Source organism: Vibrio sp. 704, assembly GCF_033339295.1.
In genome coordinates this window covers 346,028-403,698 of record NZ_JAWOUH010000001.1, presented here as the reverse complement: position 1 = coordinate 403,698, position 57,671 = coordinate 346,028, and the positions used below count along the sequence as shown (strand labels likewise).

Sequence of the window (57,671 nt, the reverse complement as noted above, 5' to 3'; positions counted from 1 at the left end):
ACGGCATCAATATCGGTAATGCTGAAACCATCAAGCAGCATTGGCGTATCTTCTGGTGTTTCCACATCCACGGTATTGACGAACTCTGGACGATCGTTCACTGCTTCAACATCAACAGTGACATCAAACTCCTCTGCGGAGCCCAAGCTTTGACTGCCATCGAGCCCAGTATCAACGGCTTGCACTTTGAAATGCAGCGAACCATCCCATGAGTTATCGTTGCGATCCCCAGAATTAAACACCACTTGATCCAAGTCTTGAACATTGATTTCTAAGACAAAAATGCCGCCGCCTTGGTCAGTAAACACTGTCCCATCAGGTAATGAAACACTCGCCCCATCAGGGACATTGGAGACCTCAACTCTCAGCGTCTCTGGATCATTTTCCTGGTAGTTTGCACCATCTCCGATGGACTCTTTGTTATCAACCACTAACGCATTTACATTAATAACAATGTCTTCGCCCTCATTACCTGCAGCCGAAGTATCGGGATTCACATCAACATCATCACCAATAGGATTGACAATAAGCGTAAAGTTGTTGTTTCGTTCCGTTGGAACTTGTAGCAACTCCTCTTGAATGAAGACCGTAATACCTATCTCAGCCTCGCCACTAAAGTGTTTTGGCGGTTTAATTTGGATGTCACTCAGGTCAATGGACGTCTGAGTGAGATCTTTTAGTTGAATACTCCATTCGCCCCCACCGTTGTTCTTAACAACATAATCAGAGGAATTGGATTTAACGATAAAGTCATCAGGAAGTCCCGTTAACTTGAGTGAAACGAAACTCTCAGAACCGTCATTATCGTTCAGGCTGATCGAAACACCAGAGCCCGATTGATTCAGCGAAATTAAAGTATCTTCGTCACCAATCACCGTGATTGGCTGCGTCGGATCGGCACCTGTAATGGTAATGTCATCAACGACTGGCGTAACTTCAAATGTGACATCGTCAGTGAAGGTTCTTACATCTATATTATCGCCAGAGTTATTCAAGATAGACTGATCAAACACAGCTTCATCAGTAATTTCTCCCTCGATATTAATCTTGACGGTATTTTGGCCACCACCTACGGGGTAATTTTCTTTTGGCTTAAACAGAACATTGTCAAGCGCACCAGCTAAAATCTCAGCTTCATTAAACTCAATACTGGTTCCTAAGCTGTTACCATTGGCATCAACAAACTCACCTAATGTTGTGTCATCAAGCTCTAACTTGATGTTCGTTAGTGTTTCTCGACCACCTTGAGTGTTGTTAAATTGATCGGCAAAATCAACACTCAAGTTAAATTGGATTAAGCCATCTTCGTAACCAACACCATCCGCCGTGGGAACGTCGTTATTTAGATCAGTCACAGGTTGTTTGTTTGCATCCAAGCCGAAAGTACCGACGATATCTACTCTTACATTTGGTGTGACATCGCTATCCAACGGCTGATCCCCGGCTGAACTCGGAACGTCTGCAACCGGTAAAACCTGAACTGGAAACTGGACATTATTTTCTTTTTCATCACCGGACTCAGTGTCTTTAGTGACAAACCGAATTGGCAATTCGAAATCACCTGCGTAATCTTCTGCCAAGTGCATCGTCAAACCATCAAGGCCAGTAATATTTCCACTCGCATCGATATGGGCTTGGAACACGTATTTACCATTGACAAAATCAACATCCGTCCCCGTTATCACCAAACCAGGAGGAATGCCAGGAGCTGTCGGGTCGACGATAATAGTTAAGACATCTTCCACACCATCTGCATTAATCGCATCGACTTTCGACGTCAACTGAGCACCAAGGTTAATAGAATTGTCTTCCAACGCTTGAATTTGGACATCATCAGCCACCTGAATCTCTGCCGCTACACTCATTTTCGGTGTGAGGACGGTTGGAAACTCTAGTGTCACATCCGTTTGACGCACGACAGTCGCATCTTTTTCGTTGCCCAAATCTTCGCCCAAATCATTCACTTCTGCGTAAATGGTTAAGCCAATTTGAGAGAGACCACCGTTATCGCCATCGTCGCTGTCATCGCTTGGTGTTAAATCAAGGCCAGACGGCGCTTTAATTGAGAAGTTGTCTTCATCGGTTACTGTCCAGCGACCTCCACCTTCATTTAGTGCACCGACGATAACCAATTGGTTGAGGATCTCAGGGTCCACATTGTGAAATTGAACAACAAGTTGAGTCACCACTTCATCTGAAGACGCATCAAACTCTTGGTATTTAATGATATGAGCACCAGATTCGCCCCCCATAGAAGTGTTGATCGTAAAGTCAATGTTACCTTGATCGTCTGACTTCACGATATCGGTAGCACCACCACCACTTTCAGTGACAAGCAGACGGGTTTGGTCATCTATTGCCCCCGTTTTATCCTCTGGCTCAACGATTGGATTAACTTGGACATTCACCGTACCATTGATGGTTTTCTCAGCGATACCTTCACCGGGATTCGAAGCGTCAACATATTCATGGTCAATCTCTTTCACAGTGACGGTCGTGGTCAAGTCAAAGTCAGTACTTGAATCCTGCTCCAACTGGACTTGAACATAGCCACTTTGAGAGATTTTAGCGGAAAAATCTTGCTCTGATTCACCGGCTTGCGGTGAAAGCGTTAGTGTTCCAGAAACAAGCGTTTGTGCCACACCATCTACATAGACCGTGCTGCCTGGAGGAAATCCAGAGATGGTTACATCACTAAAGAATTCATCGGTATCAGGGCTTTGTACGAGCGTCGGTTTCCAATCGATGTCAAAGCGCGTATCTTCATCTCCCTCAGATCGAACAACGTAGTTATCTTGAGCGTCAATAACGGGTTCGACCTTGATCCTTACCTCTCTTTCAATCACACGACTATGACCATCATTTTCGGTAACAATGATCGTCCCTGTAATCGCAATGTTTTCGGTTGAAGAGGCTTCTGGAATAATTTGAATACCGGAATTAAAATTCAGCCCAGTGATGTTTGCTTCGTAAATCGGTTGACCGTTACCATCATAGCCAACAAAGGTGAGGTCAACGCTTGAACCGTCTGAATCTACGACACGAACACCATCGGGGATGTTGGACAGGATAACAGTAATGGCTTCTGAATCATCCAGAGGTCTATCGGCAACTTCACCTGATACAACCGAGAAGTTGAGGTTTACAACACCATTCTCTTCAATAGTCGTCTCTATCCCGGCCACATCTCCGTCTACGAATCGGTTCCAAACGTTCCCCGCGTCAATTAATACCGTGTCTGGTATGTCAGCAACACCTTTTACACCAACGATGACAGTCTTACTGCCCAGTGACAACACATCTTCTGTCGTACCGGTAGACAATGATGCTGTGTCTTTCACAATGCCTTCGACATTGAAAGTAAAGTCATCATTGCTGTGCAACGGAGGAAGAACTTCGACGTTCGCTAATTCAGACTCTGGCACTTCGTAATAGAGTACATTGCCGCCTGAGTCGGTCACTTCTACTATCTGACTTGGGTTTGCTGAGTCCAGCCACACCAAAGTAACCCCATCAATTGAGAAGTTAGAAATGCGCACAAATAACGCTTCAGAACCATCTAAGTCCGCTGATGGTTTCATGGTGATCACTTCACTTAATTGGAGTGGGTCGTGATCAGTGACAGGGTCTACCGTATTTTGAGTTCGAGCATTATCCTCAAACACATTAATTCGGTTTACAGTAAAACTACCTTTATCCGCAACTGGGTTTACATCAATAATGATGGTTTCGGTTTCTGAGCGAGCGGTATCTTTCCCAAGCAGTGGATTGTTGTTTTCCGTCGTAATAGCGGTGACATCAATTCTGATTTCGCCCGAGAAGTTATCTATCGGATCAACTTGAACTTCATCAATTCGGCTTGCATCCACCAGATAAACACCACCGGATTTTGGTATCGCACTACCATCTGAATAGACTAACTCTGCGTTACCTTCTCCTTGTGTAAAGACAAGCTCGTACACAATGCCTTCAGGGTTACTAGTGTCTTGGGTTTCAGCCGTGATGTTAAGTGCGACATTGTTTCCATCTTCATCAACCGAGTAGTTAAATTCGCTGCTTGCCGTCCACGTTGCAATATCTGCGACGGCAGCAACTTCAATGTCTAAACGACCATTAATCGTATGATCTGGCGTACCATTGTTAAGAATTTCCACGCGGATACGAGGATCGATACCAGAAGCATCGGTTGATGTATGACGATCTGGTACGAAGTACAAGTTATCTAACGAGACAAGCTCACCATTGAATGACTGCTCAACATTTGATGCGTCGAGAACAACCGTATTGCCCACAGATGTTAACTCAATGTAGTTGCCACTGCCGTCTCTGTAGTAGAACGTACCGTTGTGAGTATCAGCATCTCGAATAGTGATGTCACCTAAGCTCTCGTTACGGTCGATATCATGTAAATTGATAACCAAGTCGACTTTCGCAGGGCTAACATCCAGCGTCGACAAGTTGTCCTGAGTATTTGCAGAGTCAACGCCCACAACGACACCATCACGCCCTTGGTCTTCGAACGCAGTAACGGTAGACGTGTCAATTTGCGCATTGCGGTCTCTTATCGAGATATCCACATCGGCATCTGCGATATCGCCATCACCATCGGTTGCAACAACGTTGATGGTGAAATCAATCGAGTCGGTTTCGGTATGGTCAAGATCGTCATTCGGACGGAATGACACACTGCCATCGGTTCGAACAACCAAACGACCGATTTCAGTATCCACTCCGTCAAGAACCTTGTGAACAAATACGACTTGGTCGCTGCCGTTCAAATCGACAGAATCAGAATCAACACCGTTTTGCTTAAAGTAAATGCCTGAATCATCAGCCGAGAATGAAGTCACTTGTGCGCCGTCAGCACCAAGGTCATCATCCCCCTCTACAGGGTCTCGGAATAAACGAACCGTGCGGCTGCCTTGTCCCTCAACACGCGAAATAGATGCATCGTGCAAGGTTGGAACATCATCGGTAATCGTCACTGGTAAGTTAATACCTGCCGTATCGCCATCGACATCGGTCGCAAAGACTGGGAGATCAAGTATGAGTGTATCTTCGCCTTGAGTTGAGTGATCTAGCGCACCCTCAAGCGTAAACTTGTAAGAGCCGTCAGCGTTCAAAACTAGCGTGAACACTGAGTTACCATCAGGTGTTTGACCTTGATAAGTAAAGTTGTTGTTGCTTACCGCGGTTTGAACTAACGTCACCGCAAGACCACCTGAAGTGACTCCTGGTATCGGGTTAGAAGTAAGATCCAGCTGATAAGAGACAATGGTATCTGCCCCTTCCACCGTATCGAAATTGCCCGTCGCTTCTAGGCTGTCTTTGTTGGTTGCCTGGGAGCCGTTGGCAAGGTCATCCTCATCTACAGCCAAAGCATCTGCTGATTTAATTTCGGGAATGTCATCAACTACGGTAATTGGAAGATTCAGTGATGATGACGTGTCACCATCAAAGTCTGTTACTGTAATTGGAATATCAATGACAAGGTTGTTTTCACCTTGAACAGCGTCATGGTCGATTGGTCCCAACAGCTCAAATTGGTAGCTGTCATTATTCGCATCAAGAGACAGCGTGAAGATCTTAGTTGATGTGCCAGTAATAACCGCTTCGTAACTGGTTACTCCACCATTGGTGCCTACTAGATTCAACTCGATGCTGCTGCCATTCGACGTTAAACCAGACACGGCTGCATCGAGGTCTGAAACTTGGTAGCTGACAATCTTGTCTGCACCAGCAACGACCTCAAATCCACCGTTCAATACCGTAGAATCATTACTTGTCGTGTCAGAGCCACCGGAAAGATCATCTTCATCAACGGTTTGTTGGCTAGAGTCTGTCACTTTCACAATAGCTGGAACATCGTCCACCACGGTGATCGGCAAGGTGATATTATTTGAAACATCGCCATCAAAATCAGTCGCGTTGACTGGGAAGTTAATGACCAACGAGTTTTCATCGTTACCCGCAGGATGATCAAGTGCACCCAACAGTTCAAATTCATAACTGTCTGCTGAACCATTTAGCGTCAGTTTAAAGACGGTGTCCGTCGTACCTTGTACATAAGCTCGGTACTCAATCACACCGTTTGAATTTGAAAACTCAACCAACTCAAGCGGTTGACCACCTGAGGTAAGTCCAGATACAGGTGACGTCAAGCTATCCAACTGGAAGCTAACGATAGAGTCGGCACCATCCGTAACGTCAAAGTTGCCACCAATGATATTGGATTCTGGCGTGTCGTCCGAACCTTGGCTTGGAATATCATCCTCATCCACAGACAAGCTACTACCAGAACTAATAGCATCAATGGTTGGCTTGTCATCTACGATCGTCACTGGCAAGGTCGCAGTGATGGTATCGTTGTCGCCATCCGTGATTTTCACAGGTAGATTCAACAAAATCTCATCAGAGTTAACCGCGTGATCTAACTGACCAGATAGCTCAAAGTCGTATTTACCATCTTGATGAAGTGTCAACGTGAAGACCGTCACTCCACCCGGAGATTGCCCCACGTAAACAAGCGCGTCAGCAGTTGAAGCGCCAACGTCTTGAGAAAGCGTAACCTCTTCTCCACCCGATTTCAGATTCGGGATAGGATTTGAGCTGAGATCCAATTCGAAAGCATCAATACCATCTGCGCTAGTGACTTCGAACTCACCTGATACCGTTAATGGCTCTTTCGTTCCATCAGAACCAAGAGGTAAGTCATCTTCGTCGACACGTAGACTTTCAATATTGGTAACAACTGGAACATCGTCCACAACGGTAATTGGCAATGTGAAGGCTGGTGAAGTATCACCATCATTATCTGTCGCCGTCACAGGGAGGTTAATAACAATCTCGTTTTGCTGATTACCATCTGGATGATCAAGCGGCTTCTGTAAATCGAACTCGTAGGTGTTGTTCGTTGCATCCAACGTCAGTTCGAACACCACTTCAGCAGGATTGCCAGCGACACCTTGGTATACGTTCACGCCGTTTGCGCTAGAAGACAGAACTAAGGTGATAGCGTCACCATCTGAAGTCAGCGACGCAACAGGCGTGGTCAGGTCACTTAGCTGAATAGAATCAACTTGGTCAGCACCTTCGGTGATATCAAAAGTACCTGAAATAACAGTATCTTCTGCACTTGCAGCATCCGTACCTGCTGGTAGGTCATCTTCATCAACGGTTTGTTCGCTGCCTGCTAGCAAACCATCAATGGTCGGAACATCATCCACAACCGTAATTGGTAAGGTGATGTTGTTCGACACGTCTCCATCAAAGTCAGTCGCGTTTATCGGTAAATTTATGATCAGTTCATTCTGGCCATCAGCATTTGGATGATCGAGAGGAGCGAGCAAATCGAACGTGTAGCTGTCATCAGAGGCATCGAGGGTTACACGGAATACTGGTGTCGTCGTGCCATCAATACGAGCTTCGTAAACTGAAACGCCACCTGCGTTTGATACTTCAACCATAACCAGAGATTGACCACCAGAGGTCAGGCCTTGTACTGGCGTCGTTAGGTCAGAAACGCTGTACTCGACAATGCCATCAGAACCATCAGTCGCGATGAAGTTACCGGCAATGCTGTTCGACTGTGTACCATCAGATCCGACTGTTGGGATATCATCCTCATCAACCGTTTGCACACTTGTTGCTTCGATTCCACCAAGTGTCGGCTTGTCATCAACGATCTTGACAGGAATTGTCTCAGCAGAGGTATCGCCATCAAAGTCTGTCGCGATAATTGGGAAGTTGAGTGTTAACTCATCACTATCTACTGCATGGTCAATTGGCCCTTCAAGCGTGAAGTTATAAGAGCCATCAGTGTTCACTGTCAGTGTAAAGACCGACTCGGTGCCTGCTGTTGCTTGATAGGTAAAGCTGCCGTCGCCATTTGCGGTTTCAGCCAATGTGACTGCCACGCCTTGTGATGTGAGTCCAGCCACTGGTGTTGCTGAAGCATCAAGCTGATAGCTCACTACTCGGTCAGAGCCTTGTGTGGTGGTGAAGTTGCCATCGATTGAAATCGGGCCAGTCTGATCCGAACCAATCGTGCCTAAGTCATCTTCGTCAACGGTAATTGCATCGACATCGGTAATGGTTGGCTTATCATCCACGATGGTGACTGGGATCGTTTCTGTGGTGGTATCACCATCAAAGTCCGTCGCGATGATTGGGAAGTTCAGTTTCAGCTCATCACTACCCGTCGCATGGTCGATTGGACCTTGCAGCGTGAAGTTGTATGAACCATCCGTATTAACGGTCAGCGTAAATACGGCTTCAGTTCCTGCTGTCGCTTCATAAGTGTAGCTACCGTCGCCGTTTGCAGTTTCCGTCAGCGTGACGGCCACACCTTGTGATGTCAGACCATCAACTGGTGTTGCAGCAGTATCTAATTGGTAGCTCACTACCCCATCAGAGCCTTGCGTTGTAGTGAAGTTGCCATCGATTGAAATTGGATCTGAGCCATCAGAGCCAATCGTCGCTAGGTCATCTTCATCCACACGGATTGCGTCTACATCAGTGATGGTTGGTTTATCATCAACGATGGTGACAGGTAGTGTTTCCGTCGACGTGTCGCCATCAAAATCTGTTGCGATAATCGGGAAGTCGATTTGTAGACTGTCACTATTCACCGCATGGTCTAGTGGACCTTGCAGAGTAAAGGTGTAGCTGCCATCTGGCTTCACAACCAATTCAAATACGGCATTGCCATCTGCTGTGGCAGTGTAAGTAAAGCTGCCATCACCATTTGTTGTCTCAGTAAGCACGACAGGCTCACCATGAGAAGTCAACCCTGCTACTGGATCTGCTGTTGCATCAAGCTGGTATTTAACAACACTGTCCGAGCCTTCAGTTGTGGTGAAAGAGCCCGACATAAACGCATCATCGTTTTGGTCTGAGCCAATTGAGGCAAGGTCATCTTCGTCTACTGTTAGTGGGACAACGTTATCGATGGTTGGAACGTCATCAGTAATCGTGACTGGAATAGTCGCGGTTGTCGTATCGCCATCAAAGTCTGTTGCAATGATTGGGAAGTTCAGAATCAATTCATCGCTGTTTAACGCGTGATCCACCGGCCCTTCAAGACGGAAATTGTATGTGCCATCAGCATTAACATTCATGGTGAAGACCGGATTGCCATCCGCGGTAGCCACGTAAGTGAAGCTGCCATCAGCATTCGCATTCTCTACCAAAGTAACAGGCTCACCGTGAGAAGTTAAACCTGCGACAGGATCAGCCGTTGAATCAAGTTGGTAGCTCACTACACGGTCTGAACCTTGGGTAGTGGTGAACGCGCCTTCAACAAACACAGCGTCACTTTGGTCTGAGCCAATACCTGATAAATCATCTTCGTCTACAGCCAGAGGCACAACATTATCGATGATTGGCGCATCATCCGTAATGGTGACTGGAATGGTTGCCGTGGTCGTATCACCATCAAAATCGGTGGCAATAATTGGGAAATCAATCGTCAGGCTGTCGCTGTTAGCGGCATGGTCAATCGGGCCTTGCAGCGTAAAGTCGTACGTACCATCTGTTGCGACATTCAACGTGAAGACAGGATTACCGTCAGCGGTCGCCACATAGGTAAAGCTGCCGTCGCCATTCGCGGTTTCCACCAAGGTAATCGCCTCACCTTGAGATGTCAGACCCGCAACAGGATCAGCGGTTGAATCCAGTTGATAGCTCACCACTCGGTCAGAGCCTTGTGTGGTAGTAAACGCGCCTTCAACGAACACAGCGTCAGTTTGGTCTGAGCCCACGCCGCTAAGGTCATCTTCATCGACACTCAACGCATCCACCGCTGTGATGGTCGGTACATCATCAACAATCGTGACTGGAATGGTTTCAGTAACGGTGTCGCCATCGAAGTCGGTTGCGATAATTGGGAAGTTGAGTGTCAGCTCATCACTATCAACCGCGTGATCAATTGGCCCTTCTAGCGTGAAGTTATAAGAGCCATCAGTATTCACTGTCAGCGTAAAGACCGCTTCAGAGCCCGCTGTTGCTTCGTAGGTAAAACTGCCATCACCATTTGCAGTTTCTGTTAGCGTGACAGCCACACCTTGCGAGGTTAAACCGTCAACTGGTGTTGATGTGCCATCGAGTTGGTAGCTCACCACTCGGTCTGAACCTTGCGTGGTGGTGAAGTTACCATCAATAGAAATCGGGTTGCTTTGGTCTGAGCCAATTGACGCTAGATCATCTTCATCAACCGTAATGGAATCCACGTCAGTAATAACTGGCCTATCGTCTACGATCGTCACTGGGATAGTGGCATTTGTGGTGTCGCCATCAAAGTCGGTCGCGATGATTGGGAAGTTCAGTATCAACTCATCACTATCTACTGCGTGGTCGATTGGACCTTCAAGCGTGAAGTTATAGCTACCATCAGTATTCACTGTCAGCGTAAAGACCGCTTCAGTACCCGCTGTCGCCTCGTAAGTAAAGCTGCCATCACCGTTTGCGGTTTCAGTCAGCGTGACGGCCACGCCTTGTGATGTAAGGCCGTCAACTGGTGTTGCAGAAGCATCAAGCTGATAGCTCACCACTCGGTCCGAGCCTTGTGTGGTGGTGAAGTTGCCATCGATTGAAATCGGGTCAGTTTGATCTGAGCCAATCGTGCCTAAATCATCTTCATCAACGGTAATCGCATCGACATCGGTAATGGTCGGCTTATCATCCACGATGGTGACTGGGATCGTTTCTGTGGTGGTATCACCATCAAAATCCGTCGCGATGATTGGGAAGTTCAGTGTCAGCTCATCACTGTCTGTCGCATGGTCAATTGGCCCCTGAAGCGTGAAGTTGTATGAACCATCCGTATTCACGGTCAGCGTAAATACGGCTTCAGTTCCTGCTGTCGCTTCATAAGTGTAGCTACCGTCGCCGTTTGCAGTTTCCGTCAGCGTCACTGCCACACCTTGCGATGTTAGGCCATCAACTGGCGTTGCAGCAGTATCTAATTGGTAGCTTACTACCCCATCAGAACCTTGCGTTGTAGTGAAGTTGCCATCGATTGAAATTGGATCTGAGCCGTCAGAGCCAATCGTCGCTAGGTCATCTTCATCCACACGGATTGCGTCTACGTCAGTGATGGTTGGTTTATCATCAACGATAGTGACAGGTAACGTCTCCGATGAGGTGTCGCCATCAAAGTCTGTTGCGATAATCGGGAAGTCGATTTGCAGACTGTCGCTATTCACCGCATGGTCTAGTGGACCTTGCAGTGTAAAGTTGTAGCTGCCATCTGGCTTCACAATCAATTCAAATACGGCATTGCCATCTGCCGTGGCTGTGTAAGTAAAACTACCGTCGCCGTTAGCAGTTTCAGCAAGCACGACAGGCTCACCATGAGAGGTCAACCCAGATACTGGATCTGCTGTTGCATCAAGCTGGTATTTAACAACGCTGTCTGAGCCTTCAGTTGTGGTGAAAGAACCCGACATAAACGCATCATCGTTTTGGTCTGAGCCAATTGAGGCGAGATCATCTTCGTCCACCGTGAGTGGAACAACGTTGTCGATAGTTGGAACGTCATCAGTAATCGTGACGGGAATGGTCGCGGTCGTCGTATCGCCGTCAAAGTCTGTTGCAATGATTGGGAAGTTCAGTACTAATTCATCGCTGTTTAACGCGTGATCGACCGGCCCTTCCAGACGGAAATTGTATGTGCCATCAGCATTCACGTTCATGGTGAAAACCGGATTGCCATCCGCGGTAGCCACGTAAGTAAAGCTGCCATCAGCATTCGCAGTCTCTACCAGAGTAACTGGCTCACCTTGGGAGGTTAGCCCCGAAACAGGATCAGCCGTTGAATCAAGTTGGTAGCTCACCACACGGTCTGAACCTTGGGTAGTGGTGAACGCGCCTTCAACAAACACAGCGTCAGTTTGGTCTGAGCCAATACCTGATAAATCATCTTCGTCTACAGCCAGAGGCAAAACATTATCGATGATTGGTGCATCATCCGTAATCGTGACTGGAATGGTTGCCGAAGTCGTATCACCATCAAAATCGGTGGCAATAATTGGGAAATCAATCGTCAGGCTGTCACTGTTAGCTGCATGGTCAATCGGGCCTTGCAGCGTAAAATCGTAAGTGCCATCTGTTGCTACGTTTAACGTGAATACCGGATTGCCGTCTGCGGTCGCCACATAAGTAAAGCTGCCATCACCGTTGGCGGTTTCCACCAAGATAATCGCCTCACCTTGAGAGGTCAGCCCCGCAACAGGATCAGCCGTTGAATCCAGTTGATAGCTCACCACTCGGTCAGAGCCTTGAGTGGTCGTAAACGCGCCTTCAACGAACAGATCGCCGCCTGGGTCTGAACCCACACCGCCAAGGTCATCTTCATCGACGCTCAACGCATCCACCGCTGTGATGGTCGGTACATCATCAACAATTGTGACTGGAATGGTTTCCGTAACGGTATCGCCATCAAAGTCGGTTGCGATAATTGGGAAGTTCAGTATCAGCTCATCACTATCAACCGCGTGATCAATTGGCCCCTCTAGTGTGAAGTTGTAAGAGCCATCAGTATTCACAGTCAAAGTAAATACAGGGTTGCCACCCGCAGTCGCTTCATAAGTGAAACTGCCGTCACCGTTTGCCGTTTCAGTCAGCGTTACCGCTACACCTTGCGATGTTAAACCGTCAACTGGTGTTGATGTGCCATCGAGTTGGTAGCTCACCACTCGGTCTGAACCTTGTGTGGTGGTGAAGTTACCATCAATAGAAATTGGATTGCTTTGGTCTGAACCGATTGACGCTAGATCATCTTCATCAACCGTAATGGTGTCGACGTCGGTAATAACAGGCTTATCGTCCACGATCGTCACAGGGATCGTGGCGTTTGTGGTATCGCCATCAAAGTCTGTTGCGATGATTGGGAAGTTCAGTGTCAGCTCGTCGCTATCAACAGCATGATCGATTGGACCTTCAAGCGTGAAGTTATAGCTACCATCAGTATTCACCGTCAGCGTAAAGACCGCTTCACTACCCGCTGTCGCCTCGTAAGTAAAGCTGCCATCAGCGTTTGCGGTTTCAGTCAGCGTAACTGCCACGCCTTGTGATGTAAGGCCGTCAACTGGTGTTGCAGAAGCATCAAGCTGATAACTTACCACTCGGTCAGAGCCTTGTGTGGTGGTGAAGCTACCATCAATAGAAATCGGGTCAGTCTGGTCCGAACCAATCGTGCCTAAATCATCTTCATCAACAGTAATCGCATCAACATCGGTAATAGTTGGCTTATCATCCACGATGGTAACAGGCAATACGATTTGGCTTGTGTCACCATCGAAGTCTGTAGCAATAACGCTAAAATCAAGGGTTAAGCTGTCGCTATTTGCCGCATGGTCAATTGGACCTTGCAGCTCAAAACTGTACGAGCCGTCGGTATTCAAAATTAATGTGAAAACTGCACTGCCATTTGCCGTTGCGCTGTAGGTGTAACTGCCATCTGCATTTTGCGTTTCGGCAATGGAAACGGTTTGACCTTGAGATTGCAGGCCATTTAAAGAATCAGCGTTTACATCCAACTGATACTGTACGACGCCATCAGAACCTTGAGTTGTCGTAAACTGACCTTCGACCAGCGTTGACTGTGATTGGTCAGAGCCTACCAAACTTAAGTCATCTTCATCGACGGTAAGAGCGACAACGTCATTAATGGTTGGCACATCATCGGCAATGGTTACCGGTAGAACAAGTGAACTGGTGTCACCGTCAAAGTCCGTTGCGACAATAGTGAAGTCTAGAGTTAAGCTATCGCTACCCACAGCATGATCGATTGGACCTTCAAGGGTAAATGAATAAGAACCGTCAGGGTTCACTTGTAAGGTGAAGATAGCGTCCCCTTCTGCCGTTGCAGAATAGGTAAAGCTGCCATCTGAATTGGTTGTTTCCGTCAGAGAGATAGATCGCCCCTGCGATTCCAACCCATTGAGTGGATCAGTGCCGCTCTCTAATTGATAACTTACAACACGGTCTGAGCCCTGAGTAGTCGTGAAGCTACCTTGCGCGAACACAGAGTCGCTTTGATCGGAGCCAATGCTTGATAAATCGTCTTCATCGACGGCTAGCGCATCAACGCCATCAATCGAAGGAACGTCATCTTGAACTTGAATGACAATTTGCGCAGCTTCTGGTGTGTTCGAACCTTCGGTAATAGAGGAGCGGTCACCATCCGCATCTACCGCGTAAACTGGCAGTGAGAAAGTGAGCGAGTCATCGTTAGCACCCGTATGGTCAAGTTGTTCATACAAGTTGAATTGGTATTCGCCCAATGCAGGTGCATCAATCGCCACATCAAATACGGTAATACGCACACCATCCAGCTCGATGAAGCCTTCGTAAGTACGTACGCCGTTACTCTCGGACGCTAGTTCTAGTTGAACAACCTGCCCTTGAGATTGGAGTTCTCCACCAACATTGAACTCTGTAGGTTCCAACTCATAGTGATCAATGATGTCACTTCCGACCGCTGTCGTGATCGACCCAGTACCACTTGTTACTGCCGCGCCTTCCTGTGAACCTTGGTCAACCCCCGCCTCATCTAAAGACAAGCCCGTCACGTTCTCAATCACTGGGTTATCGCCATCGAGGATGGTCATCGTAAAGGTGTTGCTTGCCGTATCTTGGTCATAGTCGACGATTGTGGTTGGTAAAGAGAGCTCAATCGTATCTTCACCGTTTGTTTGTTCTAACGGCTTAAATTGCTCAAATTGGTAGGTACCATCAGTATTCAGACTGATGGTTAAGACGGTTTCATTCGAGCCAGCAATGGACAAGGTGATAGTACTGCCGTCTTCAGAGAGTACCGCTTCTGTCGCCTGATTATCACTCAGTAGGCCATCGAACTGACTAAGTCCTTCTTGATTAAACGTGACCGTTGCCAATTGATCACTACCAATATCAACAAAGGTGCCAGTAATTGGTGTAGAAGAAGATTCAACGTTTTCAAAAGTAACGTTTTGCGGCGCAGGATCATCGCCATCAATAACGGTTGTCGTAAAATCGATAGGCGCTTGAATGCTGTTACCACCAATATCTGCACCTGTAATATCAAAAGCAATATTGATTTGATCACCGACGATCGATACTTGGCCATCAGCAACAGACGCAACATGGTCAACGCCCTGGCTAATCGTGGTAACGACTTCTAACTCTAAATCACGGCCTACAGATGTCGCTTCGATCTCGATACGAAGCACTTCGTTACCTTCTTGAGTACCGATAATGGCATTTTGCGCTTCGTCATAAACGAACGCCACTGGCTGACCACCAGAGGTAATATCACTGTTAAGCTCAGTCAACAAAGACTCTAAAGAAGACGTTTCGGGTACAAATGAAGCAGTATCAAGTGCGAGATCCCCTGCTTCAACCAGCACACTAGACGAAATGGTTTGCGGGTAGCTTGATAGAGAAATTGAGCCTTCTGTTACGCTAGATTGCAGTGACTGCCCACCATCAGCAAAAATCGTGACATTCAAACCGTCATCTTCGTCGCGATCATCTTCTCCGCTGCGAGTCGCAGACGTTTCAAAAAAAGTAGAAGCGAGTACTTCCGGGTTATTATATTCAACCGTCACGTAGCCAGCATTAGCCGAGCCTTCAGCACCTGCGCCAGCAGCTGTTGCTTCTAAGATAGCGGTAGGGTCAGCTCCGTCTAAAATAGCTTGCTGGATAGCGGCAATATCGTTGGCGTCGAAGTCAGCACTTCCAATAGCCGTTGGGTCAAAAGTCACCAAGCCATTAACTGGAGATTGTACCAATACTGGTTCTAACGGTTCAGAAGAAGGCACAGGAAGACAAGCAACACAATTTGCATCGACCAGATAAAGCTCATTATTTATCTGTACGTCGAGAGAAGCATTATTTTCTGTGATAATAATCTCGCCAGGTCTTAACTCATCCCCCGCTTTTATGACCTTAACGTTTCCATCCAGGCCCAAAACCAAAACTTCACCTTTGACAGCATTTACAATCGCGCTCTGCGGTACCGTGTGCGTACTCATCTGACCTCCGCTAATGGCTTACGTTTCCCATTAACCTTTTTAGATAATTTCTTATTAATTTAGTGCGGCATACTGCACACCTTTATACGATTAAACTAAGTATTGAATCATTAAACAATCGATAAATACCCTACTACCAAGCAACATAAGTAAAACTTACTCGTAGTCACAGAAATGTGACACATGTGCTGACGCGTAGATATCGAATAATTATATGAAATTGATACCTTATTCTGATTAAGTGTAGTTGTTTTAAGAAAAGAAGAGAGATGAAATCATTCAGCTAAACGCCAGACTGCCGGTTGCGATCAATAATGGAAGAAAAGCAATGAGAATGTTGTATACACCGGAGCGTGATGACATCTTAATCAATATCGGTGACGAAAAAAACGTAACGATCAAATATTGAACAACATAAATTGCAGGACAAAATGCAACGATAAAAAAGTGGCTTACGATATGAATCCCCGCACACCACGAGTTCGGTTTTGTTCTGATATACAGCAAAAAAAACACGAGCAAGCTAATAATAAAATACATAAACACAGCACTTGAAAATAATTATCATTTTCAATCATATGTAAATATTCCCTTACTTTCAATGGTGTTTGAGCTATTAATGTCATCGTTATTATCAATCAACACAATAAGTAAAATTATCAGTAATTCCAGTCCTAAACGTTTGCGTAATCGCTAACCTTCTCTTAACCTTGATTTGAGGCTTTTATCACGGTTTTTCCATTGATATAGTGCGTCCATACAACAAAAAAAGACCATTCGAGGCATGGAGCTTCCTCATTAATCTCAAGATGAGAAGAATTGGTACCGACAAAATTCGGCAGATTTTAAGAGGGTCAAAAAATGGACATGAATATGGTTGAGATTTTAGGTTATGCAGCTTCAATCATGGTCGCTATTTCGCTAACTATGAAAGATATTGTTAAGCTTCGTATCCTTAACTTTATTGGTTGTGCGCTATTTACTGCTTACGGACTAATGATTGATTCTTGGCCTGTAGTACTAACTAACGGTTTTATTGCTTGCGTTAACATCTACTTCCTAGCAAAAATGCAGCAGGAAAAAAAAAGCCTAGAGCCTGAGAAAGCGCAATAGCATTCAAACAATAAAAGCCCGCAAATCATAAGATTGCGGGCTTTTGCTTTTAACATTCCCTTTCTATCACAGCATCCTTAAACGAGCGCTAACGAACCCAGCTAAGTGCTAGTGGTTCTCGACGAGAAAACATGTCCACATGCGATGAAATGATCGCCTTCACCGTATTCAGTTTCTCTTCTGAATCCGCCTCACAGGTTATAGTTAAGCTAGATGCACAAAGGTTAAACTCAGCTTTTCCCGTCGGAAATGTCACCAAACCGCTATTTTCATTCCAAGTAGCAGGAACTTTTCGTCCAAAATGCCGACAAAGCGTCACTAAGTATTTGTCAGCGTGTTCGCTATCTATTCGGGTGCTTTCTTTAATCATGAACTTACTCGTTACTTTGAAACGTCCTATGAAGAACCTTGTTAGAATTGATAAGCTGCAGAGAGCTTGAAGTTGCGACCCGGCTCGTAGTCATCAAGCGTGAAGCCACGTGCAGTCCCCGAACGAGACGCATGAGAGCTGTACAACTCGTCAAATACATTATCAATACCAAAGGTCACCGACAGCCCATCAATATCAGACGGCACCCATTGAGCGTATAGATTATGCACATCATAACTTGCTTTCTTTGGCTGACCATCAAAGACGTTGTCTTCCTCTAGAACAAACATTGAGTTCCACCCGAAGATCGTTTCTAAAGCGTCTGACTGGTAATCCAAAGTTAGAGCAATGCTATCACCCATATCAATGCTACGCCCATTGCCCCCAGCAACAGGACCACCAGTATTCTTGTTTTTGGTGTCCGACTTAGAGTAAGAAAGTTTGCTGTTAAACTTGTCGTAACCATAAGAAGCACTTGCTTCAAAGCCTTTAATCTCAACATCACCTAAGTTGTAAATCAGGTAAGTTTGAATCGCGTTTTGGTACTGATCTGCAATGTAATCATCAATTTCCGTTTGGAATACCGTAATATTCGCCCCAAAGAAATGCTTATCAAAGGTTTTATCAAAACGAACACCACCCTGCGTGTTCAATCCCGTTTCTGGCTTTAACCCATCCTCTAAAAATGCAACGTCTTGGTAAGCAATAAAGGTTTCCATTAGCTCTGGACCTTTAAATAGAGAACGTGCACTCGCAAACAACGTCCAATCTTGAGTCACCGCCCACTCTGCTGCTAGAGCCCAAGTCACATCATCATAATTACTGGTTCCTGTCTCAGCTTTGCGTTTGTAATCATCAAAGCGCATACCTGCGGTAATAAAGAAGGCATCAGAGAAGAAGAACTGATCTTCTACAAACAGTGCGGTTGAAATCGCCGATTCGTCCATAAACTTACGACTACCGTAGTAACTCGAAGACGTTTTATCCATGTAGTCGAAGCCATAAGTGACTCGATTATCAAACTCACCTAACATAACATCTGACTGGAATTTGCCATTCAAACCAAAGTTTTGGTTTTTGGCGGTGTTCTTTGATAAACGGTTCGAGGGCCAACGAGGCGCCATCACCGTTTCGTCACGTTTAATTTCTGTCTCGGTATTATAAAGAGTGACGTTTCCTTGGTGTTGTTCGCCTCGCAACTCATAACTCAAGGTAACGGTATCGCGGTCATAATCCGTAGGGATAAGTAACTTGCTCGAAAGGCTATTATTTGCACTACCCGACATATCAGGACGCGGACTGTAATCTCCACTGTCTCGGTACATGTCATAAGAGAGCTCAAAACGATGGATGTCATTTAGTTCATACCCCAGCTTAGCCAGAATGTTGTAAACATCACCTGCAGCACCATAGGTTTTATTGCCATCACCATCTTCAAAATCATCACGCGTGACGTAATGGCCATAGACCATCGCATCAATGTTTTCGGACAAAAGTCCGTACAGTGTCAACGAACCTTGTTGGTTGTCGTTGGATGCATAGCCGCCATAAACACGCGCACCAAACTTTTCATCGTAACGAAGTAAGTCACGAGCGTCTTTCGTTTCAAAGTAGACCGAACCGCCTAACCCGTTTTGAGTCACAGAGTTATTACCTACCTGAATGTCCGCAGATTTGAGAATGTCAGGGTTCAACGTCAAGTTACCAATATGATGGAACATGCTCGCATGCTGAGAAGCACCGTCAAGACGAATGTCCAAATCGGTTTCGCTCAAACCACGAATCGTAATACGTTGATTCACAGAGTGTGTGCCACCAACATCCACACCGGGAATATCGCGCAGTAAATCAGACATATGATCGGCTTGCTTCAGTGACATGTCGTCCGCAAACATCGACTCAGTGTTGCTGGAAACTTTCGTTCCCCATACAACGACCTCTTCAAAATGTGACTCAGTATCTTGAGCTAAAACAGGGGTTGATAGCGCCATTCCCACTGCAAGGCAAAGGCTTGAAAGCTTGATAGGTGAACAAGCAGGGCTTTCCATAACTTCATTCCTAAATATTAATGATAATAATTCTCAGGTATAATAAGCATGAGTTTTATAAATACAAAGGCGATTTAGTTATGCGAAATCGCACAAGTGTTATGAGGAAGTGTCAAATGCAGGAAGTCACAACAAAACGAACTAAAATTGCCAAGATAGCTTTAACCCAAAGACTAAAGGCGACAGAGAAACAATGGATTGTCACGCAAGGCCAACCTTGTCAAACTCAACTGGCCGAAGGTAAGTTCCTATCATATCAGTATAATGATCAAATTTTTGTTCATGGCGGGCGTTGTCTAGAACTTATTGATTCGAATATTGTTTCTACTGCACACGCCTCACTGCTGGTCACTATTCTTTTAGAAGGTAGACTCTCGTTTGGCTACGACGATTTGCAATTTGATTTAGACGCGAGCGACGGCCCTAAGGGTGTAGTGGTGAACTTACTCAAACCTGCAAATTTTCGTCGTTCACTGCTCAAAGATAACCTCATTAATAAGATCAACATATTGGTTAAGCCCCAATGGCTAGAGGCCCGCCTTGAGCAAAATTGTAGTCATCGAGCTTTTTTTAACTCTCATCAGGCGTTTCAACAGTTGGAGCCTAACCAGACGCTATGCGAGTTGGCCGAAACGTTAACAAATAGAGAAACACCGCAAGAGTTCCAAGAAAAGCTAGAGGTCGAAAGCTTGATCTATCAAATATTACATCAAGCCACCAAGCAAATTCCTAAGAATTTCAGTGCTAAAAACAGCAGTATTGAACGACACATTGATGGTCGAATTGAGGATATTGTCAGCTATATTGAAACTCACCTTGATCAAGAACTACGCTTGGAAAAGTTGGCGAGCCAATTCTCAATGAGTGTTTCAAACCTGCAGCGTCGATTTAAACAATCACTTAATATGACCATAAACGGCTACATTCGTTTTCGACGTCTTGAGATTGCTAGGCAACATTTGGAACGTGGCCTAGTGACGATAACAGAAGCCGCCTATGAAGCCGGATACCACCACCCTTCTAACTTCACTTATGCCTTTAAAAAGGCATTTGGTGTGCCACCACATGAAGTGATTAAAGAGTAAGGGGACTCTAGGTAACTGACTGTTATTTAGGAGTGTCTTATCCACAACATCGGTATATACTCGCCTTAAACGTTATGGAGGTTAAACATGAATATTGGTGCCGTCGCGAAGCTCACTGGGCTTTCATCTAAGTCGATTCGATTATATGAAGACAAAGGGATCATATCTCCACCAGCGCGTAGCGACTCTGGCTATCGCGAATATTCAGATAATCATATTCAAGAGCTTAACTTGGTATCACGCGCAAAAAGCGCAGGCTTTTCGTTGCAAGAATGCAAAGAGTTCGTACAACTTGCTCATAACCCCAATCGCAAAAGTAGCGAAGTAAAAGCAAGAACCATGGACAAACTGAGAGAGGTTGAAGAAAAAATTGCACACCTCATGGAGATCAAAACGCAACTTGAAGGTTGGGTTTCTTCTTGTCCTGGAGATGCAGAGAGCCGATGCCCAATCATAGACGAGCTCACCAAGTAAGCCCGCCTATCTATTGATCTCGTTAAAAACGAACTAGCTCGCTTAATGATAAGTACACATGCGCTTACCGTTTAACTCTATGATGTTAAATGGCGTTTCATAGATGTCCTCTAGCGTAGACGCTTGAATAACATCTTCAACCGCACCACTCGCCACAACTTTACCTTTCTTAAGCGCCAATATGACATCTGAGTAACACGCCGCGAAATTAATATCATGAATCACGACCACCATGGCTTTATTCATGTCATGGGCTAACTGCTGCACAACTTTCATGATCTGAAGAGAGTGTTTGATATCTAAGTTATTAAGAGGTTCATCAAGAAAGACATAATCTGTATCTTGTGCAATCACCATAGCAATAAATGCAAGCTGTCGCTGACCACCACTTAATTCATCCAAGTATTTATCTTGAATATCTTGCAAATCTAAGTAGTCGATCGCTTGTTCTATGACCTCATGATCTTCTTTAGTCAGATTTCCTTTAGAGTATGGGAAACGACCAAAAGAGACTAACTCTTTTACGGTAAACCGCATTGTAATCGAGTTAGCTTGGCGAAGTACTGCCAGTTTTTTCGCTAGCTCTTTTGTGTCCCATTCCGCGATTTCCTTGCAATCAATGATAACACTACCGCCATCTCGCTCCGTTAAGCGCGAGGCCATAGATAACAGCGTGCTCTTTCCCGCGCCATTTGGACCGATAATCGATGTTACCTTGCCCTTTTCAAACTGAGTATTGGCCTCGTCTACGACTTTGTTTGAACCGAAAGCCTTCGTTAATTTGTCTATTACTATCATATTTATACAACTTTGTTTTTCAGCAGCAGGTATAAGAAATACGCACCGCCGATAAAGTTAATTACGACACTCAACGTCGTCTCAAAACTGAACACGTTTTCGATTATCCATTGCCCAGCAAGTAATGAACTGATGGATAGAAACGAACATCCGACCAATAGCGTTTTATGTTGGTAACTTCGGAACATTTCTCGGCTTAAGTTGGTCACTAGTAAACCAAAGAACATGATTGGCCCTACCAAAGCCGTAGAAATAGCAATCAAAACCGCCGAGATAATAAACACATTTCTCGTCACTTTAGGTACATCAACACCCAAACTTTTCGCATTGTCTTGGTCGAGCCAAAACACATCTAAAGTGCTATGCATCCTAAACAACAACCAACATGCAAACATCAAAGCCGGAGCACTAAAGTAAACCAAGTTCACTTTGACATTATTGAAACTGGCGTACAGTTTCGACTGAACAATTGCATATGTGTTTGGGTCCATCAGCAAAGAAAAGAATGACGCCGCATTGGAAAATAGCTGACCAAAGATCAAGCCGACCAATAGCAACGTAATCAAGTTCTTGCTGCCTTTTGAAAAGTAAAACCCAAACAGCAGTAGCGAAAACGACACCATTACAATTACTGCAATCGCGAAATTTACGTACAAGTTAAGAACTAAGGTACTCAACCCACCAAAAATCAACACGATCAAAATTTGGGTTAACACATACAGCGCATCAAAACCCATGATACTTGGCGTTAAAATTCGGTTGTGCGTAATGGTTTGAAATACAAGTGAAGACTGAGCAATGGCCACACCCGCTAGCACTATCGCCAATACTTTAGGAACTCTACGAGACAAAAAATATTGGTAGTTGTCAGCCGTTAGCCCAATACCAATAAACAGACACGCGAAAAGAATCGCAATGCCACCTAGCAGCAGGATTTTCGTTGAATCACGCATGTTGCTTACCTCGCAACAACATAGCGATGAATACCACGCCACCCAATATGCTAATCACGATAGAGATTGGCATTTCATGAGGGAAAATAATTAAACGACTCACCAAATCGCAACACAACACTAAAATGGCCCCATACATGGCCGTAAGCGGAATGTTCTTTTTGAGGTTATCGCCATAAAAGTGACTCACGAGATTAGGCACAATCAGCCCTAGGAATGGCAACTGGCCAACAATCATCACGACACTTGCTGACATGATGGACACCAATAGTACGCCAATCGTCACAACCTGCTGATAATTCAAACCCAAGTTAATCGCGAAATCTTTTCCGATACCTACGGCAGAGATCCTTGCGGCAAAAAGATAGCTGAGGATAACCATTGGTACCGCGATGTACAGCAGTTCAAAATCACCACGCAAGATGTTAGCGAAGTTTGCGACTGTCCAAGCATTCAGACTTTGAAGTGCATCATATTTGTACGCGATAAACGTAGTCATGGATTGGATGACATTGCCGAAAATAATCCCGACAAGAGGCACAAAAACCACGCTCTTAAATTGAATGCGCTGAATAAAGAAAACAAACGCTAGCGTCCCAAATACCGAGATGCCAAATACGAGCCAAAGGTGATTATCATTACCAAAGAAAACCACGCTCAGTACGTAGCCCAACATGGCACATTCGATCGTACCAGTTGTAGAAGGTGCCGCAAATCGGTTCTGGCTGATTTGCTGCATGACAAGACCCGCAATACTCAAGCCAGCACCAGCAAGCAGTATGGCAAATAAACGTGGTATACGGCTGGTAAAGAAAAGCTCTAATGCTTTCTCATCACCTGAAAAGAGTTGTTGGGGCGTCATGTTTGCCACCCCAACAAATAACGAAACCGTGCTTAAAACCACAAGGGTTAGCAATAACTTCTTCAAAGTTAACCTCTGCTATCTTGGATTACAGTTCAACGGTTTGCTTTATCTCACTGACCATTTTTTCTGTTGCTGTCACACCAGACATCGACAAATACCACGCGTCCACATCTAAATAAGTGATTTTGTGATTTTTATATGCTGCGGTCGCTTTGACTAAGTCGTTATCCATGGATTTACGAATATCGTTATCCGGCGTACCTGTCAGAGAATTACGGTCAACCACGAGAATATTTTTCGGGTTAGCTTCACGAATAAACTCATAAGAAATGACATCTCCGTGAGTGCCCGTTTTCACGTGCTCAACCGTTTCCAAGAAGCCAAAGTCGTTATAAATGACGCCAAATCGCGACTGGGCACCAAACGCGCTGATGTTGTCACCCATGCTCAAAATCGTTAGTGCATCATTTTTGTTCGATTGGTTGTAGTCGCGGATTGCTTTGAATTGAGTATCTAACGCTTCAATTTTCTGCTCTACTTTTTCTTCGATATTGAAGATCTTACCAATATTGCGCCATTGCGCTTGCGTACCTTCCCAATAGCCTTGGTTTTCTTTCGCCGCGAAAACAACTGTAGGGGCAATTTCACTCAGCTCTTCATATTTCGCAGACGCTCGCGGACCAACCAAAATCAAATCCGGTTTTTGCATGTAGATGGTTTCAAAATCAGGTTCAAACAAACTACCCGCAGAGGTGTAGTTATCTTTGCTGTATTTTGAAAGGTAACTAGGAAGATTAGAAGAGTTAGATACTGCAACGGGATCGATACCAAAGTTGTCCAGCGCATCTAGCGGGCCAAAGCCAATCACAACCACACGCTCTGGGGATTGTTCTAGCTCTGTTTGACCCATGTAGTGGTCAATCACAACTTTAGCAGCGAAAGAAGGAGAAACAGTAAATAACGACAGCATAGCCGCACCGACGAATTTTTTCATTTTGTTAAGCCTTAATGAGATCTATTATCATACGCGTTCGCAATATAACGCTACTCTTTAATGCATTCAACAAAATTTAAGGTACTTTACATTAGTTACGTTTACTCAAGACTTAGATATATCAAATACTTATAAAACCCATCAGTTTCAATACCTGGGCGTATCATTCATGCGCTTCAATAAACGCTTTGAGTGCCAGCTCATCAATAATCTCCAAACCGTTGTCCGTTTTGGTAATCAATCCCTTTTCAATCAAGTCCTTAACTGCACGTCGATAGACTCGGCCTGAGGTGCCAAACCGCTCAGCCTCTTGGTTCACTTTATCAAAGCCACCAAGCAACTTATCCGTCTGATTACGGACGAGAAGATCATAGGCAATGTTGTAAGTAATGGGATGCAACAAACGATTAGTGTAGATATCCATGGAGTCTTGATAATCCTCAGCCAATGCTGAAGCGAAGAACACCATCATTTGGGGATAATTTTGCAGTGCTTCGGTTAGTTTTTGGATACAGATAACATCAACCTGCATATGTTCATCTGCTATCACATTCCATTGACAAGGAGTCTGAGTGAAGAACTCCATTTCACCATAAATATGATAGTCGCAGTTAGCTTCCCCTAATTGAAAACGTCGTCCATTTGCGGCCAATATGTTCATCGAGACTCGACCTACTGGCACAACATACAAGTACTGAAGTTGCTCACCTTGGCGGAGAATTGCTTCCCCAGCATCAAAGAAACGCGAATTTATTTGGCATTGATAAATCAAATCGCGAAAGGTGGCACTCTTTTCTTCAAGGTATGTTTTGAAGCGACCAGTCGGATAAGGGCTGATTTTCATTTTCTGCTCTCTCAGAAAAAGTTACGGGCAACTATTTAAGGTGGATTGTACCCCGTAACTCCAAATAAAAAAGCGACAGTGACCTGTCGCTTTACATCTATTCTGTTTATGTGACTTACTGAGATAGAGACTGGCTAACGCTGAGCAACCAAGGCTTCTAATGCCGTAATCGCGGCGCTCTTCTCACCTTGCATCATTACTTTGGCCTCATCAACGTACTGACCAACACCTTCTTTCACATCTTGTTGATACAGCACCACGTTGTTTAATATCGAAGCCACATGAAGGCCTCGTAGTCGACCGACCGTAAACAGCGCAGAGGTTTCCATATCTGCACCTAAGATGCCTTTCTTGTTCCAATGTTGGCATATTGCATCCTCGTCATCGGTATAGAAACTGTCGTGAGAACGCACCACACCAAAATGATAATGCACTTTTTGCATCGACAAGTAACGCTCAACTTCCTTTAACAGTGAAAAGCTTGCGTAGGCTGGATAAGACGAATCGACATACGCTTTAGAGCCGCCCTCATCTCTTACCGCGCCTTCGGCAATGATCAACTCGCCAAGATGAATGCCTGATTGCATTGCCCCCGCCGATCCAACGCGTACCACATGAGTCACACCGCACTGTTTTAGCTCTTCCACTGCGATGATCATCGATGGCGCACCTATACCTGTACTACATACTGAAACAGGCTTGCCTTTGTAGTTGCCGGTAAACACACGGTACTCGCGGTTTTCCGACACCATTTCTGCATCATCAAATAATACCGCGATACGATTCGCTCGATCTGGCTCGCCGCATACAATAACGAGGGGAGCGATTTGTGTTTCATCCACTCCGATATGAGGTTGTTTGGCCATTTTTCGTTCCTTACGCAGCAGCGTGCGCTAAGGTTTTATCGCCATTGCGCTTAGCGCTACGAGCCCACTCACGCGTGCCATTGGCAGCGATGAACATAAGAATCGCGTACTGAACAGACATTGCGTAAACACCTTGCGTCGCGTAGATACCCACACTGATAATATTAATCACAACCCATAGAATCCAGTTTTCGACGTATTTACGTGTCATCAGAATTTGTGCAACAACAGAAAGTACTGTCATGGTTGCATCCCAGAACGGGAACGCGTCAGGTTCAAGCACCGGTTCAGCCAAGCCAGCACCAAAGAGATTCAAGCTATCAACAGCAATGTTTGCTAGCGCAAAGAAAAATGGGTCGATATAGATCGTTAATAATGCGATACATGCAACGCTAATAGAGGCAGTAGTAATAAGTTTCTGTTTATTTAACCAGCGAACCTCCAGCGTTTCACCTTGTGCGTTTGGACGAGTCCACGCATACCAGCCGTAAATGTTCGCACAGAAGAAAAACAATTGAAGAAGCAATAATCCGTATAACTGAATTTGAAAAAAGATAACGGCAAAAAGCGTGACATTCAGCAAACCGAATAAGTAGTTGATGGTTTTTTCTTGGCTGGCAAACCAAATGCAAAGCAGTCCAAAAACGGTACCGAAAGCTTCGATCCAGCTCATTGCGTAGCCGTCGCCAATCGGAATGTTAACGAGAGTATTATTAATATCGAGTAAGGCAAAGAGGTCCATAACATGTCCTTTATTATTTTGTTTGGAATACGCTTATATTAGAGCGTGATCCCTAACAAAAAGGAGGACATTTGTCCTCCTCTTGATGCACTCGATCATAATTCAGTTCAATGTTTACTTGAAAGCAATAAATGATGCTATTGAACGATGTTGGAAATAGACGTGCCTATGAATCCAAGCCTAGATAGCGTTTTTTGAATGCAGAAGCTGATGCAAATAAAGCTGACGCCAAAAGTGTAATAATAAAGCCAATTGCGTACTCAAATGCTTCATTAACCAGTAGCTGATAGCAGCTCACAAAAAAAATCAATACAACTGTAATAACATTAACTCGGTGAAACCAAGGGTGTTTTACAGATAACTTAGCGTAACCTTTTGATAACATTTGACTAATCCGCCAGACAACAATTAATAGTTTTATTTATAATCAACGACGATAGTAAGGCTTTATCGTATAAAGAGAAACGACTTTTTTAATTTTTTAGCTCAACATCACACGTCATTCAGTGACGTTTGACTTTAACCTCTTGACGCTTTTTCGTTCCACTAGAGTCGGTTCTAATTGTACGACCTGTGCCTCTGTTGACTTTTCATCCAACTTTCGGACAAGAGTCTCAACGGCAGCCTGCCCCAAACGGTACTTAGGCTGATGAATGGTAGTTAGCGATGGCGACATAAATTTCGCGATATGGATGTCATCGTAACCAATAATGGACAGGTCGTCCGGCACTTTAATATCGAGCTCATTTGCGGCGTTAATCACCCCCATCGCCATCATATCGTTAGAGACGAAAATCGAGCTAGGTAATGCGCCACGCTGAGCCATTTTTTTGAATGCTTGATACCCACCCTCACATTCGAAGTCAGACTCAATGATCCAATTGGCATTAAATTCCAAGCCAGCTTCGTTCATTGCTCGCTTATAACCTTCGTATCGCATTTGCGCTTGGTGTTTAATCAAAGGGCCTGTGATGCACCCAATTTCGGTATGGCCGCAATCAATTAAGTATTTCGCCGCTAAGTAACCGCCACGAAGTGAGTTGTCTTGGATTTTATCGCTTGTAAATAGCATCGGCCCCCAGTCCATTACCACTACTGGGATATCTGGGTAACGCTCAAATACATCGATACGCTCTCCTTCTAGCGACGAACACATCAAAATCAAACCATCGACACGCTTTTGCAATAGCGTATTAATGGATTGACGCATACGTTCGTTATCACCCTCGGTGTTACATAAAATGAGGCTGTAGCCTTTTTGGTAGCAGCTGCGTTCGACGCCTTTTACGACTTCGCCAAAGAATGGGTTGGTTGAGGTTGTCACGAGCATACCAATGGTTTTGGTACGATTAACTTTGAGGCTACGCGCCAACGCAGAGGGCGCGTAGTAGTTAAGCTCTTTTGCGGCATTGTTAACGCGTTCAGAGATCTCTTCGCTCACAAAACGCGTCTTGTTAATAACATGGCTCACTGTTGAAGTGGAAACCCCTGCCAGTTTTGCGATGTCTTTCATCGTCGCCATGTTACTACTCCTATTTTAATGAGGCGTTGTGCGCCTTATTGTTCAGCGAGAAACGCGTCCACCTCTTCGCGGGTTGGAATCGACGTTTGCGCGCCAAAGCGGGTCACAGAAATTGCAGCCGCCGCATGTGCAAACTTAATCGCTGATTCTAAAGGTAAATCTTCTAGGAGACCAGTGACGAATGCCCCATTAAATGTATCGCCCGCTGCGGTAGTATCCGTCGCTTCAACGCGGAAACCCGAGATGATTTCGCCTCGACCGTTTTGGCTTAGCCAAACGCCTTTTGCACCGAGTGTGATCATGACAATTTCTATACCTTTACCATGTAGCACATTCGCCGCTTCTTGCGCGCTTTCGTTGTCTGTTACAGTAATACCTGTCAGAACTTCAGCTTCCGTTTCATTTGGTGTAATCACGTCAATGCAAGACAGTAATTCATCTGACAGTTCGCGAGCTGGCGCTGGGTTCAGAATGACATTGGTTTTGGCATCTTTCGCGATTCGCGCAGCTTTCTCAATGCCGCACATCGGCGTTTCCAATTGCATTAGCAAGTAATCTGCTTGGCGAATACGCTCTAAATCTGGCTCAATCGCTTCTGCTGTCAGTTTGGCGTTCGCTTCAGCTGAAATGCAAATGCTGTTCTCACCACTGTCCGACACTTGAATCATCGCGATACCTGTCGGGCAATTTGGCTGCATCTTCACACCAGTGATATCGATGCCGTCCATTTTGAAGTTTTCGCGAATGTTAATGCCGAATGAGTCATCGCCCACACAAGCGATAAAACCGATGTCTGCATTTAATCGCGCCGCCGCGACGGCTTGGTTGGCACCTTTGCCACCTGGGATAACTTGATAGTTGCGACCATGCAGCGTCTCGCCTGGGCGAGGGAAAGAAGGCACTTGAAGAACATGGTCAGCGTTTACACTACCTAACACCACTAACTTATTCATACGGTTATCCTCGGTTCTGAATGAACCCTTTTTAAAAACTGTTTAGGAAAATACATTAGATGACTTTAACTTCTCTTCCTGACGAAGGAGTCTCGATAAAAAGCCAAAGGCATCTATACCCCACACTTTGCAGTATTTTGGGTAAGTTTGCCCTCACCTCCTAAACGACAGATATAAACGGAGGAGAGAGCAAAAATTAGGATGATTTATTGAACTTAAAACTTACTTAGTGACTACTTTTAGTGGTACTGGGATGTACTCTTCTACTTCTTCACCTTTCAAAACTTTGTCAGCCGTTTCAACACCTAAAGCACCGATAAGGTCTGGTTGCTGAGCAATAGTTGCCGCTAGTTTGCCACGGTTAACTGCTGCAATGCCGTCTTCCGTACCATCAAAACCAACGATAACGACATCTTTGCCAGAAGCTTGAACTGCGCGAAGTGCACCTAGCGCCATTTCATCATTCTGTGCAAATACCGCTTGTACATCCGGGTTAGCCGCTAGCAGGTTTTCCATTACGTTTAGACCTTTCGTGCGGTCAAAGTCAGCTGGTTGGCTAGCAAGAAGATCCATATCGCTGCCCTTCACGGCATTCATAAAGCCTTCACCGCGCTCACGCGCTGCCGATGTGCCCGCAATACCTTCAAGTTGAATGACTTTTGCTTTTTCGCCGACTTTTTCCATGATGTAGTGGCCTGCCATTTCACCACCAATTACGTTGTCCGACGCGATGTGACTCACAACTTCACCACGGCTTGCACCACGGTCTAATGTCAACACAGGGATCTTAGAACGGTTCGCCATACGAATTGCATTAGACACTGCATCAGAATCCGTTGGGTTGATAAGAATTGCTTTTACGCCGCGAATACTTAAATCCTCGATGTTCGACAGTTCTTTACTCGGGTCATTTTGCGAGTCCAGTACAATTAAGTCGTACCCCAATTCTTTCGCTTTTGCTTCCGCACCGTCTTTCATCGTTACGAAGAACGGGTTGTTTAGCGTCGAAACCACAATCGCCATGGTATCTTGAGCTTGCGCCGCTACCGATACGGTTGAAGAAAGAAGTGCAGCAGAGATAAGAGTTGCAAGTTTTTTCATCGTTCTAGTCCTTTGTGTAGGGTGAGCCAGTACACGTCCCCTGACTCGGTTTGTATTCACTGTTTTATATATACAGATTGTTATGAATTACTTGTTTTTGTTGTCTACCAATACCGCCAGCAAGATAACCACTGCTTTTGCAATCATTTGGTAGTAGGAAGAAACATCAAGTAGGTTAAGTGCATTGTTCAAGAAACCGATGATCAGCGCACCAATCAAGGTACCCATGATACGGCCTTTACCGCCCATCAAGCTGGTACCGCCAAGAACAACCGCTGCGATAGCGTCTAGCTCGTAGCCCATACCTGCTGTTGGCTGCGCCGAAGAAAGACGAGACGTTACAATAATGCCTGCAAGCGCTGCTAACATACCGCAGATGGCGTAGACACCAATCTTCACTCGGTCTACATTGATACCTGATAGACGCGTCGCAGACTCGTTGCCGCCTAGTGCGTAAACATAGCGACCAAAGCGTGTGTGGTTAAGTAAATACCAAGCCGCTGCAAACACAACCACCATTAACCAAACAGGAACCGGAATGCCTAGCGCGTAGCCAGTACCAAACCATGCAAACGCATCCGCGGTGTCAGTAAAGCCTGTCGAGATTGGTCGACCTTCGGTGTACACCATGGTCACACCTCGTAGTAACGTCATGGTAACCAGCGTAGCGATAAATGCCTGCACCTTACCCTTCGCAATAATGATACCGCTGATCGCACCTAACGCTGCACCTGCGACTAAAGCAGTTGGAACCGCCACCAGCACAGGAACCTCAAGCGCAATCATGCTTGCCGCAAAGGCACCACACAACGCCAATACCGAACCAACACTTAAGTCGATGCCTGCGGTTAAAATAACTAATGTCATACCCACTGCGATAATGGCATTCACGGAGGTTTGACGAAGAATGTTGAGAATGTTGTCGACCGTAAAGAAGTTCGGGTTCAAAAATGACACAACAACGATCAGAAAGATCAGAGCTATCAGTGATTTTTGTTCAATCAGCCACTCTTTTGTGAACAACTTCTTGTTGCTCGTTTCGGTTGGTTTGCTCATGGTATTCGTACTCATGCTGCTTCCTCATTGATCTCTTTGCCTACGGCACAGGCGAGTAATTTTTCTTGATCGGCGTCTTTCGCATCAAATTCGCCAGTGATACGACCTTCATGCATCACTAAAATACGGTCGCTCATGCCGAGCACTTCAGGCATCTCGGAAGAAACCAAGATGATGCTCATGCCTTCGGCCTTAAACTTGTTGATGAGCTGATAAATCTCTTTTTTTGCTCCGACATCAACACCACGTGTCGGCTCATCCAGAATCAGAACTTTAGGTTTCGTCATTAACCCTTTCGCTATCGCAACTTTTTGCTGGTTACCACCAGATAAGTTGCCGATGATTTGATCTCGCGTTGGGGTTTTAATGTTGAATAACTTAATAAAATCTTCCACAGCAATCACTTCGTCGCTGTGTTGAATCTGGAAGCCTTTGGTCAGCTGGTTTAGCGAACAAAGTGACATGTTCTCCTTAACCGAAAGACCTAAAACCAAACCATCGCCTTTGCGATCTTCAGAGATGTAAGCGATACCATTTGCCAAGCCATCTTGCGGGCTAACCGGGTTAATAGTTTTGTTATCAAGATTGATAACACCATGCTCACTAGGTAATGCGCCGTAAATGACTTTCATGAGTTCAGTGCGGCCTGCGCCCATCAAGCCAGAAATTCCAAGAATCTCACCACGCTTGAGAGTAAAGCTCACATCCTGAACGCCAGACCCAGTCAAACCAATGACTTCAAGACAAGTTTCGCCATGTTGGACATCAATACGTGGATATTGCTCTTCTAATTTTCGGCCAACCATCATTTCAATTAGGCCATCTTCATCAGTGTCGGACACCTTGCACTCACCGATAAACTTACCATCACGAAGCACCGTAATATCATCACAGATTTCAAAGATTTCTTTAAGACGATGCGAAATGTATACGATGCCGCATCCTTGCTCGCGAAGCTCATTAATCACTTTAAATAGTGATTCCGTTTCCGTATCGGTCAATGCGTCCGTTGGCTCATCCATAATGATGACTTTCGACTCAAACGAAAGTGCCTTTGCAATTTCCACCATTTGTTGTTCACCAAGGCTTAAATCGCCAAGCAATGTTTTTGATGAATGCTTTACATTGAGACGTTTTAAAAGCTTGTCAGCTTCGTCATACATTTTGCCCCACTGGATACGCCCTAAGGAGCCGGTGAACTCTCGTCCCAAGTAAATATTTTCGGCAATCGTCAGTTCAGGAATCAGGTTCAGCTCTTGGTGAATAATGCTAATACCAGCTTCCTGTGAATCGCGTGGCCCTTTAAAGGCCGCCGGCTGACCGTGATATTGAATGCTCCCCGCATCCATGTGGTAAATGCCTGTCAACACCTTCATTAACGTTGACTTGCCTGCTCCATTTTCACCCATCAGCGCCATAACACGGCCTGGATAAACATTCAGGCTTGCTTTGTCGAGTGCTTTTACGCCCGGAAACGCCTTCTCAATTTCGCTTAGTTGTAGAATGGCTTGAGTCATAATCTGTCCTCAATATCTCTGGCTTAAAAAACCACGCCCGCTTGGAAAATAACGTTCGCATATGGCGAGCATTCGCCAGTTCTTACGATAGCGCGACTTTGCGCCGTGCGTGCTTTAAACGCTTCATGTGACACGTAGCTCACTTCAATAGATTTGCCCGTTTCTTCACTCTCTTTGCTCAGTTCGTTGAGCAACGCTTCATGCAAAACTGGGCTTGCATCAGAGAGCTCTTCCGCAATGATGACCCCTTCGATTTGGGACTCAGATAGAATTACGCGAACAGTATCAAGAAAACTTGGTACCCCATGCGTTAGCGCCAAATCGATTCGCTGAACATGCTCTGGGATTGGTAGACCAGCATCACATATCGTGATCTCGTCAGTGTGGCCTAGCGTCGCCACCAAGTAAGAAATATCTGAGTTAATTAGGGTACTTTTTTTCATCTCATCGACCTTTCGGTTACACGTTCATACAACCATGAGCGCCTGTTTTAAAGTGTTTTCGTTATTAACAGAAAACTCATCGAAACGTTTCGATGAAATAATAATTCGTCATCGCAATTTGACCAGTGTGAGATCGATAAGGTGTGAGAATGATCTGTAATTCAATTGTCATTGAATAGGAAAAGCGCACTTGAGTCACACTTTACAATCGAAACGTTTCGATGACGGTATTTTCCTATCATTACGGTTAGGTTTTATACAAGGAGGAAGGAAAAGAGACGTCCAACTACTGAGAAAACCTCTAGTTAATAAGCTCGAAACCTTTCACGTCATCACAATTCTTAGATAGCTGCCTGATTTTGGAGAACGCTCACCTTACAATCTGGTTACAATTTGCCAAAACACATCATCCGTTCAGTACCTTACCTGGTACGCGACGTTTGTAGGGACACAAACGGAAACTAAGAACCATAATGAAGTTAAGCAATAGAGTCATTTTGCTTGTCGCGCCAGTGATCTTATTAAGCGCGTTAGTATCTAGCTATATTATTTATAGCATTCAAAAAGTGACGCTCATCAAGCGGGAAGACAGCTATATTCAGTTGCAGATGGAAAAGCTCGCCGGGCAGTTTCGACAAGCGAATATTTTTCTTAATAGCTATGCCTATACGCTCAGTAAAAGTGATGTATTACAAGACTATTTGGTTAATCATAACAACCCCTATCGTGAGCGAGTCTTGTTTAATCGATTAGACGAGACCGCTGAAGTATTAAGCCATGGTTACAAAGGCGATGCGAGCATGGCGATCCTCGACGGCAAACAAAACCTTCTCTATTACACAGAAAACAAATATTACGAATCATCAGGTGTGGTCGACCCAAAGGTGTTAGAGTACATATCACGAAGTTTCAATGAGAGAGAGGCTTTCAGTCACACTGGCTTTATTTATAACTCCAGTGGACAAAGCATTCTTCTTCAATATGAGGTCGTCGACAAAAGAACGGGGACTCACCCTTTGAGCTTTGACTCAAAAAATGTGTTTTTTGTGGTAGTTTCCGTATCACTTGAAGCCTTTAACGAGATTAAGCATGAAATCGAGTTTGACACGCACAGCGTGATTACTTTCGCCGACAAACCCATTTATCTTGATATTCCTCTCGCTCAAACCATTGAGCTGCTGCCGCACTTTTATGCCGTGCTTTCTCCTGCCGAATATTTAATGTGGAATAAAGTCGATAAAGTGTGGCTAGAACTTGCTTTCTCCTTTGGCGTAGCGGCGTTTTTCACTATCACATTAATCATTTTGGTGTTGTACCGCTATGTGTTGCGCCCTGTCTCTCGACTTGATAAGCAGCTAAACGAACTTGAATCTAATCAACGTGACAATATTGAAAAGCTAGAAACAAACGATGAAATAGGGCGCCTCTCTGCACGCTTTTTTGATATGTATGAGGAACTTAATGTCATCTATAAAAAGACAAAACGCCTAGCTGAAACGGATCACCTGACGCAACTCGCCAATCGCCATCGTTTTCATGAGCTTGCCACTCGTGAACTTATCTCCCCTTCGCAGTTTCTGTGGGTTGTTTACGTCGATCTTGATAACTTTAAATACGTGAATGATAAATACGGGCATGAATTGGGAGATAACTTATTAAAAGTGTTCTCATCACACATCAAGAATGCTTGTCAAAAGTTCTCGCACGATTACAACAGCCCCTGCTTTGCCGCCAGGTTATCTGGTGACGAATTTGCAATTTTGCTGAGCTCAAATCAAGAGGTAAAACGCTTGCCTGATTTGCTTGCATCAGAGTTACTAAAACCGATTAGTAATCTCAGTTCATCTTGGAGTAATTCATTTCCCGTTACGGCAAGCGTAGGTATTGCACAATATCCTCAAGACGGTACTGACATCGCGAAGTTACTCTCCAGTGCCGATGCGGCTATGTATCAAGCAAAACGGGCAGGGAAAAATCAATACGCCTATTATTCAGCCGCTCTCAATATTGAGTCTCAAAGACGAAGTCAACTTGAACGTGCGCTCCGAAAAAGCAATGTAGAGGAAGAATTTCACCTTGTTTTTCAACCCTATATGAACAATCGAAGCAACGAAATTGAGGGGTTAGAAGTCTTGTTGCGCTGGGAAGCCGAAGGTATCGGCCCTATCCCTCCAAAGGAGTTTATTCCAATTGCAGAGCAAGCCGGATTATTTGATAAAATTGACCGCTGGGTTTTCGCCAATGCAACGGCGGAATACCATCAATTAAGGAATATTTTCGGTAAGGATATTGTTCTTTCGGTCAATCTTTCATCAGCAGAGCTAAACTCGATAGAAATGGCAAACTACATCCATGAACAAGCGACACTGCACAGTGTTAAACCAGAATGTATTGAGATAGAAATAACCGAAACCTTTGCCGCAGAACAACAAGGCACGGCTCTACTTGATGAGCTATCAAAACGTGGCTACCGTCTTGCAATTGATGACTTTGGTTCTGGTTACACATCGTTAACTCAGCTCGTTCAGTATCCGGTTCAAAAAATCAAATTTGATCGAGAGTTCCTCGTTACATTGATGAACACCAACAACGGCCATGTGATCAAACCTATTATTGAGCTATGCCATGCCCAAAATAAAACGGTTACAGCAGAAGGTATTGAACACAATATGATGCATGAATGGCTATCGGCATACCGCTGCGACTATATGCAAGGCTATTTATTTGGCAAACCAATGACTAAAGAACAATTGAGCTTGTGGTGGCAATCGGCAAATGACGACAGTCGATTTGATGCGTCCATGGTCAGCTCAATTAGGGTTTCAAGAACATAAGTTAAGGGGAGACGTACAGCAGTCACAACTGTGGCGGCTGTATTTAGCTGTATATGAGCTTCATTGATAGATGCTCAGCTTTTGTTCCCCCATACCTATATCTATGACTTTAGTTGAGTAAATTACTATTTATTCGTTTTTAAACCAGCACTTCCTTGAAATCCAAACCGGTCAAATTCAGCGCTTTGACGCTATCGTACAAGCCACCTTTTTTGTCCGTGCAAAACGTTCTGAGCCCAGCACCTTTTACTCTGAACAAGTCAGACTCATTAACGGCTTCTCTATTCAAAACGAGTTTCTTAAACGGTCTAGCACGACTTAGCTTACCATGACGAAGATTATACTCGGTAGCAGAGGTATCAATGGCATCAATTTGAGTGACAATGTTTAATGCTCGCCAAGGCTTTCCTTGTAGATTTAATGGTAAAAATTCGACATTCTCGCTCAACACATCGAGCTTATCCGCAATAGAAGCGGATACAGCAAGAGTAAAAGATCCCCATGCTGCAATATCAGGCCTGGGCAATGGCTTTTCACCCATAACGTCTAACCATTCAATATCAATACTTTTCCAACTGGCTTTAACAGACTCTCCATAGAGTTGGATAGGTTTGCTTGCCGTTACTTGAAGAGACATTTCCAATGGCGACTCTTGCAACATTGCAAAATCATTAACATTGGGAGTGACAATAAACACTTTATTAAATGCTGTCATAACCGTCCTTAAATAATTTTGAGCGTTTTTCTTAATGAGACGAGCGCTTTCACACCAAACCAAACCAAACCAAACCAAACATAATAGATAGAGTTTACTTTCATGTTCAAAAATTTAATGAATTAATATCTGGCGCTCTTATCTTTTAATTTCGAAGTTTTATTATTTATATACTTTAATCCACACGATAGAATTATTTTTTCAATTTTTACTATGTACCCTTCCTTATGTAATCGAATAAATTAGAGAATAAACAATAGCACGCGTCACTTCACTTTTGTCGAGCTCATCACTCTCACTTAAACGACACATTCACAAGTTCAATTTTTGAACGACTTAGACTTAGCTTTGTCAATCGTGAATTAAAAACAACCGATTCACCGCTGTTTTACTGCCTTTTCTTACCACCCTGTTGTTTATTCATACATTATAAATGCACTTATACACATAACGATTCGGCGTTACGATTTGTTACGAGTTAAATCACAAACTTTTGAGGTATTGGATAAAGCGTAGAAAAAGAAAACACATTGAAATAAAAAGAGTTTCTAAAGTACGAAAAATAAAACGCCGTTTTTATAAATTAGCAACTTCACAAATATCCTTAAACACAGTTTTATTAATTACATATATCAGATATTATTTACGCCGAAGTTTATAGAAATCATCGTTAAACTTCATATTTTTTATAAGTTTCAATTAGTTAGTTTTTAACTCGAAAACTTATCGTCAACCCAATATCAAGCACCTAAGCGTGCAATAAGAAACATTGGGAATAGAATTATATTGATGTGCATGTTGTTTTAACGAATGCATGAAGCAATCGGTAAATTTGTAACACCATAGAGTTTTATTTAGCCAAGATGAAAAAATTAATTATATTATTTACATGTGCGCTGTTGTCTGTATCACCTTTTGCTTTTGCAAAACAATCAGATAACGAACCCAGGGATCATTTACGACCAAAGCAAGTTGAACATGTGTTTAAACAAGCCAAGCTAGATGGCATAGTAGACTTTAAGTTGTTCAGTGACGCTTACATCGCTTATCAGAAGACACCCGATAGAAAGAAGTCGGTACTAACGATCATCGACTATAGTAAACCATCAACTGAAAAGCGTTTTTATGTGGTGGATTTAGATAAAAAGAAGCTAATCTACAATACGTATGTTTCTCACGGCGTGAACAGCGGAAAGAAAACAGCGACACAGTTTTCAAATGTCGTGAACTCGCGAAAAACATCATTGGGCACTTTTTTGACTGATACCACTTACTACGGCTCAAATGGCTATTCACTTCGATTAGATGGGCTAAGCTCTGGATTAAACGACAAAGCTCGCGAGCGTTACATTGTCGTGCACGGTGCCGATTACGCAAACCCTTCCTTCATCAAGAAGAATGGATACCTCGGACGCAGTTGGGGTTGCCCTGCTTTGCCAGAGAAGTTGTCTCGCGAGATCATTGACACCATAAAAGGCGGCAGCGTTATTTACGCAAGCGCATAATATCGATGCGACACATATGGGGAAGAAAAAGAAGATTCTATTTCTTCCCTAGTAATAATCCTGTTAGCTTAATCGTCCTGTGCAACGACTCTCTTTCCATTTTCGCTTACTCGAAAGCGAAAATTATTGTGTTATTCGCTGATATACCTAAGTGCGATCAGAAAACTCTGTTCATCCCCCTTCCATCTCGTTAGTATACGCTGAGTTGATCAGACACTGGCTTTCATCGTTATCATAGTTCCACTAAGATTCCTTAATCATGGTGGGTAACTGTGGCTTTATATGTTTAGGGTTACTTCTTGCGTTATCTACACCGTATATTATTGATGCTTTCTTTGTCCCTGCTCTCAGGGCTCATCACAGCTTCATATGCGCATGAGTGGCACCACACCAAACATTACACTTCCGAGCGCTTACTTAAACTCTCACAACAAGACGATTTTGAGCTAGCACACACTGATTTTCATGCCTCAGCTTCTCTGAGCTCTTGGGGTTCAGAAAGTTACTACCTACATATAAAGCGCGAGTTGTTCGGACTTGTCTCCTGTCGCCGAACATCAGCTACTGATGGCGTTTTATCATCAGATTTTACTCCTGATTATTTTTTACTTATTGCTTTCTCTTCTCCACCACTACTGGAGTTGGCAAAACAAGCATCTCGCTTACCTCTAGACAGTTATGGCGGACTCATGAGTCAACGCTCTCTTTATCGCCTCTCAGGAAGAAAGGAAGCGAACTTAATGTACGTCTTTACTCATGGTCGCAACGCTTTCTCTGTTGTTTAACTTTTTATGACATACAGAGAACACGAAAATGTAACGATAAGAATCAATATGCCCATTGTTACTAGAACCAATTTGAGGTCCATATAATGACAAGAATCGCTACAACCATCGCACTAGCATTACTATTTGCAGCGGGCTCAACCTTAGCAAACACAGAAACTAAGCCAGAAGAAATGAGTAACGACACTCTGTTAGAGTGTGCCAACGTTTCTAACGCACGTATTGCAGTTCCGGAACACAGAGCGATGTTCAGACACTACTTAATGTCTGAGAGAGACTACAGCTTTGACCAGCTATCGTCTGCCGAACTTGAATTTAAAGCAGCAGATAAGAATGAGTCTGAAGTAGAGAACATCTACAAGTCTCAGTGCAAAGAAGTTGGCGAATACTTATATAGCATTGGCTATTAAATTCGAAACCCTAACGACACTCAAAAAGAAAGGCGCAATGTATGCGCCTTTCTTTTTACTGATAAAAACCTGTCGATTAGATGTCTAATCTGCATACAAGCTTAAAAGTGCAAATCAAGTAAACTTACTGAGAAAACTCAGACACATCCTTGGGTTTACAGAACGCTCGACGTGCTTTAACAAACAAGAAACTAAGCACTCCAATCACAAGAGTAATTATTGGTGCCGCCATTAATAGCATTGTGATTGCTTTGCTCATATTTTCCGGTAGCAAAGGAAGTAATGAACCAAAACCGCATAATATCAGCGTCCATAAAATCGCACTCAGCCACGCAAAGTAATGGAATTTACTAATACGTTTCACTCGCAACCCCATCATTAATGGCAATAGGGAACGAACAACCGGAATAAACCGCGCGCACAAAAGCGCAACCAATCCATGTTTACTGAGTAATACGTCGACTTGTTCCAAACGCTTTTGAGGAACCGCACTCACCCAGCCTTGGACCTTAGGTAAGCGATTTAGCCACTTGCCTTGTAAATAAGCCGCCCAACTTCCCAACCCCGCACTAACAGCTATTACCAACATGATCATAATTGGGTCAAGGACGCCAACCGCCGCCAGCGTACCGGATAATACGACGACACTGTCGCATGGGAAAGGTGCAGCAGGAATAAAACCACTTTCCAAAAAGATACTCACAGCAACAACAAAATAAACCAAACCTGCACTGCCTGGCGCCATTAACGCCGTGAAATCTTGATGCCAAAAAGCACTCAAGACCTGAATGATCGAATCAAACATAAACCGCTCCTAAGCATAATTAACCAAAAGTTGCAAAAACATGGAATGTGTTAGCGAGCATGTATAAAGCGGTATATGAAATTCGACTCTTTTCTCACGCCGATTCTGTATTTAGAGTGAGTAAAAATACTTTCAATACAACAACCTAAAGCCTCATTACCGATGCGTTTTAGCCGCTTCATCGAGTAAATTGCCGAACGATGCGCCCACCATGCTACATCAAGCATTTCAAACCATTCGGGTTCTACATCGTCGTTCGAGCTCATTTCCTTAGCATGGATAACCCTCAATATATTCCGGCTGTTTAAACTCGGATAGTCTTGTTGTATTGGAGAGATAGGATGTTCTGAAAAGTGCTTCGACTTAGCGTCAACAGCGATATTCTGGTTATGAAAGGAAAGAAAATTTGGGTGTGAGTGCGCCAGGCTCATGCTCGGAGCCAACAAGCAGAAAAGTAGTCCGAGTAAAGCAATCAGGGTCGTACGCACAAAGGTAACCAAAACCAAAATAATAAGTTCTTTTAACCCTGTGCGTAACTATTGGCAATTAGTATTCTTAATCGTTAAGAATACTAATTATTTTTCACCGTAAGGGTAGCTTTCAAACATCTTCGCGATTTCTTCTTGGATGAGAGATTCTCTTTTCTCAGAGCTCATTGACTCAGACAGTTTACGACTTGAAACGCCTTTCCAAACGACTTGATTAGCCTTTGCATCAACCAGTTCAACCACCAACTTCCCATACTTACGTTCTTTATATCTTTCTGGGCTTGAAGTGATCACTCCAAAGCTATTCCAGCCATAGCCAAAGCTCACCGACGATCCTGAAGAAACAAGCTCGGATTCTTCTACGATATCATGATGTACGTAAAGGTCACCGCCACTATTTACCTTAATTAAACCCTTACCCTCAAGCTGTTCAGCAAGCCCTTGCTCAATACGTCGACCATCAATACTGGTAGGAGCTTCCGCCTGAGCACCGAAGTCAAACGTTCTGTAAGCTGAAAAGTCGGCTTGTTTATCTACATCGGTTGTAACGGTAGTACAAGCAGATACCAGCATCACCACCAGCCCTAATATCAAACCTCTCATCATGTTAAATCTCCTTTGGTTAAGCTGACTGTTTCAGCAGAATTACCCTGTGTTATACATACGCATCAACAGTAAAAAGTAATCATTTCAATATCTAGTCTTGACCATGAAACGTGACTGTTCAATAAACGAGATTAACCTTTACACAGAAAATCTTGAATATCATCAACATCTAAACACCTAAGAATTCGGTGTTTACGACCTAATTGGAAGCCCCTAGGCTTAGTAGCGGAATCGCGAGTGCCACAAAAAACCAGAGACAATGAACACTTTAACATCAGTCCGCTACTTTTTTAGGCAACTGACAAACATTTGATGAGAAAAGACTTTTCTTTTTCGTCCAGTGTGGCATATTAACTGAGTCCTATCGATGCGCGGGCATCGTATAATGGCTATTACCTCAGCCTTCCAAGCTGATGATGCGGGTTCGATTCCCGCTGCCCGCTCCAATCTCTTTATCCCAATTTACTCATAAAAATCCGATGGCGGAGCGAACAAACGGCGGCAGCGTTGTTTCCATGATAAGTGTGGTCGAGTTACGTCATGAAACATGTCTTTCCATTCTGCAAACGTCACGCGGATGGGATTAAAGCTGTTTACAGGTTTAGAAACCCCATATCGAACCGTTTCCACCTCTGGTTCAAACGTTCCGAACATTCGATCCCAAATAATTAATACACCCGCATAATTTTTGTCGATGTACTGACGGTTCACACCATGATGAACGCGATGATGAGACGGCGTGTTAAATACCCACTCTAGTGGCCCGAGCGAACGAATTGATTGGGTGTGAACAAAAAACTGTAAGCCCAGATTAAACAACACAACGAAGACAACCCATTTTGGCTCAAAACCAATAATCACCAAGGGCAACCAAAAAATCCACATCCCCGCTAGCGGATACATTAAACTTTGACGAAAGGCGGTACTGAAGTTCATTCTTTCCGAACTGTGATGAACAACGTGCGCGGCCCACATCCAACGAATACGATGGCTAGCCCGATGAAACCAGTAATAGAAAAAATCTTGCAGGACAACAAGTAAAAGAAAAGCTGAGACGCTCATTTCGATATCAAACAAACGCCAATCAAACCACCACAAATACAACTGAGCAATCAGTAAACCCGTGAGTATGTCTGTCGCTTGGTGTAAGCCCGCAAGAACAAAATTACACGCTACTTCAGGGAAGTAATACGTCGCGCTTTCAGGCAAGCGTCCCCTTCTTTGTCCGAACCAATATTCGGCAAGCATGCAGAAAAAGAAAACTGGAGCCAGAATCATCAGAAGTAATTCTGGGCGGTCCATCAACTGCGTCCAATCCATTGTGTTTCTACCATTTTGCATAGTGATCTTCAGTAAGACCCATAACTTCTTCTAACTGATGTTTGATGCCATTTCCATCGATAATATAGCCAGAGAAATAACCGATGTACTGACGAAAGTTACTTTTGAGAAGCCAAAAATTTTTCTTCTCTGAGCGTCGATTCAAAGGCGTGAACTGTAAGTTAACTCGTTTATCTTCAGACGTAATATGCCACTTTTGCCCTTCATCACTTCGTGAAAACTGAAACTGCACAGGTTGCAAAAAGTGACGCTGACCATTAATCCACAATACATTTTCGCAATAGCCAGTTTCATTCACGCCAGCTGCCAAGTTCAACCCCAGACGCCTGTCATCCTCAAAGCAATTGATACTTGCCCAGCGCCAACTTGTTTCTCGTCGCATGTACCCAGCGGAAAAATCGTAACCAGCAGCCACCTCTGATAGATCTTGCTCTTTTCCTAATATGAACAAGTTACCGTCTACTGCTAACGCATTGTGCTTCTGAGTATATGTCCAACCCGCATAACCTGTTGGCGTACACAACATTAATGGCAAACTCATATTTTCTGGACGTAAATAGAGATCCGCATTGACTGACTCTGTCACAAAGTGGACGTGCCAAATACCATCCTTAATAGAAAACTGAACTCTTTTGTTAGCAAGATGGGCAAGACTGCACCAACTGGAAGGCTGAGTTTGATAACCTATATTAAAAGGTTTCAACCATTGTTGCTCAATCAACTTATTCTTTTTAATATCAAACAGGTAGCAAAAGCCGGATGCTAAATACCGTATATCCGCAATCGCTACTCCAATGACGTAATCAGGTGTGACCAAATTGACGAACTGAAACTGCTTATAATCGCGGTAACGGCGCCACTTAGACACTGGCTTATCCATCTCATCGAGGTAAGTAAATTTATCTAGCTGTAACGATGTTGGAATTCCATCAAGGTGGCCAAACGCTGGTAGACCATTCTGCTGAATAAACGAGTTCAGAACCTTAAGCTCATCCATATAGTTGTCTTTTCACAAGTTATCACACACAAAAACTTTAACATGACGTTAACATAAACAATTTGCGTAACTGCACAACAACATCGACTAAAGTGATTTCTGCTTGTTATATGTGAAACTGATCACTCAACCACCCGCTTACTTAGCTCACCCTACCTATCTCAACCAACACTGCCCGGGTTATAAGCTGCACATTCTCATCCGCAGGAAATACCACTACAACCATTGAATCTTGGTCAAAATCACTATTTAATGGAAATACATTCATATAAACTGATTGCTTATTCACATCAAGGAAGAAATCTATGTCATACATACACGATACTATTGTTGCGTTGCAACACAGTAGCCCTGCGCAAAAAGAATTTTACCAAGCGGTAGAAGAAGTATTAACTTCTCTCGCGCCGGTAATAGAAGGCAATAATAAATATAAGGAACAAGCGATTATCCAGAGGATCGTCGAGCCAGAACGTCAAATCATGTTTCGAGTTCCTTGGGTTGATGATGCTGGAAATGTACAAGTAAACAAAGGTTATCGAGTTGAATTCAACTCTGCTTTGGGGCCGTACAAAGGAGGATTGAGATTCCATCACTCAGTCAATGCGAGCATCATAAAATTTCTCGGCTTTGAGCAAATCTTTAAAAACGCACTGACTGGCCTTCCTATCGGTGGCGGCAAAGGCGGTTCAAACTTCGATCCTAAAGGAAAATCCGACGGCGAGATCATGCGATTTTGCCAATCATTTATGAACGAGTTGTACCGTCACATCGGTCCTACCACCGATGTTCCCGCAGGCGATATCGGCGTCGGGGCGCGCGAAATTGGCTATATGTTTGGTCAATACAAACGATTGACGGGGCGCTACGAAGGTGTGCTTACAGGCAAGAGTCTTCTTTGGGGTGGATCACTCGCCAGAAAAGAAGCGACAGGATATGGCGCCGTCTATTTTGCAGAATGCATGCTCAACGACCGCAACGATTCATTGAAAGGGAAAACTTGCCTCGTTTCTGGTGCTGGCAACGTGGCTATCTACGCCATTGAAAAACTGTACCATATGGGAGCAACGCCGGTTACATGCAGCGACTCTCGAGGTACGATCTATCATGAGCACGGTATTGATCTTAAGCTCCTAAAACAACTGAAAGAAGTGAAAAGAGCAAGCTTAGAAGAATATTTAGAAACTTACCCTGAAGCAGAATACACACCAGAGGGCGACTATCCTAATGAAGGACATTCTGTTTGGCGATATCAGGCTGATGCTGCCTTCCCTTGTGCGACTCAAAATGAGTTAACGTCAGACGACGCACTGGCTCTTATCGAAAACGGATGTATTTTGATTAGTGAAGGGGCGAACATGCCAACCACCCGTGATGCTGCCAATATTATCGTGGACTCGGACATAGCTTATGGGCCTGCCAAAGCAGCCAATGCAGGCGGCGTTGCAACCAGTCAACTTGAAATGGCGCAAAACGCCAGCATGCAAAACTGGACGTTTGAACAAGTGGATAGTCAGTTGCAAACCATCATGAAAAATATTTTCATCAATGCAAACGAAACCAGTAAAGAGTTTGGCCAACCTGGAAATTTAGTTTTAGGCGCCAACATTGCAGGCTTTAGAAAAGTCGCTGATGCAATGATTGAGCAAGGTGTCGTCTAGATGAACGAGCCAGCAGGATGACTGCTGGCTTAATATAACTCCGCAATAGGCCGCGCTTTTTGATAAAGAGCTCCACTTAATTCGCAATAAGCGTTGTCACTTCTGTTTTAACGGAGTTGGCGATAAAGCAATTCTCATGGGCCATGTGGTGCAGTTTTTCTAATTGAGATGGTGTCGGTTGTTTTTCACCTGAGAATGTTATCTTAGGGTTTAACGTTACCTTTGATACCCACTCTTTTCCGTTTTCGCCTTTTTCAAGCTCCCCTACCGCTTCATCTAAGTAACTGTCCACAACGTAACGCCGCTTTGCTGCAATAGACAAGAAAACGAGCATATGACAACTAGAAAGTGCCGCGACAAACGCTTCTTCTGGATCAACATTTTCTTCTACGGATAGTGGTAATGGTACTACGTGGGGAGATGGAGATGCTGGGACTTGCAACCCTCCATCAAATTGCCAAATGTGTGCCCTACTATACTTATTATCACTAAACTCTTCGCCAGCTTTACGATGCCATTTGATTAAAGCGGAATGCTTACTCATTCTAACTCCCTGATTTTCCGACGACGAATCAACACTATCCGTCCTTGCCACAGTAAACCACAACAAAATGAGTTAAGGAAAGCATCGCACTCACAGGGACTATAAAATCTGTTGAGGATCGGCATTGTTCCTCTGGATATCATCCAAAAGTCTATGAGACTGATGGATGTTGACCTGTAACCGATTGATCAGCATCTGCAACTGCTCAATCTCGGGACTTTGGTTGGCTTTAAGTTGAGTTTCCAGGGCCTCCGTTTGGCTCGCCAAAATAGGTAAACTTAGGTTCAGTGCCATCCCTTTCGTTTTGTGCAACGTCAGCTCTAATGAAGCAAAGTCTTCAGCCATAAAGTATTCAATAAGTTCATCAACAGAAGTCTCAAAATCGACAATAATGCTTTTTAGCAACTCGTCGAGCGCTTCTGGCTCATCTCGTAAAGAAGTAAACATGCCTGAACGGGAGAGTTCTTCCTCTGTTAACCTTAAGTTCTCGATTGGCTTACGTTGCAATTGAAGCACATTGCTGTCACTCGTTAGTGGCGGATTCTGTTTCGGTTCGAGTCTGGCGGCAAACTGTTTGAGAGCGTCTGAAAAGCTCTCATGCTGTAGCGGTTTCGTAAGCACATGGTCTGCTCCTGCTTCGATAAAGCTATCGTGAGCTTCACGAAATACGTCTGCCGTGTACGCAAAGAGTAATGTCTTGATACCTAACTCTTGTCGGATAACGCGTGTCGCCTCAACGCCATTCATCTCGGGCATATGGTTGTCCATCAAGATCAGGTCGTACTCGTTCTCTTTCGCCTTTTTAACCGCGATTAATCCATTTTCTGCAACATCCACTTCATGCCCAAGCTTTTCGCAAAACCCTTTTGCCACAATGGCATTCACACGGTTATCATCAGCAAGTAGTATCTTGAAATGGTGTGATTTTGCGCGAGGTTTCGGTGCTTCTTGCTGCTTTTTCGGAGCAGATTCTACCCAAGGAATCGGCAACTCAACGATAAATTGACTTCCAACGCCTTCTATACTCTTCAGAGTAATATGGCCACCCATCAAATCGGTTAGTTTTTTGACGATGGCTAACCCAAGCCCTGTTCCGCCGAACCTTCGAGTCGTTGATGAGTCTGCTTGCTCAAACGAGTTAAAAATATGCTCGTGCTTGTCTGGCGCAATACCAATACCGGTGTCGCTCACGCGCATGACCAACAACTGATTCGATTCATCTAACTCAGTTCTAACCAGCACATGCCCTTCATTGGTAAACTTCACCGCGTTACCGGCGAGATTAAACAAGATCTGTCGTAAACGCGCACAATCTCCAGTAAATTCAGTATATTCAGAAACCTCGTTTTCCAAGATTAACTCGATATTTTTTTCATCAACAAGTGGTTTTATTGCGCTACACACCGGAGAAAGCACTTGATCGAGCTTAAACTTAGCTTGCTCAAATTCCAGTTTGTTTTCTTCAACTTTAGAAAAATCCAAAATATCGTTGAGGATAGTCATCAGATGCTGGCCAGAATCAAGAATAACCCTAATATGCTCTTTCGTCGTCGGCTCTTTGGTCTCTTCTGCAATCATTTGAGAAAGCCCTAGTACACCATTCATCGGCGTCCTTAGTTCGTGACTCATTGCAGCGAGAAAATTTGATTTCGCTTTTGCCGCTCGCTCGGCTTTGTTTCTCGCCTCTTCAATTTCAAGATTCAACTGTTTTAAGTTATGCATTCGGTGATGTGACTGATAAACAAACGCGCTAACTAGAAACATCACCGCGATAAATACAAACAACCACGTAAAACGCGCCTCACTTTGAGCAATATTGAGTAACCGATGCTCTGAGCTTTCGACAAACTCAATATAAGTGTGATCAAGCAGTTCATTCGTCAGCAATTCAATTCTTTTATCACTCGTTTGAAGCCGTTTAAGGAAGTTCGCTTCTTTTTCACTCTCAACTTCAGTTTGTGTTAGAAGCAACTGGTTGAGAAATTCAAAATAACGACTGCCACCCAATGATTGACCGCTCTCGGTAGAAACCTCTTGCTGATATAAATTGAACAACATGAGTAATGCATACCGATTTTCTACCTGAACACCAATTAACATATCAAGCTTCAACGTTGTTTGAAGCACTCGCTCCTTAAACTGTTCAAGCGTATCCCTAACTTTTATACGATTGGGTGTCACGGGAAACCAAACTGATGCCTTTGATGATTCCAACAGTGCCTGTGCTGCGATTTCTATCTCTACTAAAGATGTTGTTAACTCATAGTTTTTCCTATCTTCAACGGCATATCGGTTCACGATAACATCACGCTCTTCAATCAACTCATGTCCGATATTCATTAGCCCTGCATGAAATTCTTGAGCGTTTTTTGAATTCATATACGACATATACGCCAGTGTGCAGCACGTCAGTATCCCAATAAAAAAGCAAAAGTTGATCAGTTTGAATTTATTCATTTTCCAACACCTCTAAAATTATGGGTCTAGGTGCTGTCAACGACTGCAAGAATGCTTCAATGTCCGCGACATTCTCATCGTTCATCGTTATACCGAGCTGGGTTTTAGCCATGATTTGTATCGCGTCGGATAACTTATCGACTTGCCCATTATGAAAATAAGGACTCGTTAGCGCGACATTGCGTAAACTGGCTACTCTAAAATAGAATCGCTCTTCATCTTCTATCGTAACGAGTTGCCGGCCCGAGTCCTCTACTACTGGCTTATCCTTGAAATAGGCGAACCTTTGGATCATCGCTCCGCCGATATTTTTGCCCTGATGACACTGCACACAACCTGAAGTCTGAAATGTTTTCCAACCTCTGATTTGCTGTTCACTCAGTACATGCGTGTAACCCAATAAGTAAGCATCGAATGGTGCGCCAGGCGTCTGCAGCCCTTCAACAAACTCCACAATAGCGGACTTGATATTATGAACGTTAATCGGCAATTCATCGTCACGACTAAATAGCGCTTGATAATGTTCACTCTCTTTTACATATTGCTCTATTGTTTGCCAGTTTGAGTCCATTTCCATTGGATTATGGATTGGACCATCAATCTGAGCCATCAAGGTGTTTTCCGTTCCATCCCATAAAAAACGATAATTTAACGCCGCATTAAACACTGTTATAGAATTTCTAATTCCATCACCTTTCACCCCCGTAGAGACTGGTGTATTTTCAGCGCCATTGGTTTGCAGATTGTGGCATGTCGCGCAGCTGACATTACCATTTGACGATAATTGAGGATCGCGGAAGAGATGCCAGCCAATTCTCGCTAGCTTAATATCCACATTAGGATCACCCTGTATGGGCTGAACTAGGGAGATATCACCTAACATCTTCGCGTTTCTTGCGGTTGTTGTTTGGCTCAAAATGAGTGTTACAACAGCTAGTGCGATTGCGCTGAATTGCCTCATCAACTACATACCTTAAACTTGTCATTGATATGAATTTAGTTGCATTTTGGCGTTTTTTCCACCGACAGGAAGTTGAAAAAACGAGTTAAGTATTGCTTTGTTTAAGGCTTTGGTTGAAGAGGGAGTAATAAGGCGAATAGGAAGAAACCTATCGCCTTATGAGTAGCTAACGTATTGAAATCTGAGTTTAGTGTAGAAAAGCCAAAAACCGTTGAAACCAAGTCACCTCTCCATACGAGATCAGATCGAAAATAGTAAAGAATACGGCACAGATAACGGCCAACTTAATCAAACGCTGAACAATAAACATAAACATCACAATTACCAATAATTTGCTTTAGTTTACTATCTCACACAGCGTTTATATATAAAAAAGTAGTCTCCTAATTAGCCTCGGCAACTTATTCATTAGAACCTATACTCAAGCATCTCTAAGTTATTTGGATATACTTGAATTAGGATTTCAAAAAGTCCCTGTGACCACACAAGGAGGACTGCATGAAACGACTATGGATATGGTTCTTACCTTTACTCTTGATGGCCAGTCAAGCACTGGCGAATACCGTTTGGATTGTTCCTGTCAAAGGCGCTATAGGGCCTGCTACTAGCGACTATTTATCTCGTGAAATAGACGAAGCTCAACTAAACGGTGTCAGTTTAGTGATCTTAGAGATGGACACACCAGGCGGCTTAGACAGTGCAATGAGAGATATTATTCACGCGATTACCACCTCCTCCACTCCAATTGCGACTTGGGTTGGCCCGTCAGGATCTAGAGCGGCTAGCGCAGGGACATACATTTTACTCGCCAGCCACGTTGCCGCAATGGCTGAAGCCACCAACCTTGGCGCGGCAACGCCCGTCGCGTTAGGTGGTGCCCCTCAGCCCCCTTCATCGGATGATGGCAAAGATCAAAACGCGGAAGAAACGTCAGAAGGAACCAACGAAGGTTCAGAGAAAGTTCCCGCGAAAACCGCAATGGAGAAAAAGGTGATTAATGATGCTAGAGCCTATATTAAAGGCTTAGCAAAGCTTCATGGCCGAAATGCAGAGTGGGCAGAGAAAGCAGTGAGCGAAGCAGCGAGTTTGGACGCCACAGAGGCATTGGAATTAAACGTTATTGATTATATAGCCAACTCACCAGAGGATTTAGTCAAAGCCATTGATGGACAAACTGTTAAAGTTAACAATCGTGATGTGACATTGTCACTGGAAAATCCCGTATGGATTGAAAGAACACCCGATTGGCGAGCAGAAATGCTAGCCGTTATCACCAATCCAAACGTTGCCTACATTCTAATGCTCATCGGCATCTACGGTTTACTTCTTGAATTTTACAACCCAGGAATTGGCTTACCCGGTGTGCTAGGTGGGATTTGTCTGCTTCTTGCCATGTACGCACTACAAATGATGCCCGTCAACTACGCAGGTCTTGGTCTGCTGTTACTCGGTATTGCACTAATGATAGCGGAAGCATTCAGCCCGAGCTTTGGTATTTTGGGCTTAGGCGGCGTTGTCGCCTTTGTACTCGGTTCGATATTTCTCATGGACAGTGAGTTTCCAGGATTCCAGATCGCCCTTCCTTTGATTTTTGGTATTGCCATATTTTCCGTGGCTCTAATCGTGCTGACCGTCGGCCTGCTGCTCAAAATTCGTCGCCGGCGTGTAACGACGGGTTTAGAGACTTACCCTGGGAAGGTCGCCGTGGTAAGCGATGACTTTATCGATGGCGAAGGACGCGTTCAACTCAACGGTGCGTTATGGCGAGCTAAAGCCAAAGACCATCAACAATTCAAACAAGGTGATCACGTCACCATTGTTAATGTTAAAGGGCTGACCTTAACTGTGATGCCTGATGACCGCCAAAATAAATAGGAGGCGCTTTATGATGCTCTATACCGTTGCGGTGATCGTGGTGCTGCTGTTCGCACTAGCGACCCAAATGTTCAGGGTTTTGAGAGAATACGAACGTGGGGTTGTGTTCTTTCTTGGTCGATTTCAAGAAGTCAAAGGACCTGGTTTGATCATCCTTATCCCATTTATTCAGCAAATGGTGAGGGTTGATTTACGTACTGTCGTTTTGGATGTGCCGACACAAGATTTAATTACCAAAGATAACGTTTCTGTGCGCGTCAACGCGGTCGTTTATTTTCGCGTAGTCGATCCTCAAATGGCGATTAACAATATTGAAAGCTACAGCGATGCCACCAGCCAGTTAGCACAAACCACGCTGCGCTCGGTATTGGGTCAGCATGAACTCGATGAATTGCTATCAGAGCGAGAACGCCTCAATAAGGATTTACAATCCATTCTCGATCAACAGACTGATGACTGGGGAATCAAGATTGCTACGGTTGAAGTCAAACATGTTGATTTAAATGACAGCATGGTCAGAGCCCTAGCCCGTCAGGCAGAAGCAGAACGTAACCGTAGGGCGAAGATCATTCACGCTACTGGTGAGTTAGAGGCTTCAAATAAATTAAAAGAAGCAGCGCAAATGCTCAACGAAGCACCGAATGCACTGCAATTACGTTACATGCAGACACTCACTGAAATCACTACAGACAAAACATCCACTATTATTTTTCCAATGCCGATCAATCTTGTCGAAGCTGTCAGTGATATCGCCGAAGCGGTGAAAAAGAATAAAGAGACACAAGATAAGTAAGATTTTGCCCCTAGGAAGTAACGACCGCTCACGTTACTTCCTTATTTGGAACTCGCTTTAAGGATGTGCCCATCTTCTTTATCACACTCTTGTTTCATTACTTCTAAGCCCGTTTTAAAGCATGTTCGCCAAGCGGTTTCAACATCGGTATCGTACCCGGAATCACACTGTCGAACCGTTTCTAACAAACTCTCAAGCCAAACATCAAAATCCTGCGGCTCTATACCAATTTCGGCACTTGCATGCTTTTTCCCATACTTTTCCACCATTTTGTGCGCTTCGGTCGAGGTATCTGCCATCATAAAAAATACGATAGACCCTCTAAGCATTCTCACTTGTTGGTGCATGTCTATACCGTCAAACTTCTGTCTAAAGTTGGCGCTTTTCGACCATAAATTTTTGTAGAACAAGTCGAAAAACTCCTGATCTGAAGTACAACGTTCATAGCTATCATTAAAAACTTCAATCACGTTCATGTTGCTTTCCCCTACGCCTCAATATGAGTTTAATTTAATATCAAATAAAAGCTTCCAAATAAGGACTTTTAAGTTTCAAATCGATCAACTCACATCGATTTTCAACAAAAAGTAAAAAGTGATTTAAATAAACACCCTCTTATCAATGAAAAAATATCCATTATCATGAACCCATATTCGAGGTACGCATGGTTGTCGATGCTAGTGCATCCTCATCTGTCATCACATAAAGAGGATATAAACGTGTCCCATCAAATCATTACCGATCTAAATAACCGTTACACTGCAAAAAAATATGATGAAACCAAGCGCGTTTCTCAAGAAGACATGGCGATAATCAAAGAAGCACTGCGTTTGTCGGCGTCTTCTATCAACTCACAACCATGGAAATTCATCGTTATTGAAAGTGATGAAGCGAAGCAACGTTTCCACAATACGTTTGCAAATATGCACCAGTTTAACCAACCACACGCGAAAGCCGCATCACATACGATTCTGTTTGCTTACGATCCTAAATTTACTAAAGAGAAATTTGCGAAGCGTGTGGATGCAGAAGTAACATCTGGCCACTTGCCAGCGGAGATGTACAACAACTTTATGGGTGCTTACGCTTTTGCCGATGCAAATACGGACGAAAATGGCTTCAACGGAAACTGGACAAAAGCACAAGTCTATTTGGCACTAGGCAACCTACTACACACATTGGCACGACTTGGCATTGATTCAACACCGATGGAAGGTGTCGATCCGGCTCTGATTGGAGAAGAGTTTAAAGAAGAGCTCGAGGGCCATATTTGTGAAGTTGCGCTAGCGATTGGCTACCATAAAGATGGGGAAGATTATAATCATGGTCTTCCAAAAGCGCGCCTTGCAATGGATGAGGTAATTACGACTCTATAGTCGACCATTGTCTTAGCTTAGCGACTTAACTCATTGTTTAAACTAAAAAGAGCCGCATTAATGTGCGGCTCTTTTTTACTTGGTTCTGCGTCAACTTTACGCAACTTGCTCTGACTTAAAATTACCAAGCAATGCATCGTAAAGCTCATTGTCGCTTAACACACCAACCAGCTTATTATCTTCAACCATAAGCAGAGGCTGATTGCTACGCTGCTTAAGTTCAATCGCTTCTCGCATACTGATTTCTGGGCTAACCTGAACCAGAGAATTTTCATTAACTTCGTCAAGGTTCGAAGAATCGCTCTTCCATTGAATCAACGATTTACCTTTATCCGCTAAACTTAACCCCTTGCTCTCTTGTATCACCCAAATATCTTTATCAGGGCAAATCAGAACACGCGTATCTTCGCGAACCAAATCGTCACGCATTAAGGAACGTCCCTTCAGCACATTTAATGGATTAGTGTGAGCAACAAAGTCCGCCACATAATCGTTTTCTGGAGCAAGAATGATCTGTTCTGGCTTGCCATGTTGAATCAGCTTTCCTGATTCCATAATGGCGATGTTGTTGCCGATTTTAAGCGCCTCATCCAAGTCGTGACTCACAAAAAGAATGGTTTTGTTTAGCTTTTCTTGAAGCAGAATCAATTCATCTTGAAGCTGAGCACGAATCAATGGATCAAGTGCTGAAAACGGTTCATCCATTAACAAGATATCAGTGTCCATCGCAAACGCTCGCGCTAGGCCAACACGCTGCTGCATACCACCAGAAAGCTCGTGCGGGAATTTGGTTTCCCACTCAGATAAACCGACCATTTCGAGCTGTTCACGCGCCTTTTTACGACGCTCCGCTTTACCAATGCCTTGCATCTCTAGACCAAACGCTACATTGTCTAACACCGTTAACCAAGGCATCAATGCAAACTTCTGAAACACCATGGACACGCGGTGCGTACGAAGGTGGCGCAGTTTCTGTTCGTCACAGTTAGAGAGCTCAACCATGTCGTCGCCGTCTTTAATTTTCAGAGAGCCACGAGAAATATCGTTCAATCCGTTAACCGTTCGCAGCAAACTTGATTTACCCGAGCCTGAAAGCCCCATCAAGACACAGATCTCACCCTGTTTCACGTTCAGCGAAACATTATCAACCCCAACCACTTGGCCAGTTTCATCAATGATTTCTTGTCGAGACTTCCCTTGATCTAGTAGTGCTAGCGCCTGTGCTTGTTGCTGACCAAAAACGACATCAAGATTTTTAATAGTAATAGCGTCCATGATTATGCCTCCTTCTGGTTTGGTGCTTTACACAAGCGATCAAGAATGATGGCAACGAGTACAATCGCTAAACCAGCTTCAAAACCTTGCGAGATGTTTACCGTATTCAGTGCGCGTACGACTGGTTTACCAAGTCCATCAGCACCAACAAGCGCCGCAATGACTACCATAGACAGAGACAACATAATGCACTGCGTAACGCCAGCCATAATACTTGGCAATGCCGCAGGTAACTCCACCTTAAACAGTAGCTTCATGCGGCTGGCACCAAATGCTTTACCCGCTTCAAGTAGCTCCTCCGGCACTTTAATAATGCCGAGGTACGTCAATCGAATGGGTGCAGCGATAGCGAAAATGATGGTCGAGATTAGACCAGGGACAATACCTAAGCCAAACAGAACCAAGGTTGGAATTAGGTAAACGAATGTCGGTACGGTCTGCATTAAATCGAGTATTGGCCGCAACAAGGTGTATAACCAAGGACGGTGCGCCGCCATAATGCCCAACGGCACGCCAATTAATACGGAAATCGTTGTCGCTGCAAACACAAGGACAAAGGTTTCCAGCATTTCTTGCCAGTAACCAAGGTTGAGAATTGCGAGTAAGGCCAACACGATAAATACGACAAGAGGAATGCTGCGATGTAAGAACCAAGCAATTGCCGCCGTCATAATGATTGGCGCTGCAGGTGGCATCCATTTAAAAATGTCCACCACGAAAAGAATGATCGTTTCAAGTGTAATAGAGATTGCATCGAAAAAACCCGATGCATTGATGGTTAACCAATCGACGCCAGTTTCCATCCATTGGCCCAACGGTAGTTTGTTGTCCGTAATAAAATTCAAAATAAAACCTTTGTGTTAATGAAGCGGGCAAAACTGCCCACTTTCTTTTAAAAAAACGAGCTCAAATACTGCTTATTAAGCGTTTGTTTTTAAGTAGTTTGTAATAGCTGTTAGCGCATCTTGGCCATCCACCGTTTTCACGCCTTCTAGCCACGCTGCAATTTGCTCTTGGTTTGCATTCAACCATGCTTGCGCTGCTTTTGATGGCTTCTGTTTCTGGTTAAGAATCGCTTCCATCAGTTCATTTTCCATTTCTAGGTTAAACTCTAGATTTTTCACTAGCTGACCTACATTTGGACACTCAGCGAGGTAATTTTTACGTACGTTTGTGTAGACGTTCGCGCCGCCGTAGTTAGGACCGAAGAAGTCATCACCACCCGCTAGATATTCCATTTCAACGTTACTATTCATTGGGTGCGGCGCCCAACCTAGGTACACAATCCATTGATTGCGGCGTGCGGCACGTGATACTTGAGACACCATGCCAGCTTCACTGGACTCAACTAGGCTGAAATCTTTTAGGCCGAATGCGTTGCTATCAATCATTGACTGAATTAAGCGGTTGCCATCGTTTCCTGGTTCAATGCCGTAAATGCGGTCTTTAAATTTGTCGGCATGTTTTACTAGGTCAGCGAAGTTGGTTACGCCTGCGTCATAAACGTATTTTGGAACCGCTAGCGTGTACTTTGCGCCAACGAGGTTCGCGCGTACGGTTTCAACAGTACCTGCATCACGGTATTTCGCGATATCACCTTCCATCGTTGGCATCCAGTTACCCAGGAAAATGTCGATATCGCCATTAGCCATAGAGGAGTAAGTTACAGGCACAGACAGAAGATCGGTCTTCGTTTTGTACCCCAACCCTTTAAGTAACTCTGATGTAACGGCAGTGGTCGCTGTGATGTCAGTCCAACCTACATCTGCGAAACGAACCGTTTCACATTGGTTGGCGTAAGCGCCTGTTGCTAAAGTACTTAGTGCAATTGTTGAGAAGATTTTTGTCATCTTAGACATGTTGAATTCCTTGTAATGATTACTGACTTTTTCATTTTATGAGATCGAATCGAGATCTCTTTTTGGCGGATGCATTCGTTGCATCTCTTGCCAGTCCGGTGCAATCCAAACTGGTACGTTGTTCGACGTTTCTAGGGCGTTATCCAAAATCATATCCGCGGCGCGTTCTGCCACCATAATCGTTGGCGCATTTAAATTACCGTTCGGAATGGTTGGGAAAATAGAAGAGTCCACCACACGCAAGCCTTGAATACCGCGTACTTGGCATCGCTCATTTAAGACGGCTAATGGGTCATTATCTGCGCCCATTTTGCAGGTACAAGATGGATGGTAAGCACTCTCGACGTTTTGCTTCACCCATTCATCAATCTGTTCATCCGTTGTGATGTTCAGACCGGGTTGGATCTCATCCCCACGAAACTCATCCATGGCTGGCTGATTGAGGATCTCGCGAGTAAGGCGAATACAATCACGCCAATCCTGCTTATCTTGTTCAGTGGAAATGTAGTTAAACTCAATCTTCGGCTTATCATTCGGATTCGCAGAGACAACTTCGACCGACCCGCGACTTTCTGGCTTGTTAGGTCCAACGTGCACTTGGAAACCATGACCATCAAAAGCAGCTTG

Annotated in this window: 41 protein-coding genes and 1 tRNA gene (2 of these 42 running past the window's edge); 12 read left to right on the top strand and 30 right to left on the bottom strand. The window is 44.2% G+C overall.

What is annotated here, in order from left to right:
* Positions 1-16,016: the 5' portion of a retention module-containing protein gene (locus R7R24_RS01620; RefSeq protein WP_206946528.1), read on the bottom strand. It extends 2,605 nt beyond the left edge of the window; only the first 16,016 of its 18,621 coding nucleotides appear in the window; it begins with the start codon at positions 16,014-16,016; the stop codon falls past the left edge of the window.
* An 861-nt stretch (positions 16,017-16,877) separates the two neighbouring features.
* On the opposite strand from R7R24_RS01620, the gene R7R24_RS01615 reads away from it, so the two are divergent.
* Positions 16,878-17,129 carry a YgjV family protein gene (locus R7R24_RS01615; RefSeq protein WP_005376619.1) on the top strand — a complete coding sequence of 84 codons (252 nt, stop codon included), beginning with the start codon at positions 16,878-16,880 and terminating at the stop codon, positions 17,127-17,129.
* Positions 17,130-17,217: 88 nt separating this feature from the next.
* On the opposite strand, the gene R7R24_RS01610 is transcribed toward R7R24_RS01615, so the two are convergent.
* Both R7R24_RS01610 and R7R24_RS01605 read right to left on the bottom strand, forming a co-directional pair.
* Positions 17,218-17,499, bottom strand: a complete 282-nt coding sequence (locus tag R7R24_RS01610; protein WP_191115930.1) for a DUF2218 domain-containing protein — start codon at positions 17,497-17,499, stop codon at positions 17,218-17,220.
* 41 nt (positions 17,500-17,540) lie between these two features.
* Entirely contained in the window at positions 17,541-19,547 is a 2,007-nt protein-coding gene (locus R7R24_RS01605; RefSeq protein ID WP_191115931.1) for a TonB-dependent siderophore receptor, read from the bottom strand.
* Between the two features lie 116 nt (positions 19,548-19,663).
* Here R7R24_RS01605 and R7R24_RS01600 point away from each other — a divergent pair, with 116 nt between their 5' ends.
* A complete protein-coding gene (locus tag R7R24_RS01600) occupies positions 19,664-20,632 on the top strand; it encodes a helix-turn-helix domain-containing protein (protein ID WP_053349178.1) in 969 nt (322 codons plus the stop codon).
* An 87-nt stretch (positions 20,633-20,719) separates the two neighbouring features.
* Positions 20,720-21,106, top strand: coding sequence for a Cu(I)-responsive transcriptional regulator (gene cueR / locus R7R24_RS01595; RefSeq protein WP_005376627.1), 387 nt, complete (start codon positions 20,720-20,722; stop codon positions 21,104-21,106).
* Positions 21,107-21,148: 42 nt separating this feature from the next.
* Here cueR and vctC read toward each other — a convergent pair whose 3' ends face one another.
* From vctC to rbsD, 13 genes are all read right to left on the bottom strand, one after another.
* A complete protein-coding gene (gene vctC / locus R7R24_RS01590; protein WP_025767868.1) occupies positions 21,149-21,904 on the bottom strand; it encodes an iron chelate ABC transporter ATP-binding protein VctC in 756 nt (251 codons plus the stop codon).
* Positions 21,905-21,906: 2 nt separating this feature from the next.
* Positions 21,907-22,857 carry an iron chelate uptake ABC transporter permease subunit VctG gene (gene vctG, locus R7R24_RS01585; protein WP_191115932.1) on the bottom strand — a complete coding sequence of 317 codons (951 nt, stop codon included), beginning with the start codon at positions 22,855-22,857 and terminating at the stop codon, positions 21,907-21,909.
* A complete protein-coding gene (gene vctD, locus R7R24_RS01580; protein ID WP_017820306.1) occupies positions 22,850-23,785 on the bottom strand; it encodes an iron chelate uptake ABC transporter permease subunit VctD in 936 nt (311 codons plus the stop codon). The genes vctG and vctD overlap by 8 nt, the downstream gene beginning before the upstream one ends.
* Positions 23,786-23,807: 22 nt before the next feature.
* Complete coding sequence (locus R7R24_RS01575) at positions 23,808-24,716, bottom strand: siderophore ABC transporter substrate-binding protein (RefSeq protein WP_065275234.1); 909 nt, start codon at positions 24,714-24,716, stop codon at positions 23,808-23,810.
* Between the two features lie 163 nt (positions 24,717-24,879).
* Positions 24,880-25,560 carry a Crp/Fnr family transcriptional regulator gene (locus tag R7R24_RS01570; RefSeq protein WP_054577816.1) on the bottom strand — a complete coding sequence of 227 codons (681 nt, stop codon included), beginning with the start codon at positions 25,558-25,560 and terminating at the stop codon, positions 24,880-24,882.
* A gap of 134 nt (positions 25,561-25,694) precedes the next feature.
* Complete coding sequence (locus R7R24_RS01565; protein ID WP_005373131.1) at positions 25,695-26,426, bottom strand: nucleoside phosphorylase; 732 nt, start codon at positions 26,424-26,426, stop codon at positions 25,695-25,697.
* A 10-nt stretch (positions 26,427-26,436) separates the two neighbouring features.
* Positions 26,437-27,168: a nicotinamide riboside transporter PnuC gene (pnuC, locus tag R7R24_RS01560; protein ID WP_025767870.1), complete on the bottom strand. Its 732-nt coding sequence runs from the start codon at positions 27,166-27,168 to the stop codon at positions 26,437-26,439.
* A gap of 499 nt (positions 27,169-27,667) precedes the next feature.
* Entirely contained in the window at positions 27,668-28,690 is a 1,023-nt protein-coding gene (locus R7R24_RS01555) for a substrate-binding domain-containing protein (RefSeq protein WP_025767871.1), read from the bottom strand.
* Between the two features lie 35 nt (positions 28,691-28,725).
* Positions 28,726-29,643: a ribokinase gene (gene rbsK / locus R7R24_RS01550; protein WP_005382617.1), complete on the bottom strand. Its 918-nt coding sequence runs from the start codon at positions 29,641-29,643 to the stop codon at positions 28,726-28,728.
* A 222-nt stretch (positions 29,644-29,865) separates the two neighbouring features.
* Positions 29,866-30,744, bottom strand: coding sequence for a ribose ABC transporter substrate-binding protein RbsB (gene rbsB, locus R7R24_RS01545; protein ID WP_005373143.1), 879 nt, complete (start codon positions 30,742-30,744; stop codon positions 29,866-29,868).
* A gap of 87 nt (positions 30,745-30,831) precedes the next feature.
* Positions 30,832-31,815: a ribose ABC transporter permease gene (gene rbsC, locus R7R24_RS01540; protein ID WP_005373145.1), complete on the bottom strand. Its 984-nt coding sequence runs from the start codon at positions 31,813-31,815 to the stop codon at positions 30,832-30,834.
* The gene (gene rbsA / locus R7R24_RS01535; protein WP_054577815.1) at positions 31,812-33,317 is read right to left on the bottom strand and encodes a ribose ABC transporter ATP-binding protein RbsA; all 1,506 of its coding nucleotides are present in this window, start codon (positions 33,315-33,317) and stop codon (positions 31,812-31,814) included. The genes rbsC and rbsA overlap by 4 nt, the downstream gene beginning before the upstream one ends.
* A gap of 23 nt (positions 33,318-33,340) precedes the next feature.
* Positions 33,341-33,760: a D-ribose pyranase gene (gene rbsD / locus R7R24_RS01530; protein WP_054577814.1), complete on the bottom strand. Its 420-nt coding sequence runs from the start codon at positions 33,758-33,760 to the stop codon at positions 33,341-33,343.
* A 473-nt stretch (positions 33,761-34,233) separates the two neighbouring features.
* On the opposite strand from rbsD, the gene R7R24_RS01525 reads away from it, so the two are divergent.
* Entirely contained in the window at positions 34,234-36,594 is a 2,361-nt protein-coding gene (locus tag R7R24_RS01525; RefSeq protein ID WP_154204298.1) for an EAL domain-containing protein, read from the top strand.
* 139 nt (positions 36,595-36,733) lie between these two features.
* Here R7R24_RS01525 and R7R24_RS01520 read toward each other — a convergent pair whose 3' ends face one another.
* Entirely contained in the window at positions 36,734-37,309 is a 576-nt protein-coding gene (locus R7R24_RS01520) for an imm11 family protein (RefSeq protein ID WP_017635389.1), read from the bottom strand.
* Positions 37,310-38,172: 863 nt separating this feature from the next.
* Here R7R24_RS01520 and R7R24_RS01515 point away from each other — a divergent pair.
* The 3 genes from R7R24_RS01515 (at position 38,173) to R7R24_RS01505 (ending at position 40,009) form a co-directional block, all read left to right on the top strand.
* On the top strand, positions 38,173-38,814 hold the full coding sequence (locus R7R24_RS01515; protein WP_017633652.1) for a murein L,D-transpeptidase catalytic domain family protein: 642 nt from the start codon (positions 38,173-38,175) through the stop codon (positions 38,812-38,814).
* Positions 38,815-39,140: 326 nt separating this feature from the next.
* Positions 39,141-39,599 (top strand): hypothetical protein, encoded by a 459-nt coding sequence (locus R7R24_RS01510; protein ID WP_017633653.1) that lies wholly within the window; start codon positions 39,141-39,143, stop codon positions 39,597-39,599.
* 86 nt (positions 39,600-39,685) lie between these two features.
* A complete protein-coding gene (locus R7R24_RS01505) occupies positions 39,686-40,009 on the top strand; it encodes a hypothetical protein (protein ID WP_005373158.1) in 324 nt (107 codons plus the stop codon).
* A 124-nt stretch (positions 40,010-40,133) separates the two neighbouring features.
* Here R7R24_RS01505 and R7R24_RS01500 read toward each other — a convergent pair whose 3' ends face one another.
* The 3 genes from R7R24_RS01500 to R7R24_RS01490 all read right to left on the bottom strand — a co-directional run bounded on the left by R7R24_RS01500 (position 40,134) and on the right by R7R24_RS01490 (position 41,908).
* On the bottom strand, positions 40,134-40,814 hold the full coding sequence (locus tag R7R24_RS01500; RefSeq protein ID WP_017633654.1) for a DedA family protein: 681 nt from the start codon (positions 40,812-40,814) through the stop codon (positions 40,134-40,136).
* A gap of 50 nt (positions 40,815-40,864) precedes the next feature.
* Positions 40,865-41,245: a hypothetical protein gene (locus R7R24_RS01495; protein WP_017633655.1), complete on the bottom strand. Its 381-nt coding sequence runs from the start codon at positions 41,243-41,245 to the stop codon at positions 40,865-40,867.
* Between the two features lie 144 nt (positions 41,246-41,389).
* On the bottom strand, positions 41,390-41,908 hold the full coding sequence (locus R7R24_RS01490; protein WP_005382627.1) for a DUF4136 domain-containing protein: 519 nt from the start codon (positions 41,906-41,908) through the stop codon (positions 41,390-41,392).
* Positions 41,909-42,279: 371 nt separating this feature from the next.
* On the opposite strand from R7R24_RS01490, the gene R7R24_RS01485 reads away from it, so the two are divergent.
* Positions 42,280-42,354 (top strand) — tRNA-Gly (locus tag R7R24_RS01485).
* 16 nt (positions 42,355-42,370) lie between these two features.
* Here the strand turns inward: R7R24_RS01485 and R7R24_RS01480 are convergent.
* Both R7R24_RS01480 and R7R24_RS01475 read right to left on the bottom strand, forming a co-directional pair.
* Positions 42,371-43,228, bottom strand: coding sequence for a sterol desaturase family protein (locus R7R24_RS01480; protein WP_170893178.1), 858 nt, complete (start codon positions 43,226-43,228; stop codon positions 42,371-42,373).
* Positions 43,229-43,235: 7 nt separating this feature from the next.
* Positions 43,236-44,246 (bottom strand): DUF2804 domain-containing protein, encoded by a 1,011-nt coding sequence (locus tag R7R24_RS01475; protein ID WP_017633657.1) that lies wholly within the window; start codon positions 44,244-44,246, stop codon positions 43,236-43,238.
* Between the two features lie 305 nt (positions 44,247-44,551).
* On the opposite strand from R7R24_RS01475, the gene gdhA reads away from it, so the two are divergent.
* Positions 44,552-45,904: an NADP-specific glutamate dehydrogenase gene (gene gdhA, locus R7R24_RS01470; RefSeq protein WP_191115933.1), complete on the top strand. Its 1,353-nt coding sequence runs from the start codon at positions 44,552-44,554 to the stop codon at positions 45,902-45,904.
* A gap of 76 nt (positions 45,905-45,980) precedes the next feature.
* On the opposite strand, the gene R7R24_RS01465 is transcribed toward gdhA, so the two are convergent.
* From R7R24_RS01465 to R7R24_RS01455, 3 genes are all read right to left on the bottom strand, one after another.
* Positions 45,981-46,448 (bottom strand): OsmC family protein, encoded by a 468-nt coding sequence (locus tag R7R24_RS01465; protein ID WP_005373176.1) that lies wholly within the window; start codon positions 46,446-46,448, stop codon positions 45,981-45,983.
* A gap of 99 nt (positions 46,449-46,547) precedes the next feature.
* On the bottom strand, positions 46,548-48,905 hold the full coding sequence (locus R7R24_RS01460) for an ATP-binding protein (RefSeq protein WP_170893176.1): 2,358 nt from the start codon (positions 48,903-48,905) through the stop codon (positions 46,548-46,550).
* Positions 48,898-49,866 carry a cytochrome-c peroxidase gene (locus tag R7R24_RS01455; protein WP_005373180.1) on the bottom strand — a complete coding sequence of 323 codons (969 nt, stop codon included), beginning with the start codon at positions 49,864-49,866 and terminating at the stop codon, positions 48,898-48,900. Before R7R24_RS01455 ends, R7R24_RS01460 begins: the two co-directional genes overlap by 8 nt.
* 498 nt (positions 49,867-50,364) lie before the next feature.
* Between R7R24_RS01455 and R7R24_RS01450 the strand changes: the two genes are divergently transcribed.
* Positions 50,365-51,741 carry an NfeD family protein gene (locus R7R24_RS01450; RefSeq protein WP_170893175.1) on the top strand — a complete coding sequence of 459 codons (1,377 nt, stop codon included), beginning with the start codon at positions 50,365-50,367 and terminating at the stop codon, positions 51,739-51,741.
* 10 nt (positions 51,742-51,751) lie between these two features.
* Complete coding sequence (locus R7R24_RS01445) at positions 51,752-52,534, top strand: slipin family protein (RefSeq protein ID WP_053304734.1); 783 nt, start codon at positions 51,752-51,754, stop codon at positions 52,532-52,534.
* A 41-nt stretch (positions 52,535-52,575) separates the two neighbouring features.
* On the opposite strand, the gene R7R24_RS01440 is transcribed toward R7R24_RS01445, so the two are convergent.
* On the bottom strand, positions 52,576-53,010 hold the full coding sequence (locus R7R24_RS01440; RefSeq protein ID WP_053349193.1) for a globin: 435 nt from the start codon (positions 53,008-53,010) through the stop codon (positions 52,576-52,578).
* Positions 53,011-53,253: 243 nt separating this feature from the next.
* Here R7R24_RS01440 and R7R24_RS01435 point away from each other — a divergent pair, with 243 nt between their 5' ends.
* Entirely contained in the window at positions 53,254-53,910 is a 657-nt protein-coding gene (locus R7R24_RS01435) for an NAD(P)H-dependent oxidoreductase (RefSeq protein ID WP_017633663.1), read from the top strand.
* A 96-nt stretch (positions 53,911-54,006) separates the two neighbouring features.
* Here the strand turns inward: R7R24_RS01435 and choV are convergent, their stop codons facing one another.
* From choV to betA, 4 genes are all read right to left on the bottom strand, one after another.
* Positions 54,007-55,185: a choline ABC transporter ATP-binding protein gene (gene choV, locus R7R24_RS01430; RefSeq protein WP_017633664.1), complete on the bottom strand. Its 1,179-nt coding sequence runs from the start codon at positions 55,183-55,185 to the stop codon at positions 54,007-54,009.
* A 2-nt stretch (positions 55,186-55,187) separates the two neighbouring features.
* Positions 55,188-56,030: a choline ABC transporter permease subunit gene (gene choW, locus R7R24_RS01425; RefSeq protein ID WP_005392552.1), complete on the bottom strand. Its 843-nt coding sequence runs from the start codon at positions 56,028-56,030 to the stop codon at positions 55,188-55,190.
* A gap of 75 nt (positions 56,031-56,105) precedes the next feature.
* Positions 56,106-57,044, bottom strand: a complete 939-nt coding sequence (locus tag R7R24_RS01420; protein ID WP_017820327.1) for a choline ABC transporter substrate-binding protein — start codon at positions 57,042-57,044, stop codon at positions 56,106-56,108.
* Between the two features lie 36 nt (positions 57,045-57,080).
* Positions 57,081-57,671: the end of a choline dehydrogenase gene (gene betA, locus R7R24_RS01415; RefSeq protein WP_005382647.1), read on the bottom strand. Its footprint extends 1,125 nt past the window's final position; the window shows 591 of its 1,716 coding nt (coding positions 1,126-1,716); the start codon falls outside the window, past its right edge; the stop codon is at positions 57,081-57,083.

Excerpts from the sequence above, each read along its gene's own strand:
- R7R24_RS01490 (WP_005382627.1), bottom strand. The coding sequence starts at position 41,908 with ATGATGAGAGGTTTGATATTAGGGCTGGTGGTGATGCTGGTATCTGCT.
- rbsA (WP_054577815.1), bottom strand. The coding sequence starts at position 33,317 with ATGACTCAAGCCATTCTACAACTAAGCGAAATTGAGAAGGCGTTTCCG.
- R7R24_RS01465 (WP_005373176.1), bottom strand. The coding sequence starts at position 46,448 with ATGAGTAAGCATTCCGCTTTAATCAAATGGCATCGTAAAGCTGGCGAA.
- R7R24_RS01565 (WP_005373131.1), bottom strand. The coding sequence starts at position 26,426 with ATGGCCAAACAACCTCATATCGGAGTGGATGAAACACAAATCGCTCCC.
- R7R24_RS01480 (WP_170893178.1), bottom strand. The coding sequence starts at position 43,228 with ATGGATTGGACGCAGTTGATGGACCGCCCAGAATTACTTCTGATGATT.
- rbsD (WP_054577814.1), bottom strand. The coding sequence starts at position 33,760 with ATGAAAAAAAGTACCCTAATTAACTCAGATATTTCTTACTTGGTGGCG.
- vctC (WP_025767868.1), bottom strand. The coding sequence starts at position 21,904 with ATGATAGTAATAGACAAATTAACGAAGGCTTTCGGTTCAAACAAAGTC.
- rbsC (WP_005373145.1), bottom strand. The coding sequence starts at position 31,815 with ATGAGTACGAATACCATGAGCAAACCAACCGAAACGAGCAACAAGAAG.
- R7R24_RS01605 (WP_191115931.1), bottom strand. The coding sequence starts at position 19,547 with ATGGAAAGCCCTGCTTGTTCACCTATCAAGCTTTCAAGCCTTTGCCTT.
- R7R24_RS01455 (WP_005373180.1), bottom strand. The coding sequence starts at position 49,866 with ATGAGGCAATTCAGCGCAATCGCACTAGCTGTTGTAACACTCATTTTG.
- cueR (WP_005376627.1), top strand. The coding sequence starts at position 20,720 with ATGAATATTGGTGCCGTCGCGAAGCTCACTGGGCTTTCATCTAAGTCG.
- R7R24_RS01570 (WP_054577816.1), bottom strand. The coding sequence starts at position 25,560 with ATGAAAATCAGCCCTTATCCGACTGGTCGCTTCAAAACATACCTTGAA.
- R7R24_RS01575 (WP_065275234.1), bottom strand. The coding sequence starts at position 24,716 with ATGAAAAAATTCGTCGGTGCGGCTATGCTGTCGTTATTTACTGTTTCT.
- R7R24_RS01420 (WP_017820327.1), bottom strand. The coding sequence starts at position 57,044 with ATGTCTAAGATGACAAAAATCTTCTCAACAATTGCACTAAGTACTTTA.
- R7R24_RS01445 (WP_053304734.1), top strand. The coding sequence starts at position 51,752 with ATGATGCTCTATACCGTTGCGGTGATCGTGGTGCTGCTGTTCGCACTA.
- R7R24_RS01510 (WP_017633653.1), top strand. The coding sequence starts at position 39,141 with ATGCTTTCTTTGTCCCTGCTCTCAGGGCTCATCACAGCTTCATATGCG.
- R7R24_RS01500 (WP_017633654.1), bottom strand. The coding sequence starts at position 40,814 with ATGTTTGATTCGATCATTCAGGTCTTGAGTGCTTTTTGGCATCAAGAT.
- R7R24_RS01475 (WP_017633657.1), bottom strand. The coding sequence starts at position 44,246 with ATGGATGAGCTTAAGGTTCTGAACTCGTTTATTCAGCAGAATGGTCTA.
- R7R24_RS01515 (WP_017633652.1), top strand. The coding sequence starts at position 38,173 with ATGAAAAAATTAATTATATTATTTACATGTGCGCTGTTGTCTGTATCA.
- rbsK (WP_005382617.1), bottom strand. The coding sequence starts at position 29,643 with ATGAATAAGTTAGTGGTGTTAGGTAGTGTAAACGCTGACCATGTTCTT.
- R7R24_RS01610 (WP_191115930.1), bottom strand. The coding sequence starts at position 17,499 with ATGATTAAAGAAAGCACCCGAATAGATAGCGAACACGCTGACAAATAC.
- R7R24_RS01460 (WP_170893176.1), bottom strand. The coding sequence starts at position 48,905 with ATGAATAAATTCAAACTGATCAACTTTTGCTTTTTTATTGGGATACTG.
- gdhA (WP_191115933.1), top strand. The coding sequence starts at position 44,552 with ATGTCATACATACACGATACTATTGTTGCGTTGCAACACAGTAGCCCT.
- R7R24_RS01615 (WP_005376619.1), top strand. The coding sequence starts at position 16,878 with ATGGACATGAATATGGTTGAGATTTTAGGTTATGCAGCTTCAATCATG.
- R7R24_RS01525 (WP_154204298.1), top strand. The coding sequence starts at position 34,234 with ATGAAGTTAAGCAATAGAGTCATTTTGCTTGTCGCGCCAGTGATCTTA.
- R7R24_RS01505 (WP_005373158.1), top strand. The coding sequence starts at position 39,686 with ATGACAAGAATCGCTACAACCATCGCACTAGCATTACTATTTGCAGCG.
- R7R24_RS01495 (WP_017633655.1), bottom strand. The coding sequence starts at position 41,245 with ATGAGCCTGGCGCACTCACACCCAAATTTTCTTTCCTTTCATAACCAG.
- pnuC (WP_025767870.1), bottom strand. The coding sequence starts at position 27,168 with ATGGACCTCTTTGCCTTACTCGATATTAATAATACTCTCGTTAACATT.
- rbsB (WP_005373143.1), bottom strand. The coding sequence starts at position 30,744 with ATGAAAAAACTTGCAACTCTTATCTCTGCTGCACTTCTTTCTTCAACC.
- vctG (WP_191115932.1), bottom strand. The coding sequence starts at position 22,857 with ATGCGTGATTCAACGAAAATCCTGCTGCTAGGTGGCATTGCGATTCTT.
- R7R24_RS01440 (WP_053349193.1), bottom strand. The coding sequence starts at position 53,010 with ATGAACGTGATTGAAGTTTTTAATGATAGCTATGAACGTTGTACTTCA.
- R7R24_RS01450 (WP_170893175.1), top strand. The coding sequence starts at position 50,365 with ATGAAACGACTATGGATATGGTTCTTACCTTTACTCTTGATGGCCAGT.
- R7R24_RS01600 (WP_053349178.1), top strand. The coding sequence starts at position 19,664 with ATGCAGGAAGTCACAACAAAACGAACTAAAATTGCCAAGATAGCTTTA.
- choV (WP_017633664.1), bottom strand. The coding sequence starts at position 55,185 with ATGGACGCTATTACTATTAAAAATCTTGATGTCGTTTTTGGTCAGCAA.
- R7R24_RS01555 (WP_025767871.1), bottom strand. The coding sequence starts at position 28,690 with ATGGCGACGATGAAAGACATCGCAAAACTGGCAGGGGTTTCCACTTCA.
- R7R24_RS01520 (WP_017635389.1), bottom strand. The coding sequence starts at position 37,309 with ATGACAGCATTTAATAAAGTGTTTATTGTCACTCCCAATGTTAATGAT.